Below are 57,671 nucleotides of genomic sequence, written 5' to 3' on the forward strand. Positions count from 1 at the left end.
GGCGTGGTTGCCGATGCTTTGGCCGCCGCCGACAACGTCTCGTCGGGCAGCCAGGAACTGTCGGCAAGCTCCGAACAGCTGTCGCAGGGTGCGACCGAACAGGCATCCTCTGCCGAAGAGGCATCCGCCTCGATGGAACAGATGGCCGCCAACATCAAGCAGAATGCCGATAACGCCGCCCAGACCGAAAAGATCGCCCGCCAGTCGTCGAAGGATGCAGAAGCCAGCGGCGAGGCGGTCGGCCGCGCCGTCGGTGCCATGCGCACGATTGCCGAGAAGATCTCGATCGTCCAGGAAATCGCCCGCCAGACCGACCTGCTCGCCCTCAACGCTGCGGTGGAAGCCGCCCGCGCCGGCGAACACGGCAAGGGTTTTGCCGTCGTCGCCTCGGAAGTGCGCAAGCTTGCCGAACGCAGCCAGGCAGCGGCCGCCGAAATCTCGGCCCTGTCAGGAACCACTGTCACGGTCGCGACTGAAGCCGGCGAAATGTTGAACCGCCTGGTGCCTGACATCCGCAAGACGGCCGAACTGGTCTCCGAGATTTCCGCTGCCTGCCGCGAGCAGGACATCGGCGCTTCGCAGATCAACGAGGCGATCCAGCAGCTCGACAAGGTGACCCAGCAGAATGCCGGCGCCTCGGAAGAAATGTCGGCGACATCTGAGGAACTCGCCGCACAGGCCGAGGAACTGCAGACGTCGATCTCCTTCTTCAAGGTTGACCGGCCTACCTCCCGCGCCAGCGGCTCTCCGCAGAGATCGGCGGCAAAACCCGCCGCCCGGCCGCCGGCCGCCTCGTCTGCGCCGCGCCGTCCTGCCACCGATCACTCACTGGCTGCCCAGCAGTCGCGCGTCAAGGGCTTTGCCCTTGACCTCTCCATGGGCGGACCAGACTCCGATGACGCTCAATTCCGGGAAAGTGCATGATCATGGCCAACCCCTCATTTGAATCGCAGTTCGTAACCTTCAGTCTCGGTGACGAAGTCTTCGCCGTACCTGTCGAGGTGGTGCGCGAAATCCTCGATCACGAGGACGCGTTCAAGATCCCCCATGGGCCTGACTATCTGCTGGGCCTGCGGGACGTGCGCGGTCAGGGCGTTCCGGTCATCGATCTCCGGCTGAAGCTTGGGATGACGAAGACCGTCAAGACTCCGCATACCCGCATCCTGGTGCTCGACATCCCGATCAAGGAACGGGTGCTGGCACTCGGCCTGGTCGCCGACAAGGTCTTCGAGGTTACGCCGTTCCGGCGTGACCAGATCGAGACCGCGCCGGATATCGGGGTGCACTGGCGTTCGGACTACATTGCCGGCATTGTCCGACGCGAAGGCGATTTTGTCGTCATCGTCGATCTGGCGCGGCTGTTCTCCGATACCGAGAATACCCTTCTCCAAACCGGCGAGAAGTCGATGGCCGTCGCCTGAAGGAGCGTATGAGCGTATGAGTGTAAGTGTCGCCGTAAAACCTCAGAGCGCAGACGAGCGCCTGAGCGACAAGAATTTTCAGCTGCTGTCGAGCTACATCTATAATTACAGCGGCATCAAGATGCCGAAAACCAAGATGACGATGCTGGAGGGTCGGCTGCGCCGGCGCGTTCGGGCGACCGGGCTGCATGGTTTCAACGACTACTGCGACTATTTGTTCAAGCATGGCGGCCTGGAAACAGAGAGCATCTACCTGATCGATGCCGTCACCACCAACAAGACCGATTTCTTTCGCGAGCCCAACCATTTCACCTATATGGAACAGGTGATCCTGCCGGAACTGAAGGCCTCCGGCGTGCGACGCATCCGGGCCTGGAGTTCGGCCTGCTCGACCGGCGCCGAGCCCTATACGATGGCGATGGTTCTGGCTGAATATGCGGAAAAAGGTGGTCCTGAATACTCGATCCTGGCAACCGACCTGTCCACCGAAGTGCTCTCCAAGGCGCGGTCCGGCATCTATCAGGCCGAACTGCTGAAGCCCGTTCCACCGGACCTGATGGCCAAATATGTCATGCAGCCCGTCGACAGGACCCGTCAGGACGTACGGATAACGCCGGCTTTGCGCTCCAAGGTCGGATTTGGCAGGCTCAACCTGATGGACCAAAGCTATCAGGTCGGCGACCCCATGAATTTGATTTTCTGCCGTAATGTACTGATCTACTTTGACAAGAAGACGCAATCCCATGTGCTGACACAACTGTGCAAGCATCTTGCACCGGGAGGTTATCTGTTCATCGGTCATTCGGAGTCGGTCACGGGCATCGATCTGCCCGTGCGTCAGGTGGCAAACACCATTTTCAGGAAGGACTGACAACGTCACACGATGGGTAAAAAGATCCGCGTCCTGATCATCGATGACTCCGCGAGCGTCCGGCAAACGCTGACCACAATCCTGCAGTCCGATCCGGCAATCGAGGTGCTCGGCGCCGCCTCCGATCCCTTCATCGCCGCCAAGCGGATCCAGGAGGAGATCCCTGATGTCATCACCTTGGACGTGGAAATGCCGCGCATGGACGGCATCACCTTCCTGCGCAAGCTGATGTCGCAACGGCCGATCCCCGTGGTCATGTGTTCGTCGCTCACCGAATCCGGCTCAGAAACCCTGCTGCAAGCGCTGGAGGCAGGTGCCGTCGATATCATCCTGAAGCCCAAGATCGGCGCTGCCGACTATCTGGCCGAACAGGCCATGCGCATCTGCGAGGTCGTCAAGAGCGCAGCCCATGCCCGGGTGGGTCCCGGCCGTGCCGCCAGCCGCTTTGCCGTTGCCTCTGCCCCGGCTGCCAAGCTGACGGCCGATGCCGTTCTGCCGCCGCCGACCGGAAAGGCCATGGCCCGCACCACGGAAATGGTCGTTTGTGTCGGCGCCTCGACCGGCGGCACCGAGGCCTTGCGGGAGATGCTTGAAAAGCTGCCGGCCAATGCGCCGGGCCTGGTCATTGTCCAGCATATGCCGGAAAAATTCACCGCCGCATTTGCCAAGCGCCTCAACAGCCTCTGCGAAGTGGAGATCAAGGAAGCCGAGGACGGCGATCCGGTTCTGCGCGGCCATGTGCTGATCGCACCGGGTGACCGGCATACCCTGCTGGAGCGCCAGGGCGCCCGCTATCAGGTCTCCGTCCGGCCTGGGCCGCTGGTGTCCCGGCACCGGCCTTCCGTCGATGTCCTGTTTCGCTCCGCTGCCCGCTCGGCCGGCTCGAATGCCATGGGTGTCATCATGACCGGAATGGGCGACGATGGCGCGCGGGGCATGGAGGAAATGCACCAGGCCGGCGCTTTGACCATAGCCCAGGATGAGGCGAGTTCGGTCGTCTTCGGCATGCCGAAGGAAGCCATTGCTCGCGGCGGTGTCGACAAGATCGTGCCGCTCAACCAGATTGCCCGCGAAATTCTGGCTGAAGACAAGCGGCGCTAACGCCGGCGCCCGATACAACTTTCGGCCGCGCCGCATTCATGACTTGTTAACCATAATTCGCAACTATGGACACGGGGACCATGTGCCGGTGCCGGTGTTGAGCGATGACGGCTCGCGTGCTCTGATGGAGATCGAAAATGCCAGTCGTCACATTTGCCAATACCAAGGGCGGGGCCGGCAAGACAACGGCGGTGCTGCTGCTGACAACCGAACTCTTGCGCCGCGGTCATCGCGTCTGCCTGATCGATACGGATCCGCAACGCTGGATCTCGAAATGGTTTGACGCTGCCGAACCGCAGGACAACCTGACGGTCGAGACATTTGTCTCCGCACCCTCGCTCCAGCGCACGGTCAACGACTATCGCGCCGTCTGCGACTATGTGATCATCGATCTACCCGGCGCCCAGACACCGCTGCTGGCGACCGCCATCGGCCTGTCCGACCATATCCTCATTCCGATCCAGGGCAGTTCGATGGACGCCCAGGGCGGTGCCCAGGTGCTGGACCTGCTGCGCTATCTCGACAAGAAGGCCGGTCTGCGCATTGCCCATTCGGTCGTGTTGTCGCGGGTCAATTCCTTTGTGACGACACGAGCGCTGCAAGCGGTCAAGCACTTGCTGGCCGAACAGAATGTCCATGTGCTCGACACGCCGATCATCGAGCGTTCCGCCTATCGCGACATGTTCGATTTCAAGGCGTTCCTGCACATGATGGACGCCGACAAGGTCAGCAATCTCGACAAGGCGATCCTCAATGCCGAGAGCTTCGCCGACGAAGTGCAGCGTCTGGTGCCTTTGGCAACCAGAACGGCGGCCAATAGCGCGCAGCGCACGACGTCCAAACTGGAAAAGGCCGCCTGAACGAGGCTCGCCTCGGCCCGAACCATCTCAGAACAGCGCGTCGGCGAAGAGATCTTCGTCGTCGACGATTGCGGCTTTCGGGGCTTCTTCGGCAAAGGCCGACGTGCCGCCGGAGGGCAGATAGCGCGCATGGATGTCGCGTTCCTGCGCCATCGTATAAATCCGGAAGATCTGGGCGGACAGGGGAGCGGTCTTTTCGCCAAGGCCGGACAGATCCGGCACATTGCCGGGAGAGAGATCGGCGGCCAGCGACAGACATTCGTTCAAGACATCGCCGAGCTCGCTTTCGAAATCGAGCTTTGTCACGGCGGCACTGATCCGGCTAAATACCGCCTGGCCTTCGCTGGCGAATTCGCCGAGCCCTTTTTCCATCTCTGCACCGACGCCCTGGATGGCGGAGAGCGCATCCTGCAGCGGGCCGGCGATATTGCTGATCTCGACCGAGGCCTCGCTTGCCAGATATTGCGTGGCGGTTTCGACACGGTGCAATTCGGTCACGATCGAATCGGCCGGGGTCTCGAGTTTTGCGGCAAAGGTTCTGAGCTCGCCGCTCACCACATTGACCGACCGGCCTTCATCGCCGAGCCGCGAGCAGCGCAGGTTGGAGTTCAGCGCCATGTAGTGAATATCCGTCTTGATCGAGCGGATCACTTCAATGCCCATCAGCAGCTCATGGGCGGTCTTGGTCACGGAGCCCACGACCGCATCGGAATCGAGACTGCGTTCCTGAACACGGCTGGCCAGCTGGCAACCATTGCGCATGTCCACTTCCATCGCCTTCAGTGCATTCTGGTCCTTACCGCTGCCCTGTTCGGTCAACGCATCGCGCAACACCAGGATCTGGGTCGCATTTTCCGTAAAACTGGAAATGTTGGTGAAGATGCTGCGGCATTGCTGGCGGAAATCGCCCAGCGTCTCGTCGAGCTGCGCATGAGCAAGATGGAAGATGGCGTTCTGCAACGTATCGATTTCAGCCCCGTTCAGAGCCGCTCCGTCCGGCGACGACACGAAAGTATCGAACATTTCCAACGCGCTCTGGATATGCTCGATCCTCTGGCGGGTAATATCACCGATTTGCAGGGCCGACAGAACGGTGGCAATCTTGTTCTGCACGTTGCGCGTCACGGCCTTGACCTGCGCCGCGACGGCGACCATCTGCTCATGCTGCTTGGCGATCTGGCCGGAGCTTTGGTTGAGATTGGCGACGATCTGCGGGATGGTGGCGTCGAAATCCTGGCGAATGCCTTGCGAAAATGTCCGGGCCTTGTCGAGCTGCGACCGCATCAGGGCCAGCTGTCCGCCGAATTTGTCCACTTCCATGGCGCCCGACTGGATACGGTCACGAATTTCGTCGGCAAACTCGCCGAAGCCGGCAAGGCCCGCTCCGGTGATCTTCACGGTGATCGCGAAGGTCCGCAGGTAGCGAATGGATTCCTGCATGTCTTGGACATGCTGGAAGGTGGAGTGGCAGATCTCGGAGATCTCGTTGAAGGTCGACTGACGCGTCTCGGCCAGTTGCGGCAGGGTCGCCAGATCGGCAACCGTCTGGCGAAGCCCGTCGATCGTGCTGGCGGTTTTCTGTCCATCCAGCGTGCCCGTCAGCCGATCAAGGATATCGACCAGACCGTTGAGAATTTCCATAACGGAAACCAGAACGGCGCCACCGTCGAGAAATGCCTTTTCGATTCGGGAATGGGCCAGCCGAAGCTTGCCTTCAAGTTCGGCACGATAATCCGGCTGCGCCGAAATGACCTGGAGATTATGCTTCACTATTGCACCCCAAACTATAAATCTGAGTGAACACTAGCGCAAATGTGGAAACGACCCGTAAACCTACGCCCCTCGCCAAGTCCAATCGGGCCGGCGATCGCTTTTAAGGTTAACCGTCACTGTCTGCAGAAGAATGCAGACAGTGACGAGACTTAGGCTCAGGTGCGCAGCACCCGGTAGATCGCCGGAATGACCAGGACCGTCAGCAGCGTCGACGATGCAAGACCGAACAGCAGCGAGATGGCCAACCCCTGGAAGATCGGATCTGTCAGGATGACCACAGCGCCGATCATGGCCGCGATGGCCGTCAGGAGGATCGGCTTGAAGCGGATCGCTCCGGCCTCGATCAGCACGTCCGTCAGGGGGCGATCCGGCGTGCGGGCATGACGGACGAAATCGACCAGCAGGATCGAATTGCGCACGATGATGCCGGCAAGCGCGATGAACCCGATCATCGAGGTGGCCGAGAACGGCGCGCCGAACAGCCAATGGCCCGTCAGGATACCGATGAAGGTCAGCGGGATCGGCGTCAGGATGACCAGCGGCACCTTGAACGAGCCGAACTGCGCGACCACCAGAATATAGATGCCGAGCAAGGCGACGATGAAGGCGGCGCCCATGTCGCGGAAAGTGACCCAGGTCACCTCCCATTCGCCGTCCCACAGCAAAACCGACCTGCTCTGGTCGATCGGCTGGCCATGCAGCACGATCTCCGGCTTTTGCAGACCCGTCCAGTCCATCGCATCGATCGCCTCCTGCACCGCCAGCATGCCGTAGAGCGGTGCCTCGAAAGCACCGGCAAGCTCTGCCGTGACCATTTCCGCATAGCGACCATTGTGCCGGAAGATCGGGAAGGACGCCTGCTCTTCGCGGATGCGCACCACATCGCCCAGTTCCACCACCGAGCGCGACCCGGGCAACACATTGGCGGGGATCGGTGTCGCGAGGAAGGTCTCGTCCAGCACCTTCGTGCCTTTCGGCCGGCTGATCTCGATCGGGATCGGCGCACGACCCTCGCCGCGATGGGAATAGCCGATCACGGTCGTATCGTTGAGCATCGACAGCGTATCGAAGACGTCGCTCTCGCTGACCCCGAAGAAATCGAGATCATCGGTCGAGATCGTTGCTCTGCGGCGCCGGGCCGGTTGGCCGAAACTGTCATCCACGTCGACGATGAACGGCACCGATCGGAACGCTTCCGTCACTTTGCGGGCCGTCGCCCGGCGGTTTTCGGCATCCGGCCCATAGATCTCCGCCAGCAGCGTCGCCATGACGGGTGGCCCCGGTGGCGGCTCGACGACCTTGAGCGACGTGCCATCCGGAACCTTGACCGACGACAGCAGGCGCTGGCGAAGATCGAGCGCGATGGCGTGGCTCGACCGGTCCCGCTCACCCTTGGGCGTCAGATTGATCTGGACGTCGCCCATATGGGTGCTGGACCGCAGATAGGCATGGCGCACCAGCCCGTTGAAATTGAAGGGCGCCGCCGTCGCTGCATGGGTCTGGACGGAGATGACTTCCGGCGTATCGAGAACGATTTTGGCCACGGCCTGGGCCACCGCATCGGTCGCCTCGACCGAGGAGCCTTCCGGCAGGTCGATCGTCACCTGCAGTTCGGACTTGTTGTCGAAGGGCAGCAGCTTGACGGTGACGTCCTCGGTGTAGAACAGCGCCAGAGAGCCCAGCGTTGCCACGCCGACCAACAGCAGGAAGGCCCAGCTGCGCGCCTTGGACGCAAGGATCGGACGCGCGACGGCGGAATAGATCCGGCCGAGAAGGCCGCCGGAGGCATGATCGGCATCATGGTGCAGCGGCGCCTTGCCGGCCACCTTCAGCATCAGCCAGGGCGTGACCAGCACGGCCACGAAGAAGGAAAAGATCATCGCCGCCGAAGCATTGGCCGGGATCGGGCTCATATAGGGGCCCATCATGCCCGAGACGAACATCATCGGCAGCAGGGCGACGACGACCGTCAGCGTCGCGACGATCGTCGGGTTGCCGACTTCGGCAACCGCCTCGATGGCCGCCTGGCGGCGATCGACATCCGGCCCCATGCCCCAATGGCGCGCGATATTCTCGATCACCACGATCGCGTCATCCACCAGGATGCCGATCGAGAAGATCAGCGCGAACAGCGACACGCGGTTCAGGGTATAGCCCATGATATTGGCGGCAAACAGCGTCAGCAGGATGGTCACGGGAATGACGACCGCGACCACTAGTGCCTCGCGGCGGCCGATGGCCACCCAGACGAGGGCGATGATCGACAGGGTCGCAAGACCGAGATGCAAGAGCAGTTCATTGGCCTTTTCATTGGCCGTTTCGCCATAATTGCGGGTCACCTCGACATGCATCGAGTCCGGCACAAGCGTGCCCTCCAGCTGTTCCATCCGCTCCAGGATCTGTTCCGACACCAGCACGGCATTGGAGCCGGCACGTTTGGCGACCGCCAGCGTCACCGCTGGAACACGGCGCACCGCGCCGTCCTCGCTCCGGGTGACCGTCGAAGCACGCGCTTCGCTGGTATCGGTGACGAAGGAAATGTCGGCGACATCGCGTACATAGACCGGCCGATTGTCGCGGGTGGTCAAAAGCAGGTTGCCGATCTCGGCGGGCGTCGCCAAGGTCTCGCCGGCCATCAACTCGATCTGCTCGCCCTTGTCGCGTAGAAGTCCGGTCGAGAACGAGCGGTTTGCCGCCGTCACCTTGGAGGAGAGCGCCTGCAGGGTCAGGCCGTAGAGCGCAAGCTTCTCGGTGTCCGGCGCAATACGGATCGCATCGCCCGTTTCGCCGACCAGATAGCTCAGGCCGACATCGTCGATCTTCGACAGCTCGACCCGGAGTTCGCGCGCAATGCGCGTCAAGGCTGCGGCATCCACCCCGTCACCCTTGTCGATCAACGGCGTCAGGGTCAGCGAGACGATCGCCACATCGTCGATCGTGCGGCCGACCACCAGCGGTTCGGGAATACCGACCGGGATACTGGCCATATTGGCCATAATCTTGTCGTGGATACGCAGAACCGCCGTATCGCCCGACGTGCCGACGATGAAGCGGGCCGTGACCATGACCTGATCGTCCGAGGTCTGCGAATAGACGTGCTCGACATCATTGATGCCCTTGACGATGGTCTCCAGCGGTTCGGTGACCAACTTGACCGCATCCTCGGCCTTCAAGCCATCGGCGCGCACGATGATGTCGACCATCGGCACGGAGATCTGCGGCTCCTCTTCGCGAGGCAGTGTCAGCAGGGCGAGAAGCCCGAGCGCAAAGGCAGCCAACAGGAAGAGCGGTGTCAATGGCGAGGTGATGAAGGCTTTCGTCAAGCCGCCGGCAATGCCGAGACCAGGTTTTTTCATGGAATGACGACCTCATCGCCGGCAGCAAGGCCCGAGACAATTTCGCTCATGACCACTCCGTCGATCGTGATGGGCCGGGCCGTGATCACCGCGCGTTCGGCCGTGGCATCGCCACGCCTGACGGTCAGGAAATCGGTGCCGTAACGGCTGGCAAGCGCTGCCGACGGCACCAGCAGGGCATCGCGTTCGCCGACCGGCACGCGCACCAGCAGCCGCTTGTTGACAAAGCCCGTGGGCAGATCGTCCACCTCGACATCGGCGACCACCCGGCCGTTGTCGATCTCGGGATAGATCTTGGCCAGTCGGCCGGACCGGTTCTGGCCGTCGCCGCCCTCGATTTCGATCGAGGCATTTTCCTTCAGCAGGTCTGCATGCCGTTCGGGGATCGCCAAACGCAGAAAGAACCCGCCGCCGCCAATCGTGGCAATGGTTTCGCCCGCCAAGATGACCGCATCGCGGGTGACGGGAACACTGAGAACCGTGCCGGCAACGGGTGCCAGTACGGCACCCTCCTTGCCCTGCTGGACGACAACCGAGCGCTGCGCTTCGGCGGCGGCGATCTGGTTGCGGATGACATCGACCTGGGTGCGCAGGGCATCCAGCCGCTGCGCGGTCGTGACGCCGCGCTTGATCAGTTCCTCGCCGCGGGCCAGTTCCGATTGCGCATTATCCATGGAGGCACGCAGACCCAGCAACTGGGCATCGATCGCGGCAACCTGGAATTCGATCTTGTCATCGTTGACGGACGCGATCACATCGCCAGCCTTGACCTGGTCGCCTTCCGTCACCTTGAGGTCGATCACCGTTCCGCCGATCCGCGCCCGCGCCGGCACGCTGTCGCGCGCCTCGACGCGTCCGTAGACGGCCTTCCATTCCGCAATGGTCTGCGGTTCGACAAGCAAAGTACCGGCATGAGCCGCACTGGTCACGCTCGATAGGAGGAAAAGCAAGGTGAAAGAACGGGCGAACGACAAGCCACGCATGGGATCTGTTCCTTAAAAGACTGAGCCGCTTTAGAATGCGGTTCCGGGACGTATGCCGAGCTTCTTGAACAGGATGGCTGCCGGGCAGAAACCGGTAAAGGCCGATTGCAGCATATTGGCACCGATGAACACGGTGAACCAGACGAACAGCGGATGCACGAAAAGGGTCAGGACGACGGACAGAAGCACCATCGCGCCGGCGAATGCCAAGACCATACGATCGAGAGACATGGAAACCTCCAAAGGGTTATATCTACATATCTTCGTATATATGATTTTATATATATTACAAGCGCTATTTTTGATGACAAACGGCGCCGTCATCCAACGAAAAAAGCCCGGCCTCTCTGGGTGAGAGGCCGGGCTTTCAAGGTCAGACCGGAAACGGCCTTCGCTCAGGCCTCGAGAACGATCAGCAGGTCCTTGGCATCGATCTGGTCGCCGGTGCGCACCAGAACTTCGGCGATCTTGCCATCCTTTTCGGCATGCAGGGCCGTTTCCATCTTCATGGCTTCGATCGAGACCAGAACATCGCCGGACTTCACCGTCTGGCCAGCCGTGACGGCAACCGTCGAGATCACGCCTGGCATCGGCGCGCCGACATGGGCAGCGTTGCCGGCCTCCGCCTTGCGGCGCACGGCGCTGGACGCACCGCGGTTGCGATCGGGAACCTTGATCGGGCGCGGCTGGCCGTTGATCTCGAAGAACACCTTGACCATGCCCTTCTCGTCGACTTCGGCCTGCGCCTGGTTGAGAACCACCAGCGTCTTGCCCTTCTCGATATCGGCGAAGAGTTCCTCGCCCGAGGCAAGCCCGTAGAAATAGGCCGGTGTCGGCAGAACGCTGACCGGACCGTAGGTGTCGGCGGCCAGCGCGTAATCCGTGAAGACCTTCGGATACATCAGGTAGGAAGCGAATTCGAAATCGTTGATGGACCGCTCCAGCTTGGCCTCGATCTCCTTGCGCTCCGCATCGAGATCGGCCGGCGCCAATAGCGAACCGGGCCGCACCGTATAGGGCTTTTCGCCCTTGAGCGCCTTCTTCTGCAGCGCCTCCGGCCAGCCGCCCGGCGGCTGCCCCAGGTCGCCCTTGAGCATCGATACGACCGATTCCGGGAAGGAAACATCCTTGTCCGGATTGACCACATCGGCCACCGTCAGGTCCTGGCTGACCATCATCAGCGCCATGTCGCCGACCACCTTGGACGACGGCGTCACCTTGACGATATCGCCGAACATCTGGTTGGCATCGGCATAGGTCTGCGCCACCTCGTGCCAGCGGGTCTCAAGCCCCAGCGAACGGGCCTGCTCCTTCAGATTGGTGAACTGGCCACCCGGCATTTCATGCAGGTAGACTTCGGACGCCGGCCCCTTCAGATCGCTTTCGAAGGCCGTGTACTGGTGGCGCACCGCCTCCCAATAGAACGAGATGCGGCGGATCCATTGCGGATCGAGACCCGGATCGCGATCCGTGCCGCGCAGCGCTTCGACGATCGAGCCGAGGCAGGGCTGGGATGTATTGCCGGACAGCGAATCCATCGCCGCATCGACCACGTCCGCGCCAGCCTCGACGGCGGCCAGGATGGTGGCCGCCGCGATCCCCGACGTATCATGGGTATGGAAGTGGATCGGCAGGTCGGTCGCCTCGCGCAACGCCTTGAACAATACGCGCGCCGCCGCCGGCTTCAGCAGGCCGGCCATGTCCTTGACGGCGATGATATGCGCGCCGGCCTTGTCGAGTTCGGCCGCAAGCGCCGTGTAGTATTTCAGATCGTATTTCGGCCGGGCCGAATTGAGGATGTCGCCGGTGTAGCAGATCGCCGCTTCGCAGATCTTGTTCTCCTCCGCCACGGCATCCATGGCGACGCGCATGTTCTCCACCCAATTGAGGCAGTCGAACACCCGGAACAGGTCGATCCCGCCGACGGCCGCCTGGCGGACGAAGTATTTCACCACATTGTCGGGATAGTTCTTGTAGCCAACACCATTAGCGCCGCGCAGCAACATCTGCAGCAGCAGGTTCGGTGCATCTTCGCGGATCCTGGCCAGACGCTCCCATGGATCTTCGGTGAGGAAGCGCATCGACACGTCGAAGGTCGCCCCGCCCCAGCATTCCAGCGAGAACAGGTTGGGAAGTGCGCGGGCATAGGTGCCGGCGATGCGGGCGATATCGTAGGTCCGCATGCGCGTTGCCAGCAGCGACTGATGGCCGTCACGCATGGTGGTATCGGTGATCAGCACTTGCGGCTGGGCCCGCACCCATTCGCCGAATTTCTTCGGACCGAGTTCATCGAGCAATTGCTTGGTGCCGGGCTTGATCTCGGACGGCGTGAACGGCACGACCGGCTCGGCAATGTCCTTGGACGGCTTCGGACGCCCCTTGGCTTCGGGATGGCCGTTGACGGTCACGTCGGCCAGATAGGTCAAGAGCTTGGTGGCGCGGTCCTGCCGCTTGACCTGCTGGAACAGTTCCGGCGTGTTGTCGATGAACCTCGTCGTATAGGTGTTGTCCTTGAAACTCGGGTGGCCGATGATGGCCTCCAGGAAGGTCAGGTTCGTGGCGACGCCACGAATGCGGAATTCCCGCAGCGCACGGTCCATGCGCGCAATCGTTTCCGAGGGCGAGGGCGCCCAGGCCGTCACCTTTTCCAGCAGCGGATCGTAATAGCGCGTGATCACGGCGCCGGAATAGGCGGTGCCGCCGTCCAGCCGGATGCCGAAGCCGGTGGCGCCGCGATAGGCGGTGATGCGGCCGTAGTCGGGAATGAAATTGTGTTCCGGATCTTCCGTGGTGATGCGGCACTGCAGGGCATGGCCGTTGAGCCTGATATCTTCCTGTTTCGGGACGCCCGATTCCGGGGTGCCGATGGCACAGCCGTCGAGGATATGGATCTGCGCCTTGACGATATCGATGCCGGTCACGACTTCGGTCACGGTATGCTCGACCTGGATACGCGGATTGACCTCGATGAAGTAGAACTTGCCGGTGTCCATATCCATCAGATACTCGACCGTGCCGGCGCCGACATAATTCGTCGCCTTGGCAATCCGCGTCGAATAGCTCGCCAGTTCCTGGCGCTGTTCTTCGCTGAGATACGGTGCGGGAGCGCGCTCGACGACCTTCTGGTTACGGCGCTGCACGGAACAGTCGCGCTCGAAGAGATGCACGACATTGCCGTGGGTATCGCCGAGAACCTGGCTTTCGACATGCCGCGCCCGCTCGACCAGCTTTTCCAGATAGACCTCGTCCTTGCCGAAGGCAGCCATCGCCTCACGCTTGGCCTCGGTCACTTCCTTGGCGAGATCCTTCGGATCTCGGATGGCGCGCATGCCGCGCCCGCCGCCGCCCCAGGAGGCTTTCAGCATCACCGGATAGCCGATCTCCTCGGCCATCCGAGCCACCACCGCCATATCGTCGGGAAGCGGCTCGGTGGCGGGCACCACAGGCACGCCGATCTCGATCGCCAGATTGCGGGCGGCCACCTTGTTGCCGAGCCGGCGCATCGTATCGGCCCGAGGACCGATAAACGTGATACCTGCAACGTTGCAGGCGTCCACAAATTCCGGACTTTCCGAAAGGAGACCATAGCCTGGATGAATGGCATCCGCACCGGAGAGCTTTGCGACGCGTATGACTTCGTCGATGGACAGATAGCTCTCGATCGGCCCAAGTTCCCGCGCCAGATGCGGCCCGCGCCCCACCTGATAGCTCTCATCAGCCTTGAAGCGGTGCAATGCGAGCTTATCCTCTTCAGCCCAGATCGCGACCGTCTTGATTCCGAGTTCATTGGCGGCACGAAAGACGCGGATTGCGATTTCGGATCGATTGGCAACAAGAATCTTGGAAATAGACAAATTGGTCTCCTCATCTTGCAGACGTCGATATGCTGCGTCTGCGAAGAGATTTCATAGCCGTTTGTCGGACGATGCGCAATTTCCTGCAGCGCTGCTTGAAGAAATTATGACGACATTCAACTGATCAGACCAAGACGAAATGCCAAGGCCACGACATGCTGCCGGTTCTTTGCATTCAACTTGTCCTGTATACCGTTTACATACCAGTCGACAGTGTGATTGGAGATCTCCAGGATCTTGGCTGTTTCGTTGGACGTCAGTCCTTCGGCAAGATAGTTCAGGATCTCCATCTCCCGCCGCGTCATGCGGGTGTCGACCTGTCCTGCCGCTTCCAGTTCGCCGGCCTGCCTGCTGAGTTCCATCAGCCGCCAGAACACCTGTTTGGCGACAGCATCGAACAGCGTCATCTCGACCGGCGACAACTCGATCGCCTTGCCGCCCATGGTCAGGTTTCCAAGCAGCCCGCTGCGCCCGTGCACCGGAAAGATATAGCCATCCTCAAGCCCGTAGCGAAGCGCCTCGGTCATCATCCGGCCCATGCGCTTGACATGCGGGTCGCTTCTGAACGCCATCATGGCATCGCGCCAACGGAAACCGCGCTGTGCTTGCCCGAGATAGCGGACCGTCGGATCGATCAAAACGAATTTCTTGGAAATATAAACCTCGGGCCACTTCTCCGGCCACCGACCAGCCAAGACGAGCGTCATGGGATTCTCGTTCGGCTTCGGGTTTCGGACGACGCCATAAAAATCAAACTTGTATACTTCGAGCAATTTTTCGAGCTCAGCAATCAGCTCTTCTGTCGTTCTACACGCCCTCGACACGACCAAGAACTGTATAATATGATTTATGCTCACCAATACCCCCTTATTTGTCTCAAAGAAGACAAACCGTATAATCAGCAGTCACGCGATTTTTTGGTCATGCTGCGTTCATATCTAATGCCCCATCCTATTATAGGGGTATTAATTCGCTTTTCCGAAATCTTGCATTCGCCATGATTTTTAAGGGAAAAATTAGTTTTCTGGCGATGTCGAATCCGGTTTGCGGGATCGATTTCGCAAGGTATAGGGCAGTTTACCGGCCATTTTCGCGGGTTTTTGACATATTGCCAGTCGGAGCGCGGCAAATGTCAAACTGCGAAGAGAATCCGGTATAAGAAGACGAGGTCTTAAGTGTCACTCTTCCAAGTCTACATGCGGGCATTGCGTTATCTGGCAGCCTACCGGTTCAAGGTCACGGTGGTGGTCATCGCCAATATCGTGCTGGCCGTGATTACCATTGCCGAGCCTATCCTTTTCGGCCGCATCATCGACGCCATATCCGAAGGCGGCGACGTGACGCCCATCCTCATCCTGTGGGGCGGCTTTGGCGTCTTCAACACCGTTGCCTTTGTGCTGGTCGCCCGCGAGGCGGACCGGCTCGCCCATGGTCGCCGCGCGACGCTTTTGACCGAAGCCTTCGGCCGCATCATTTCCATGCCGCTGACCTGGCACCACCAGCGTGGCACATCCAACGCCCTGCATACCCTGTTGCGCGCCAGCGAGACGTTGTTCGGCCTGTGGCTGGAGTTCATGCGCACACATCTGGCAACTGCGGTGGCGCTTGCCCTGCTGATCCCCACCGCCTTCTCCATGGATGTCCGCCTGACCATCGTGCTGCTGGTGCTCGGTGGTCTCTACATCCTCATCGGCAAGATGGTGATGAGCCGTACCAAGGAAGGCCAGGCCTCGGTCGAGGGACACTATCACACGGTCTTTTCCCATGTGAGCGACTCGATCAGCAATGTCTCGGTGGTCCATAGCTACAATCGCATCGAATCCGAGACACGGGCCCTGAAGGAATATACCGAGAAGCTTCTGGCCGCCCAGTATCCGGTGCTCGACTGGTGGGCGATCGCCAGTGCCCTCAACCGCATCGCCTCCACCATCTCCATGCTGATCATCCTGATCATCGGCACCATGCTGGTGCAGCAGGGCGAGTTGAAGGTCGGCGACATCATCGCCTTCATCGGCTTTGCCGGCCTGCTGATCGGCCGCCTCGACCAGATGCGTGCCTTCGCCACGCAAATTTTCGAAGCCCGCGCCAAGCTCGAGGATTTCTACCAGCTGGAAGATTCCGTCCAGGAGCGCGAAGAACCAAAGGGCGCTGCCGAACTCACCAAGGTTCGCGGCGACGTCGAGTTCCGCAATGTCTCGTTCGATTTCGCCAACACCACACAAGGCGTCCACGACGTGTCCTTCTCGGTCAAGGCGGGCCAGACCATTGCCATCGTCGGCCCGACGGGTGCCGGCAAGACGACGCTGATCAACCTTTTGCAGCGCGTGCATGAGCCGCAGCATGGCCAGATCCTGATCGATGGCACCGACATTTCCAAGGTGACGCGCAATTCGCTGCGCCAGTGCATCGCAACCGTGTTTCAGGATGCCGGCATCCTGAACCGTACGATCGGCGAGAACATTCGCATCGGCCGCGAGCATGCCAGCGATGAGGAGATCATCAAGGCGGCCGAGGCGGCCGCGGCAACAGAATTCATCGAAAGCCGGCTCAACGGTTTTTCCACCGAAGTGGGAGAACGCGGCAACCGCCTGTCCGGCGGTGAGCGCCAGCGGATCGCGATTGCCAGGGCGATCTTGAAGGATGCGCCCATCCTGGTTCTGGACGAAGCGACCAGCGCGCTGGACGTCGAGACCGAGGCGCGCGTCAAGGCCGCCATCGACCGGCTGCGCAAGGATCGCACCACCTTCATCATCGCCCACCGCCTGTCGACGGTGCGCGAAGCCGACCAGGTGCTGTTCCTCGACCATGGCCGGATCGTTGAAAAGGGCGGCTATGAGGAACTGAGCCAGTTGGGCGGCCGGTTTGCCTCCCTACTGCAGACCAGCGGCCTGCTGGCCGATAACTGATCCTCTGAATTTCCGCTACCATGCTGAAAAGCGTCAATGCCCGGCTTGCCGGACATTGTCATGTCAGGCCTTTGCCAGCCAGGCTTCCGTCAACTCGACCCAGAAATTGGTGCCGATCGGCAGGATATCGTCGTTGAAATCGTAGCGCGGGTGGTGCAGCGGCGGATCGTTCGGAGTTCGCTGGGTGCCGAGGAAGAAATAGCTGCCCGGCCGCTCCGCCAGCATATAGGCGAAATCCTCGCTGCCCATCGTCGGACGCTCCATGTCGAAGACCTTGTCTTCGCCGGCAAAGCGCCTTGCCAGATCCCGAACGAAATCCGTTTCAGCGGGATGATTGATCGTCGCATTGTAGCCGCGACTGTAGTCGATGGTGACGCCCATGCCGTAGCTGGCAGCCTGGCCTTCGGCGATCATGCGAATCCGGCTTTCGAGCTGGTCGCGAACCGCCGGGCTGAAGGAGCGGATGCTCAATACCATTTCGGCGCGCTCGGGGATGACATTGCTGGCCGCACCGGCATGAAAGGCGCCCACCGTGATGACGCTCGGATCGATCGGATGGATGTTGCGCGAAACGATGGTCTGCAGCGCCATGATGATCGATGCGCCGCAGACGATCGGATCGGCGGTATCCTGCGGCTCGGCGCCATGGCCGCCGCGACCATTGACGGTGATCTTGCATTCGTCGACCGCCGCCATGATCGGTCCCTCCCTTAGCGCAAACGTACCGAAGGGAATGCCGGGATCGTTGTGCAGGGCAAAGACCGCATCGCAGGGAAATTTTTCAAACAGCCCATCATCCATCATCAGCTTGGCGCCGCCGAAATTCTCCTCGGCCGGCTGAAAGATCAGGTGCAGCACGCCATCGAAATTACGCCGCTCGGCCAGGATCTTTGCCGCACCCAAAAGCATGGTCGTGTGCCCGTCATGGCCGCAGGCATGCATGACGCCGGGCGCCTTGCTGGCATAGTCGAGGCCGGTTTCCTCGAGGATCGGCAGCGCATCGAAATCAGCCCGAATGCCGATGCTCCGGACACTTGTTCCATGGCGCAGCGTGGCGACGACACCCGTCTGGCCGAGCCCCCGCGTCACCTCATAGCCCAAGTCCTGCAATTGCTGCGCCACGAAATCCGAGGTCTTGAATTCGGAAAGCCCGATCTCCGGATTTTCATGGAGAAAGCGGCGCGTTGCCACAAGGTCCGGCATCGAGTTAGGGAATTGCATCGTCATCGTCAGGCACCACGGGTTGGAATGCGATTTTCGAAATACCGGAAGGTCATGACGAGGATTCCGGTCAGGCAAAGATAGATCAGCGCCAGCAGAAGCAGCGGCTCATACGTCAGGAAGGTATCCTGCCGGATCTTGGAGACGACCGCATAGAGATCGATGACGGTGATCGTCGCCACCAGCGGCGTCGATTTCAGCTGCAGGACGGTCTCGCCGTTCAGCGTCGGCAGAACGCGATGCACGGCGCGCGGCAGCCAGATGCGGCGGAACACCGTGAAGCGGCCCATGCCAAAGGCACGCGCCGCTTCCAGTTCCCCCTTCGGCACGCCGGCAAAGGCGCCGCGCATGATCTCGCCCTCATAGGCGGCAAAGGACAGCATCAGAGCGGCAAAACCATAGGGCCAGGCCTGGCGCAGATAGGGCCAGAAGATCGACGAGCGGATTTCCGGATATTGCGCAAACACAGATCCGAGACCGTAGTAGAGCAACCACAATTGCAGCAATAGCGGCGTCCCGCGTATGAGCGTGCAAAAACCCCGCGCCAGCCAGGCCAGCGGCCACGGTCCGCTGACTTGGACCAGCCCGATCGGCACCGCCAGCAGGAAGCCGATAAAGGCCGTCGAAAACAGCATGAGAAGCGTCTGCCAGAGGCCGGCCACCAGGCGCCACTGATATTTCGGCAGCCAATCCCAGCGCATGAACCAGATGGCGCAAAACAGGATCACCGCAAAGATCGCCATCAGCAGGATGCGATGCGGCTCCAGGAAGCCGCGGGCCTTCGGCGGCAGATAGGCGGGCATGCCACTCGGCGCTTCGCTCATCCTAGATCGGCTCCGCGATGCCGCGCCGCGAACGGCGCTCGATGATGCCGATGACGACATTGGAGACCAGCGTCAGCAACAGGTAGAGCGCACCCGCCGCTAGGAAAAACAGCATATAGGCCTTGGTGCTGCCCGCCGCCTGGCGCGTCACCAATGTCAGCTCGCTGAAGCCGACGACCGCCAGAAGGGCGGTGTCTTTGGTGGCAATCAGCCAGAGATTGGAAAGCCCTGGAATGGCATAGGGCAGCATGGCCGGCAGCGTGACACGACGCATGACCTTGAGGGGCGACATGCCGAAGGCTCGCGCCGCCTCAATCTGGCCGGACGGCACGGCCTTGATGGCGCCACGCAGAACCTCGGTGGAATAGGCCCCCTGCACGACGCCGATCACGAAAATGCCCGCGACCAGCCCGCTGATATCGACCAGAGGCATGTTCATGAAACTCAGGAGCGCATTCAGCGCGTCGGTGCCGGCATAATAGAGGAGCAGAATCAGCACCAGTTCCGGCACGGCGCGAATCACCGTCGTATAGACCTCCAGCAGGTCTTTCAGGATAGGCCCGCCATAGAGCTTGCCGAAGGCGCCGCCGACGCCGATGAGGATGCCGAGGATGTAGCCGCCGAAGGCCAGTTGCAGGGAATGCAGGAAGCCGACAAGAAGAACCCCGCCCCACCCGGGTGGAGAGAACGCCAGAAGACTGAGATCGAACATGCCGCCGGTCGGTGCTGCCATGACGAGTACCCGATTGCGAGGATGCTGCCGATGCGCCGGACAGGTGCCGGCGCATCGATAATGTCAGGCGATATCAGCCGCCGTAGATGTCGAAGTCGAAATATTTCTTCGAGAAGGTGTCATAGCTGCCGTTGGCGCGGATCGCCTTGATGGCGGCATTGATCTTGTCCTTCAACTCGGTCTCGCCCTTGCGCAGGCCGACACCGACGCCGGCGCCGAGAATGGCCGGATCGTCCTTCACATTGCCCTTGAGATCGCAGCAGGCGCCCGGCTCGGATTTCAGGAAGGCGTCCAGCGCAATGGCGTCGGCCTGGACGGCATCGACGCGGCCGGATGCGAGATCCTGATTGGCTTCGTCCTGGGTCTGGTATTCCTTGATCTCGGCAGCCTTCTCGCCGAAATACTTGGTGGCATAGTCCTGGTGCACGGTCGAAACCTGCACGCCGATGATCTTGCCGGCCAGGCCTTCCGGAGTCGCTTCGAACTTTTCACTCTTCGGACCGATGACGCCGGTCGGGGTGTTGTAGTACTTATCGGAGAAATCGATGGTCTTCAGGCGCTCTTCCGTGATCGACATCGAGCCGATGATCATGTCGATCTTCTTCGACGTCAGCGCCGGAATGATACCGTCCCAGGCAACCGGCGTGATTACGCATGTGAGCTTGGCCTCCGTGCAGATCGCCTCCATGAACTCGACTTCCCAGCCGACCCATTTGCCGGATGCATCCGGCGAGGTGAACGGCGGATAGGGCTCGGCGGCAAAGCCGACCTTAACCTCCTGGGCGGCAGCGCCCATGGCACCGGCACCGAGCGCCACGGCCAGAACGGCGATTTTCAGAGCATTTTTCATGAGACTTCCCCTGTCTTGTTTGATTGGTCTTGTGTCGAAATGGTCTGTATTCAGTGGATCGAGCTGATGAATTTCTTCAGCCGCTCGGATTTCGGCGCGCCGAACAGCGCATCGGGAGGTCCCTGCTCCTCGATGATGCCGTTGTGCAGAAACACCACGTGGCTGGCGACCTCGCGGGCAAATTTCATTTCATGGGTGACGAGGATCATCGTGCGCTTCTCGCGCGCCAGGTCGCCGATCACCGACAGCACCTCGCCGACCAGTTCCGGATCGAGCGCCGAGGTCGGCTCGTCGAACAGCATGACCAGCGGCTGGATGGCCAGCGCCCGGGCGATGGCCGCGCGCTGCTGCTGGCCGCCGGACAGGAAGGCCGGATAGGCATCGCGTTTCTCATAGAGACCGACACGCTTCAGCAAGGTTTCGGCGATCGCCATGGCCGCATCCCGCTGGACGCCCAGCACATGGATCGGCACTTCCACGACATTCTGCAGGACCGTCATGTGCTGCCACAGATTGAAACTTTGGAAGACCATGCCGAGCCGGCTGCGGATGCGCTGAACCTGTCGGCGATTGGACGGCATGAGACCGCCGTGCCCATCCTTTTTCATGGCGATGGTCTCGCCATGGATGGTGACCGAGCCAGCGCTCGGCAGTTCCAGCATGTTGATACATCGAAGAAAGGTTGATTTTCCCGAGCCGCTGCCGCCGATGATGGCGATCACGTCGCCTTGGCCGGCCGACAGGGAGACCCCTTTCAGGACCTCAAGGGGCCCGAAACGCTTGTGTAGGTCCCGGACTTCTATGGCTTGCGCCGATTCCGCCATCAATACCGCCAATGCCCGGAGAAGCCTCCGGTTTTCGCTGCTGCAACTGTTCCCGCCAGCTTCTATTCAACCGGTGCAGCGCTGGCTCCGCCCGGCAATTGGTCGGGAGTTTTGCACTTGTGCCGTAATTATTCAAGCGTATAATAAAAAGAAATTAGGTTTGTCGGCGAGCAAAGTTCCCGGCGCAAAGCTGGGAGCACGGCATGAAGAACTACGGATCGCAGGACATGGCCTCGAAGCTCGCACGCGTTCTGATGCGTCGCCCCGGCCCCAGCCTGCTATCCGCCGATCCGGAGAAATGGCACTACGGCCCAACTTTCGACGGGGCGAAGGCCGTTGCCCAATACACCCGATTTGCCGACCTGGTTGCCAGATCAGGCGCCGAGATCCTCTGGCTGGACGACCAGGGCGATGGTCTTGCCGATGCCATGTTCACCCATGATCCCTCGCTGATGTCAGAGCATGGCGCCATCATCCTGCGCATGGGCAAGCCCTTGCGTATGGACGAGCCGGCGCTGCATGAAAAGGCCTATGTCGAGGCCGGTATTCCAGTCCTCGGCCGCATCGCGGCACCGGGCACGATCGAAGGCGGCGACTGCGTCTGGGTGGATGCCAAGACGCTGGCGATCGGCCGCGGCGTGCGCAGCAACCAGGCCGGCATCGAGCAGATGCAGGCACTGCTGAAGCCCCACGGCATCGACGTTCTCGGCTTCGACCTGCCGCTCTGGCACGGTGAAGCGGCCTGCCTGCATCTGATGTCGGTGATCAGCCCGCTGGCCGCCGATCTGGCATTGGTCCATGCCCCGCTGCTGCCGGCAGCTTTCTACTTCCTGCTCAAGGAAAAAGGCATCCAGCTGGTTGTGGCGCCCGAAGAGGAGTTTGCCGCCAGCAACGGCCTGAACCTCAATGTCCTGCCGACCTCGCCGCGCCACGTCATCATGGTCGAAGGTTTCGACAAGACCAAGGCGGCCATGGAAGCGGCCGGCTGCACGGTCGAAACCTTTGCAGCCGACGCACTCTGCATTGCCTGTGAAGGCGGACCGACCTGCCTGACCCGGCCCATCCTGCGGCAGATGCCATGAACCGACGCAGCTTCCATCGGGCCGGCGAAGCGGAGCGGCGGCAGGACCTGATCACGGCAACGCTCGACTGCATTGCGGAATTTGGCCTGCAGGGTGCGACGGTGCGCCAGATCGCGGGGCGGGCCGGCGTGACCGGCGGGCTGATCCGGCACTATTTCGAGGGCAAGGACCAGATGCTGCAAGCCGCCTATCGCGAGACCATGGAAGCCATGAGCACCCCGGCGATCTTGGCCGCGGAAATGGACGGCGCCAGTGCCCGGCAACGGCTGCACGACTTCATCGTCGCCAATCTGACGCCGCCGGTCACCGATGCCCGCACCCTGTCGCTCTGGGCGGCCTTTATCAGCCATGTCCGAGTCGATCCGGAATTCGCCCGCATCCATCGGGAAAACTACCTCTCCTTCCTGGATGCGCTGGAAACCCTGGTCCGGCAATTTCTGACCGAAAGCGGCCGCCCTGCCGATCCGGCCGAGTGCCGCGACTATGCCATCGCCATCAACGGCCTGATCGACGGCCTCTGGCTGGAGGGTTCGCTGGCCGGCGATCTGTTCGACGACAAGCCGCTGCCTGGCCTTGCGCTTAAATCCGTCAGCGCGCTGCTCGGCGGTCTAAACCTCTCGGACAACGACCAGACCCTTTAGAGAAACGGGGATTCCCATGCGCTACGCCTCCATCACCGAACGCCTCGCCCATCTCGGCTCCGGCAAATGGGCCACCCATATCGAAGCGCGGGCCATGGCCGCACAGGGCATTCCGGTCATCGAACTGACGATCGGCGAACCCGATGTGATGCCGGACCCGGCACTGCTGGCGGAATGCAGCCGGGCGATGAATGCCGGGCGGACCCGCTATTCGAACGGTCGGGGCGAACATTCCGTCGTCAGGGCTCTGGTCGGCAAATATGCAAAACGCCGCGCCGACGTGACGGAGCGCAACGTGCTATGTTTTCCCGGCACCCAGACCGCGCTCTTTGCCGTGATGCTGGGCCTGGTCGAGCAAGGCGAAGGGGTTCTTGTCGGCGACCCCCATTATGCCACCTACGAGGGCGTGATTGCCGCGACGGGCGCCGAGATGATCCCGGTGCCGCTGCATCCTGAGACGCGTTTCCACATGCAGGCCGCCGATCTGGCAAAGGCCGTGACGGACAAGTCCCGCGTGCTGCTGCTCAACAATCCGCACAATCCGACCGGAGCCGTGCTGTCGGCGGCGGAGATTGCCGAGATCGGTCAGGTCTGCATCGAGCACGATCTGTGGATCGTCTGCGACGAGGTCTATGAGGAACTGATCTTCGATCTCGATTTCGCCTCACCTTTCGACAACCCGGACTTGGTCGAGCGCACCATCGTCGTCTCCTCGATCTCCAAGTCCCATGCCGCACCCGGGTTCCGCAGCGGCTGGGCCGTCGGCCCGCAGGAATTCTGCGATCGGCTGCTGCCGGTCTCCGAAACCATGCTGTTTGGCGTCCAGCCCTTCATCGCCGACATGACCGCCATGGCGCTGACTGAGCCCTTCGAGACATCGACCATCATGCGCGGCAATTATGCCCGCCGGGCCAGACTGGTCGACGCCGTGCTGAACGAAGCCGGTATTCTGACGCCGATGATGCCGGAGGGCGGCATGTTCATCGTCGTCGACGTCTCGGCAACCGGCCTGACGGGAGCGGCCTTCGCAAGACGGCTGCTGCTCGAAAAACACGTTGCCGTCATGCCCGGCTCCTCCTTCGGTGCACAGGCGGAGACGTTTATCCGCATTTCCCTGACCGTTGCCGATGATCGGCTGGAGACGGCAGCGCAGCGCATGAACGAATTGGCCGCCGACTTGGCGCAGCCGGGGAGAAAGCGCGCATGACGACCACGCCCGCAAGAACGGTCGGAGAAGCCCTGATCACGCTGCTCGAGGCCTATGGTGTCGAGGTCGTCTTCGGCATTCCCGGTGTCCACACCGTCGAACTCTATCGTGGCCTTGCCGGATCCAAGATCCGCCATGTCACACCGCGCCATGAACAGGGTGCCGGCTTCATGGCGGACGGTTATGCCCGCGTCAGCGGCAAGCCGGGCGTTTGCCTGGTGATTACCGGCCCCGGCCTCACCAATACCATCACGGCCATGGCGCAGGCCTATCAGGATTCCGTCCCCATGCTGGTGATATCGGGCGTCAACGCCCGCGCCTCGCTCGGCCACGGCCGCGGCCGGCTGCATGAGTTGCCCGACCAGCACGCCATGATCGCCTCGCTCGCGCTGATGTCCCATACCCTGATGGACCCCGCGGACCTGCCCGACGTCATTGATCGGGCTTTCCTGCTGATGCGGGCCGGGCGACCGGGTCCGGTGCATATCGAAATCCCGACGGATGTGATGGCCGCACCCATCGAGCTTGGCGAGATCGTCATGGGCTCCATCCCGAGACCACGGGCTGACCTGGCGACCGTGCTGGATGTCGCCCAGCGTTGCCGGCGGACCGAACGGCCGGTGATCATCACAGGCGGCGGCGCCCTGTCGGCTGCCCCGGGCATCGAGCTTCTGGCCGAACGCCTGGACGCGCCGCTGGTCACCACCGTCAACGCGCGCGGTCTTTTCTGCGGTCATCCGCTCTCGGTGCCGGCAAGCCCAAGTCTTACCTCGGTCCGGCGCCTGATTGCCGATGCGGATCTCGTGATGGCACTCGGCACGCAGATGGGGCAGACGGATTACGACATGTATGTCGATGGCGGTTTTCCGCAATTGCACGACCTTGTCCGCGTCGATGTCGATGCGGCACAACTGTCGCGCGGCCCCGCCGCCGCGGTCTCTGTCCTGTCCACCGTCAACAATTTCGTCGACGACCTTCTAAGCGAAATCAACGGCCCCAGGGCCGAGAACCACGGCGAACGCCGCGCGGAGGCGACGCGATCGGCAGCGGTTGCCGAACTCTCCGACAAGATGCGCGGCGAAATCTCGATCCTGGAGACCATTCGCGACACCCTGCCCGGCTGCATCATCGTCGGCGATTCCACCCAGGCCATCTATTCCGGCAATCTCTACTACGAGGCGGGACGAATGCGCGGCTGGTTCAATGCCGCCACCGGCTACGGTGCGCTCGGCTACGGCCCGCCCGCCGCCATCGGCGCCAGCGTCGCCGAACCCCAAACGCCCATCGTCTGCCTGGCCGGCGATGGCGGCATGCAATTCTCGTTGGCGGAAATCGGCTCGGCAAAGGATATCGCCGCCAAGGTGATCTTCCTTGTCTGGAACAACGACGGTTACGAGGAAATCAAGAACCACATGCTCGAATGCGGCATCGAGCCGGAGGGGGTCACACCATCTGCCCCGGATTTCCCGATGATCGCCAGGGCCTACGGCGTGCCGGCCCGACGCCTGGCAGCGATCGGCGAATTGACCGAGGCCCTGCTCTGGGCATCGCAACAGCCCGGCCCGGCCCTGATCGAGATCCATCAATACCACACCATCGGTGCCACGGCCTGACCGCACCTGCTGTTTCACAACAGGAGACGATGGATTCCGACGTCTGGATGGACTACGGGTTTTCCTGAGATGTTTTAAGGTTTTGGGGGTCCTTGATGGCACGTGTGAAATCCGATGGCGATCCTTCGAAGACGACAGCGCCCGCAGCAGACGCCAAGGCCAAGGCGGTGCTTCGCCAGGATCCCCATGCGCTTCGCGATCCGAAGGAGAACAATCTTGAAATCGCCATCGGCCACGAAGTCCGGGCATTCCGCAAGAAACTCGGTATCACTGGCGCCGATCTGGCGTCGGCCACAGGCATATCGCTCGGCATGCTTTCGAAGATCGAGAACGGCAACACGTCGCCGTCGCTGACAACCCTGCAATCGCTGGCCAGGGCGCTCGGCGTACCGGTCACTGCCTTTTTCCGCCGCTTCGAAGAGGTGCGCAATGCGGTCTTCGTCAAGGCGGGCGAAGGGCTGGAGATTGAGCGGCGCGGCACGCGGGCGGGCCACCAGTACAGCCTGCTCGGACATATCGGCAACAGCGCCAGCGGCGTTCAGGTTGAACCGTACCTGATTACCCTGACCGCCGATTCCGACACGTTTCCGACCTTCCAGCACGAAGGCATGGAGTTCATCTACATGCTTGAAGGCGAGGTGAAATATCGCCACGGCGACAAGCTTTATCCCATGGGCCCGGGCGACAGCCTGTTCTTTGACGCCGACGCCCGTCACGGCCCGGAGGTTCTGGTCAAGCTGCCGATCCGATTTCTCTCCGTCATCTGCTATCCGGATCGTCCGGACGCGGGGTGAGATGACGAAAGCAAAGTAATCTGCTTATATGCATGGCGGGGGAGAAGGAGGAGAGATGCTGCAAGCAATCCATGCGGAACTGCTTTGCAATTCCCGGTGAATTGGCTAGACCAAACACTCGACTTTGCGGCTAGTGCTTTGAAAATCGGCATAAAAAAGACCATTTTCAAGGCCAAGGCTCTCCACGATCCCCGCATGGACAGGTTCTTTATCGGCGCCATTGCGCATTGCTGGTTTTCTCATGTCACATTTGATAGACGAAAACCGTTTCTGCACTGAGCAAGGCCCAAGACAGGAACAAGTCCAAGCGACACCCATTATCACTCTGGCTGGTTATAGAATCCGAGCACATGTCCCTTCCTATGACGCCGTCTGCTGCGCCGCGCGACCCTGAAACAAAGAATATCGATCACAACGATTCGATCCGCGCCGCCTATCTCTCCATAGAAGAACTCAAGACCCAGGGCTCCGATCTGGCCATTCACGGCAGTAACGACCTGCCCGGATTCTTCGAGTTCAACTTCTTTGCAAGGCACAAAGAGAACGAGCGGGAGATCCTGCGCGTCTACCGGTCGACAGCCGCCGATGTCGAAACCGGCGCAACGATCACGCCCGCCGCGGAATGGCTGCTCGACAACCACTATGTCATCGAGGAAGCCATCCAGGAAGTCCGCCGCGACTTCCCCCGCCGCTTCTACCGCCAGCTGCCCACCGTCGAGATCGGCAATTCCGTGATCCCGCGGACCATGGCACTTGCCTGGATCTACGTGGCCCATACCCACAGCACCGTGTCGCAGGAAAGCTTGACCGCGCTGGTCGAAGGATATCAGGCCACCTATCCGCTCGAAATCGGCGAACTCTGGGCTCTGCCGTCGATCATCCGTTTCGTACTCATCGAGAATTTGCGGCGGATTTCGACCCGCGTCGAGCGCTCGCGGCGCATGCGCCGCAAGGCAAACGAAGCCGCCGACGAGGTGATCCGCCTCAACGACCCGCTGACCTGCGCGGAGTTTCTGAAGCAGATCGAGCCGATGGCCGACGACAATACCTTTGCCACCCAGTTCCTCTACCGGTTGCGCAACGGCTCGCAGACCTCCAGCTTTGCCGTATCCTGGCTTGAGGACCATCTGGAAAAATCCGGGCGCAATGTCGAAGAGGCGATGACGGCCGAGCACAACCGCCTGTCGTCCGGCAATGTCACGATGGGCAACATCGTCAGAAGCCTTCGGGAAATCGACGATACGGAATGGGCAGTCTGGGTGGAGGAAGTCAGCCACGTCGACAAGATCCTTCGCCAGCAGAGCGATTACAATGATCTCGACTTCGGCTCGCGCAATACCTATCGCAACACGATCGAACGGCTGGCCCGCCGCTCCGAGATGAGCGAACTGCAGATTGCCCAGACCGCAATCGACATGACCGCCGAAGCCGCCGAATCGCAAGACGATCCGTCCGTGCCGCCAAATGTCGGCAATCTTCTGGTCGGCATGCACCGCAAGAAGCTGGAGAAGGCGATCGATTATCGTCCACCGCTGCTTCAGTATCTGGTGCGGATCATCCGTCGCCTCAACTGGCTGGCCATCGCGGTTCCGGTGATATGCCTGACGGCGCTGGCGCTGGCGCTCGTCGGCTGGTACCTGGTCGATGCCGGGCTGTCACTCCCCATTGTCGTGATCCTCCTTTTGCTGTTTTCCCTTCCGGCATCGGAAGGCGCCACGGGGCTGTTCAACACGCTGGTGACATTCGTGGTCAAACCGGCACGTCTGGTCGGCTACGAGTTCAAGGAAGGCATTCCCGAGGACGCCCGCACCCTCGTCGCGGTCCCCTGCCTGATTTCCAATCGCGACCACGTGGATGAACTCATCCGCAATCTCGAGGTCCATTATCTGACCAATCCACGCGGCGAGATCTATTTCGCGCTGCTGAGCGACTGGCCGGACAGCAAGATCGAGGAGAGCCTCGCAGATCAGGAAGTGCTGGCCTATGCCAAGCGCGAGATCGCCACGCTCAGCGCCCGCTACGCCCAGGATGGCAAGACGCGCTTCTATCTTCTGCATCGCCGCCGGCAGTTCAATCCCTCCGAGGGCGTATGGATGGGCTGGGAACGCAAGCGCGGCAAGCTGCACGAACTCAACATGCTGCTGCGCGGCGATCGCGATACGTCCTACCTGCCGGGCGCCAATGTCGTGCCGGAAGGCGTACAGTATGTAATGACCCTTGATGCCGACACGCGCCTGATGCGCGACGCTGTGACCAAGCTGGTCGGCAAGCTCTACCACCCGATCAACCGTCCCGTCGCCGATCCGAAAACCGGCAGGGTCATCAACGGCTACGGTCTGCTGCAGCCGCGCGTCACGCCGTCGCTGACCACCGGCGAGGATGCCTCGGTCTTCCAGCGCGTCTTCTCCATCAACCGCGGCGTCGATCCATACGTCTTTACGGTCTCAGACGTCTATCAGGACATTACCGGCGAAGGCACCTTTACCGGCAAGGGCCTCTATCATGTTGATGCATTCGAGACGGCGCTGAAGGGCCGCATCGACGAGAACACCGTGCTCAGCCACGACCTTCTCGAAGGTTCCCTGGCCCGCTGCGCCCTGGTCACCGATGTGGAACTGGTCGAGGATTTCCCGACCCGCTATGAAGTCGAAATTTCGCGCCAGCATCGTTGGGCCCGCGGCGACTGGCAGCTGCTGCCCTATATCTTCGACCCGTCCCGCGGTATCACGGCGCTCGGCCGCTGGAAGATGATCGACAACCTGCGTCGCTCGTTGACCCCGATCGCCTGGCTGCTCGCTTCGCTCATCGGCTGGTACGCGATGGGGCCAACCGGAGCTGTGATCTGGCAGCTCCTGCTGATTTTCTGCCTGTTCGTCGCCCCCACCCTGTCGCTGATTTCCGGCCTCATACCCCGCACCAGCGATATCGTGCCCAGCGCCCATTTCCATTCGCTGTGGTCGGAAATGCGTGCGGCCAATGCTCAGGTCGCCCTTCGCATCGTCTTCATTGCCGATACGGCCTGCATGATGGCGGACGCCATCGTTCGCTCGATCTACCGTCTGGCCGTCAGCCGCCGGCTGCTGCTTGAATGGAAGACCGCGGCCAGCATCCAGTCTTCCGCACAAGGAACCATCGCCACCTATTACCGCTCGATGCGGCATGCCCCGGTCATGGCCGTCCTGGCCCTGGCACTCGCCTACGGACAGGTTGGCTATGGCGCTCTTGTTGGCATACCCTTCGCCCTGCTTTGGCTCGCGTCGCCATTGATCGCCTGGTATGTCAGCCAGTCGGCTGAAACGGAAGACCGTCTTCTTGTTCCCGAAGAAGCATCCATCGAGCTGCGCCGCATTGCCCGGCGCACATGGCGCTATTTCGAAACCTTCGTCACGGCCGGCGAGAACTATCTGCCCCCGGACAATTTCCAGGAAACGCCGGAACCGGTCGTGGCGCGGCGAACCTCGCCCACCAATATCGGCGTTTATCTCCTCTCGGTCGTGTCCGCCCGCCATTTCGGCTGGCTCAGTTTCGAGCAGACCCTTGAGCGGCTGGAGCAGACGGTCGCGACGGTCGAGCGGATGGATAAGTTCCGTGGCCACCTCTACAACTGGTATCACACCGACAGCCTGAAGACGCTCGGACCCCGCTATATCTCGGCGGTCGACAGCGGCAACCTGGCCGGCCACCTCATCGCCGTCTCGTCCGCCTGCCGCGACTGGGCCGAAGCGCCGTCCGCCCACCTTCAGGGCAATCTCGACGGCATCGGCGATGTCGGCGGAATTCTGCTCGAAGCGCTGAGCGAACTGCCCGACGATCGCAAGACCGTCCGTCCGTTGCGCCGCCGCCTGCACGAGCGGATCGTTGGCTTCAACAATGCCCTGGCTGCGGTCAAGCGGGAACACGAGTTCGCCTCGATCCGCGTCATCAATCTGGCGGTTCTGGCCCGCGATATCCAGAAACTCGCCGCCAACCTGCACCACGAGGTGCGCACCGAACAGAGCAGCGAGATCACCCGCTGGACGGAATCGCTGGTCAATGTTTGCGAAGCGCATATCTCCGACACAGCCTTCGATCTGTCTAATATCGAACCTCTGCGCCAGCGGCTTGCCCATCTGCGCGACCGGACCCGCGATATCGCCTTCTCGATGGATTTCGCCTTCCTGTTCCGCCCGGAACGGCGCCTTCTGTCGATCGGCTACCGGGTCGAAAGCCGCGAACTGGACGAGGCCTGCTACGACCTTCTGGCCTCCGAGGCTCGCCTGACGAGCCTGTTTGCCATTGCCAAGGGCGACCTGCCGACCGAACACTGGTACAGGCTCGGCCGTCAGGTCGTGCCGGTCGGTTCCAGAGCTGCGCTGATCTCCTGGTCGGGCTCAATGTTCGAATACCTGATGCCGCCGCTCGTCATGCAGGAGCGCCAGGGCGGCATCCTGAACCAGACCAACAATCTCGTGGTCAAGGAACAGATCAACCACGGCAAGCGGCTGAACATCCCCTGGGGTATTTCGGAAGCGGCCTTCAACGCTCGCGACCATCAGCTGGCCTATCAGTATACAAATTTCGGCGTGCCGACCCTCGGCCTGAAGCGTGGCCTCGGGCAGAATGCCGTCGTCGCGCCCTATGCCTCGATTCTGGCCAGCCAATACGATCCGAAGGCGGCCTTGGAGAACCTGGAACGGTTGCGCAAGCTCGGCGCGCTTGGCGCCTACGGCTTCCACGACGCCGTCGACTTCACGCCGACCCGTCTTCCTGACGGCAAGACCTGCGCGGTCGTCTACAATTATTATGCCCACCACCATGGCATGTCGATTGCAGCCGTCGCCAACGTCGCCTTCAACGGCCTGTTGCGTGAACTCTTCCATTCGGATCCGGTGATCGAAGCTGCCGAACTGTTGCTGCAGGAAAAGGCGCCCCGCGAAATTCCGGTCATGAGCGCCAAATACGAGCCACAGACACCCGGCAAGGGTCAGTCTGACCTGCTGCGCCCCGAAATCCGTACCGTCACCGATCCGGCCGTCAAGGACCGCGAAGTCGTGTTGCTGTCGAACGGCCACTATTCGGTGATGCTGACGGCCACCGGTTCCGGCTTCTCGCGCTGGAATGGTTTGTCGGTAGCGCGCTGGAAGGCGGATCCGACCGAGGACCGCTGGGGCACCTTCATCTTCCTGCGGGACACCGCAAGCGGCCAATGGTGGTCGACGACCTCGACGCCACGCCGGGCGGAAGACGAGAAGAGCAAGGCGATCTTCGGCGACGACAAGGCCGAGTTCTACAAGACCGTTGGCGATATCACCAGTAACGTCGAATGCATCGTCGCCACCGAGCACGATGCCGAAGGTCGGCGTGTCACCCTCCTCAACACAGGGGCCGAGGACCGCTTCATCGAGGTGACCTCCTATCTGGAGCCGGTGCTGGCAGAGGACGATGCCGACAACGCCCATCCGCTGTTCTCGCGCATGTTCGTCAAGACGGAACTCGGCCGCCGTGGTGATGTGATCCGGGTCGAGCGCAACAAGCGCAGCCCGTCCGATCCCGATGTCTGCGTCGCCCATCTGGTCTCCGACAATGCCGGGCTGAGCCGTTCGACCGAGTTCGAGACCGACCGCAACCGGTTCATCGGCCGCGGGCGCAGCCTCGCCGATGCCGCCGCCTTCGACCCCGGCGCGACCCTGTCGGGCACCGACGGCTTCACCCTCGACCCGATTCTGAGCCTGCGGCGGACCGTGCGCGTTCCGTCCGGCAAGAAGGTCAGCCTGGTGTTCTGGACGATTGCGGCGCCGAACCGCGAGGAAGTCGACCAGGCGATCGAGCGTTATCGCCATCCCGACACCTTCAGCCATGAACTCATCCATGCCTGGACCCGGGCGCAGGTCGAGATGCGCCATATCGGCATCACCTCGCAGCAGGCCGCAGCCTTCCAGCATCTGGCCCGTTACCTCGTTTATCCCGACACCCATTTGCGGGCCGATCCGGAAACGGTGAAGGGCGGGCTCGCATCGCAATCGGCTCTCTGGCCTCTGGCGATATCCGGCGACCACCCGATCTTTGCCCTGCGCATCAATGACGACATGGATATCGAGGTCGTCCGCGAAGCGCTGAGCGCGCAGGAATATCTCCACAAGCGCGGCGTGATCGCCGATCTGGTGATCGTCAACGAACGCGCCACCTCCTATGCCCAAGACATGCAGCATGCCCTAGAACACCTGTGCGAAAACCTGCGTCTGCATCAGGGCGACGGCTCGCAGCAGCATGTCTTCGCAGTCCGTCGCGATCTGATGGAGGAAAGCACCTGGCAGGCCCTGCTGGCCGCCGCCCGCGTTGTCTTCCACGCCCGCAACGGCAAGATCGTCGATCAGGTCAACCGGGCAACCTCGCTGTTTGCCTCGCCGCGCGTGCCGGAAGGCATGGACATGGAATGGCAGGGCCTGCCTCCTACCCTCGCCCTGTCCGCCCCGGCGGCACCGGTGGAAGGCCTCGGTTCAGGCCTCGATTTCTGGAACGGTTACGGCGGTTTCACAGCCGATGGTTCGGAATATGTTGTCCGGCTGGCAGCGGGCCAAACCACGCCGCAGCCATGGATCAACGTCATTTCCAACGAGCAGTTCGGCTTCCATGTCTCGGCCGAAGGGGCAGGCTTCAGCTGGAGCCGCAATTCCCGCGATTACCAGCTGACGCCGTGGACCAACGATCCGGTCGGCAATCGGCCAGGTGAAGCCATCTATGTCGCCGATCTCGACGACGGCAGCATCTATTCGCCCTTTGCCGCGATCGGCCGCCGCGAAGACAGTCGTTTTGAAAGCCGTCATGGCCTCGGATATTCCGTCTTCAGAAGCGACAATCGCGGACTGGAGCTGGAAGTCACGCAGACCGTCGATGCCAGCGAACCGGTGAAACTCTCAAGGCTCCTCATCCGCAACTCGAGCAACCAGGCACGCCGCCTGCGCGTCTACGGCTATGTCGAATGGGTTCTTGGCAACAATCCGCAGAAAACGGCACCGTTCGTGCTGGCCTCCCAGGACGAGGAAACCGGAGCGCTGTTTGCGACCAATCCCTATAGCATCGACTATTCCGGCAGGATCGCCTTCCTGACGGCCGACCTGCCGGCGAACGGCTTCACCGCAAGCCGCCGCGAATTCGTCGGTCGCCACGGCACCGTCCAGCTGCCCCAGGCAGTCGCCAAGGCTTCGCAGCTCTCCAATAGCCTGGAGACGGAGGGGGATCCCTGCGCGGCTCTTGCTTACGATCTCGAACTGGCCGCCGGCGAGGAGCGCGAAATCTGCTTCATCCTCGGTGATACGACCGACATCCAGGCCGCCCGCGACCTGATCACCGCAAGCCGATCCAAGGGCTTCGCTGTCGCGCTTGAGGAGAGCAAGACTTTCTGGAAGGGCTTTTCCGGCCATCTGAAGGTCAAGACGGCCGATAAGGCCTTTGATCACCTCGTCAACAACTGGCTGCCCTACCAGACGCTCGGCTGCCGGATCCGCGCCCGTGCCGGCTTCTATCAGGCCAGCGGCGCTTACGGCTTCCGGGATCAGTTGCAGGACAGCCTGGCCTTCCTGCTGTTCGACCCATCGCTGGCCCGTCGGCAAATCCTGAACGCTGCCGCCCGGCAGTTCCCGGAAGGCGATGTGTTGCATTGGTGGCTGCCGCAGACCGGCGCTGGCATCCGCAGCACGATTTCGGACGACGTGGTCTGGCTGGCCTATGCTGTGGACAGCTATATCGCGGCAACGGACGACAAGGCCATCCTCAAGGAGGCTGTCGCCTTTATCGAAGGCCCGCAGCTTGCTGCAAACCAGCACGATTCCTTCTTCCAGCCGACCGTCTCCCAGGAAAGCGCGCCGCTTTACGAGCACGCCGCCCGTGCGCTGGACCTCGCGGTTTCTCGCACCGGCATCCATGGCCTGCCGCTCATCCTCGGCGGGGACTGGAACGACGGCATGAACCGCGTCGGCATCGAAGGCCGTGGCGAAAGCGTCTGGCTCGGCTGGTTCCTGGCCAATGCGCTGACCAACTTCCTGGCCCATGCGCTGGAGCGGGGCGATCGCGCCCGAATCGACCGGTGGACCGCTCATCTGACAGTCCTGAAGGACGCGCTTGAAACGGCGGGATGGGACGGCGAATATTATCGCCGCGGCTATTTCGATGACGGCTCGCCACTCGGCTCCGCGACGTCGGAGGAGTGCAGGATCGATTCGATCGCGCAATCCTGGGCGGTTCTGTCCTCGCAGGCCCGCCCTGACAGAGCGCAGTCGGCCATGGATGCTGTTCTTGCCAATCTGGTGGACGAAGAAAAAGGCATTGTGCGCCTTTTCACCCCGCCGTTCGAGAAGAGCAGCCACGATCCCGGCTACATCAAGTCCTATCCGCCCGGCGTACGCGAAAACGGCGGCCAGTATACCCATGCAGCCATCTGGGCGGGTCTCGCCTTTGCCAAGCTGGATCGGCCGGACGATGCCTGGAAGGTGTTCTCCATGCTGAACCCGGTCAACCACGCCCGTAACCGCGATGCGGCGGACCATTACCGGGTCGAGCCCTATGTCGTGGCAGCGGACGTGTATGGCGGCGACGCCTATGCCGGCCGCGGCGGTTGGTCCTGGTATACAGGATCCGCAGGCTGGCTGTACCGCTTCGCGCTGGAGGGTATTCTGGGCATCCGCAGGCAGGGCAAGTCCCTGCTCCTCTCGCCGGCCCTTCCCGCCGATTGGACCGGTTTCGAGGCCGAACTGACCGTCTTGGACAAGACCTACCAGATCCGGGTCGAACGCAAGGCCGAAGGTTACGCGGTGACCGTCGACGGCAAGAAGCTAAAGGCAAAGCCCGAGGGCTTTAGCATCACGCTTTGAGCAACCGAAGAGCCACCCGGCGACGGGTGGCTTCCGCCCCTGCGGGAAGAGCCGGTCGCGGCCGCGAAACCGCTGCTATGCCGTGCGTGCGGCCTGCGTGGCGGAGGCAGGATAAGGCGTTCTCAGCAGCAGCAGGAAGCCGACGGCGAGAAACAAGATGAGACTTGCCATGCCGGCCCGAGCCGATCCCGACCAGAACGTGATCAGCGAAAAGCTCAAGGTGGCCATGAAGCTCGTGGCCCGGCCAGATAGTGAATAAAGGCCGAAATAGCGGCCCGCCTCCTCGACGCTGACGCTGCGCGCCAGATAGGAGCGGGACGAGGCCTGGACCGGGCCGAAGGCAATGCCCACCAGCAATCCATAGAGGATATAGACCTTCTCGGCGACCGTTCCGAAAATGCCACCTGAATCGGCCACCGGAAGCCCCACCAATCCGAACAGGGTGAAGCCCGGACCTGTCGATATGATTCCGAATGTCGCGACCAGCAGCAGGAAAAGGCTGATCAGAACGGTGATCTTCGAGCCGAGCCGCCGGTCCACCGAACCCGCCGCCAGGCATCCGACAATGGCCACGACATTCAGAATGATGCCGTAAATGCCGATTTCCATGGTCGACCAGCCGAACATTGCCGCGGCAAACACACCGCCGAGGATCAGCAGGCCATTGACCCCGTCCTGATAGATCATCCGGCTCAAGAGAAACCGCATGATGCCGGGCCGGTCCTTCAGCCCGACGATCGTCTGGCCGATTTCCCGCAGACCCGAGCGAACCGACGCAGCCAACGGTTTTCCCGCCCCCATATCGGGCGTGAACAGGAACATCGGCAGGATGAAGACCAGGTACCAGAGCGCCGAGATCGGTCCGGTTATGCGAGCATCCTCGCCGGCTGCCGGATCAAGCCCGAACAGGGGCGTCATGCCGATCACCGTGCGCCCGGTCTCAGGGCTTGCCGCCAGAAACAGCACCACAGAGATCAGCACGATCATCCCGCCGAGATAGCCAAGCCCCCAGGCGATGTTGGAGACACGACCGACATTGTCGCGGTTGACGAGCCTGGTCATCATCGAATCGTTGAAGACGATCGAGAACTCCGCCGAGATCGAAGCGAGAATCATGAAAACAGCGGGATAGATGACCGAGGAGCCCGGGGCCGCCGTCCACAGCAGGCACAGGCATATGATCTTGATCACGGCGAAGAAAGCGATCCACGGCTTGCGTGGCCCGCTCTCGTCGGCAATCGAGCCCAGGATCGGCGCCAGGATGGCAATGATCACCGACGAGATCGTGGCGATATTGCTCCACGTGGCCTGCGCGGCAATCGGATCCTCGGTCATCCGGGACACGAAGTAGGGTCCGAAGATAAAGGTCGTGACCACCGTGAAGAACGGCTGGGCCGCCCAATCGAAAAACATCCAGCCCCAGATCCCTCTTCGGGACACCTGGGGCTGCTCCATTACAGCCGCCTTGCTCTCAATCACCGCCGCTACCTTCCCCTGTCTGTCCCGGGGCAGACAGTGGCATCACGAGCGGTTATGCGCAATATCGGTGAGCAGCCCGGCGGCCACCGTGATCCGCGAAAGACTGGGTTCGCCGCCTTCGCTAAGCGCAACCAGTTCGGCTCCCAGCCGGTCGATGCGTACGCTGTCTCCGGCGCGCCAGGCCTCGATCGGATTGCGCTCGTTACGGTACTGGGACAGGGCCGCAATGACAATGTCGCGTCGTGCCGCGGCAATCCGGTCAAGGCTTCGGGTCAGAGCAAGGCTATCGTAGTGATCGCTGGTCATGACGCGCTGTGCCGTTTCCACCAATCGGCCGATCCGGAAGGTTTCCGTCGCCGCATGATACCCCTCGGCGGCCCGCGCCAACTTGCTCTCTGTCGTTTGCGCGATCTGCATGATTTCCGGTGCAAGGGCCAGCAGGGACAGGCGAACGACATCAAGGGCAAGGTCCGCCGGCACGCCGGCTTTCGAAAGCTCCGTCGCCTCTGCCACCACCCGTTCCGACACGCTGTCGGGCGCGACCGAGACGATCAACTGCAGCAGCGACCGTACCGCCGTATTCAACCTCTCGGCGGCCTCGGCCATCGGACCGCTGGCATTTCCGGTCTCGATCAAGAGCTTCGTCACATCGCAATAGACCTGGCCGACCTTGGCATAGAGATCGTTCTGGATCTTGCCAGGAATCTTGCCGTCGAGGGCGTCGATCCGGGCCCAGAGACCTGGAAGCTCAAAACCATCGCGCACCAGCAAAGCGGCCTTGACCACTTCGGACGGCAAGGCGCCCGTGGCATCGCTGACGCTCGCCACGAAGCCCGGACCACCGCGATTGATCACATGATTGGCAAGAACGGTGGAGATGATTTCGCGATGCAGCCGGTGACCCGAAATTTCGTCCCGATAGTCCTTGCGCATCTTTTCTGGAAAATACTGAAACAGGATCTGGTGGCAATAGGGATCATCCGGCAGGGTACTATCCACCAGCGCGTCGAAAAGAACGATCTTGGCATAGGACAGCAGAACCCCGATCTCGGGGCGGGTGAGCGACTTCCCGGACGAATAGCGTTCGGCGATCGCCTGGTCGTCGGGAAGCATCTCGACCTTGCGATTGAGCCGTCCGGCCTTTTCCAGCACATAGATAAGCCGGCTAAGTTCTTCGCGGTTGCCCGTGCCTTGCCGCTCGCTCAACGAAAGCGCCAACGGCTGCAGATAGTTGTTGCGCAGAACGAGATCCGCCACCTCCTCGGTCATCTCGACCAGCAGTTTGTCACGCTCGGGGAAGGTGAGTTTGCCGGAGGCAATCGCCGAGGCCAGCGCGATCTTGATATTGACCTCGATATCGGACGAATTGACGCCGGCGGAATTGTCGATCGCATCGGAATTGCAGCGTCCACCCTGCAGGGCATAGCCGATACGACCCTTCTGCGTCACGCCGAGATTGGCGCCCTCCCCGATGACCTTGGCCCGCACTTCGCCTGATGTGATGCGAATCGCGTCGTTAGCACGGTCGCCAACCTCCGCGTCGGTCTCCGTCGCACCCTTGATATAGGTGCCGATACCACCGAACCACAGGAGATCGACCGGCGCTTTCAGGATCGCCGTCATGATCTCGAACGGCGTGGCCGTCAGCTTGTCGAGCCCGATCGCCTGCGCCGCCTCGGGCGTCAGGGCCACGGACTTCTCAGTGCGGGAAATGATCATGGCACCCTTGGAAAGGGTGGCTCGATCATAGTCTTGCCAGCTTGAACGGGCCAGGCCAAAAAGTCGGGTCCGCTCGGCGAAGGACCGTTCGATATCAGGCTCGGGATCGATGAAGATATCCCGATGGTCAAACGCGGTGATCAGGCGGATTTTCTCCGATAGCAGCATGCCATTCCCGAAAACGTCGCCCGACATGTCGCCAACACCGGCAACCGAGAACGGCGTCGTCTGGATATCGATATCCATCTCGCGGAAATGCCGCTTCACCGCCTCCCAGGCGCCACGGGCGGTGATGCCCATCTTCTTGTGGTCGTAGCCGGCCGAACCGCCCGAGGCAAAGGCATCGTCCAGCCAGAAGCCGGCATCCCGCGCCAACCCATTGGCAGTATCGGAAAACGTCGCGGTGCCCTTGTCCGCCGCCACGACGAAATACGGATCGTCGCCATCCAGCCGGATCGTTTCCGGTGGCGGCACGATCGCGCTGTCGCGGATATTGTCGGTGATCGACAGCAGGGTGCGGATATAGGTCTTGTAGGCCTCCTTGCCGGCGTTCAGATAGTCCTCGCGGCTGCCGCCACTTGGCAATTGCTTGGGGTAGAACCCGCCCTTGGCACCGACCGGCACGATCACGGCGTTCTTGACCTGCTGCGCCTTGACCAGCCCCAGCACTTCGGTGCGGTAATCCTGCGCCCGGTCCGACCAACGCAGACCCCCGCGAGCCACCTTGCCGAAGCGCAGATGAATGCCCTCGACCTCGACGCCATAGACGAAGATTTCCCGGAATGGCCTTGGTTCCGGCAATCCCTCGACGAGCTGTGGATCGAACTTGAAGGCCAGCATCGGCCGGGCCGCCGTGACAGCCTGTTTCTGGAAGTAGTTTGTCCTGAGCGTCGCGTCGATGCTGTTGACGTAGCGGCGCAGGATACGGTCCTCGTCAAGACTCGGAACGCCCGCCAGCGCGGCCTCGATCTCCTTGTGCCCATCGGCCAGCCGCCGTGCCCGGCTTTTGTCCGTAAGGGCCGGATCGAAGGAGGCCTCGAACAGGCGAAGAAGAGCGGCGGCGATCGCCGGATACTTGTTCAGCGTATCGGCGATGTAGCTCTGCGAATAGACGACGCCGCATTGCCGCAGATAGGCCGCATAGGCTCTGAGCACGGTGACCTGGCGAGCCGTCAGGCCGGCGCCAAGCACCAGGCGATTGAATGCATCATTATCGACGCGACCCGAAAAGGAATCGAGAAATGCCTCTTCGACAAGGGCACCCTGGGCGTCGAGACGGAACGCCTGACCGCCCTGGACCTGCAATTCCATGTCGTGAAGCACGAGTTCCCTAAGCGTTCCGTCGTCGGCCGGAACCTCGATGTCGAAGGTTCGCTCGCTGATGACGCTGAAGCCAAGGTTTTCCAGCAGTGGCACCCGGCGGGACAGCGGCAGATGCGCGCCGCGATGGAAGACCTTGAGGTAAAGGGCACTGCCTTCATCCATGGCCTGTTCGTGAAACGCAATGCTGATCGTTTCTCCGTTCAGGCACGCTTCGATATGGGCAAGGTCGGCAACAGCCTCTTCGGCGGCGAAGGCTTCCTGATAGGCGCTGCTGACGACGAGCTGCGGGGCAGACGGACCGGCCAGCGCGGTGAACCGGTCTTCCCATCGGGTGGTGATCTGCCGCACGGCATCTTCGAGACGCGACTGCGCAATTCGGGGCGTCTTGCCTTCGGAACGGCCGATGATGAAATGAACACGCGCCACGCCGCCTTCAGGGAAGGCCGGATAATAGGCAGACACATGACCATCATAGACTGAGGTGAAGTAGGCGCCGATCTTCTCGCGAACGGCAGAATTGTAGTCCTCGCGCGGCACGTAGACGATCAACGATACGAAGCGGTCAAAATGATCGATACGCGGCAGCACGCGAACGCGCGGGCGTTCGGTCAGGTCAAGGATCTGCTCGCAGAACTTGGCGAAAATCTCCGCATCGATCTGAAAAAGGTCGTCGCGCGGATAGGATTCCAGGGTGTTCTGCAGAATGCGCCCGGAATGGCTGAGAGGGTCAAAGCCGAAGTGATTGACCACCTTGTCAATCTTGGCGCGCAGCAGCGGAATGTGATTGACCGACCGCGTATAGGCGGTCGCCGTGAACAGGCCGACGATTCTCAGTTCCCCGATGACTCGACCGTCCGCATCGAACCGCTTGACGCCGATATAATCCATGTAGGCCCGTCGATGCACGACGGATTTGACGTTAGCCTTGGTGACGATCAGGTAGTCCGGCCCCTGCAGGAAGGCGAGGATCTCCGGCGTCGTGGTCACCGCATGGCGGCCTTGGCGCAGCACGAGCACATCAGGGTCGGACAATATGCCCAGGCCGCGGCCCTTGCCCCGTTCCACCTGCGCATCGGCACCTTCGCCGGTATAGGTATAGTCCCGCATGCCAAGGAAGGTGAAATTGTCATTTCGCAGCCATTCCAGGAAGGCAATCGCCTCGTCGCGATCGGCCTTGCGTCGGGAAGCTGGCTGTGCGGCCAGCTCTTCAAGCGCTTTGTCGAGAACAGAAAGCATCGGCTTCCAGTCGGTCGATGCGACCTCGACCTGGGCGAGAACGGCTTCCAGTCGGCCGATCAGAGCGACAGCCTGTGTTTCCGACAACGCCGACAGGTGCAGCTGGATATAGCTGACCCGGTGCTTCGCCTTGGCATTCTTGTCAGCCAACGTCCACTCGGCCTTGCCGCTGGTCAGGATCGGGTGAACCGCCAGGAAAATGTCGCGATACTGGCTGGTGACCTCACCCATCACGGAATCGTAAAGAAACGGCTTGTTGCGGTCGACGATCGACAGCACGCTAACGGCTGCACCGTTCTGCTCGATGCCTTCGACCGTGTCGATGGTGATATGCGCGGACTTGCCGTCCCAGGCTCTCAGATCGATGGCCGCACGGGCCGCGGCACGGGCAAGCATCTCGGGTGTGTAGATATCAAGGTCATCCTCGCTGGCACGCCCAAACAGCGCAAACGGTTCGACGAGCACCTTGCCTTGTGCCGCAGCGATTGCCGCTGCCTGCTCGAACTGCTTTTCCCGCTTTGATTTTCTGTTTGTGACCATGATGGATCCCCCCGTTCGATTCCATGAGCAAGCTGCGCAACAATCGTTGCAGAAAAGTGTATTAAGCTCAAATATTGACAGGCATGTTGCTCTTTTCGTGTCTGCTTCGGCAGAAGCACACAATTATTACCGATCACGCATCCGGTAGCCGACGCCACGGGTCCTGAACAACGCCGTTGTTGACAGCCTGCCCCGAAAAGGATGATCAACGCCCAAGCGATAAAATTCGAAGCATTGGATCGGGTTAGCATGTCAGAGAATTCGGCGGGAGCCGTCATCGTCATTTCCAGTCATGTCGTTCGCGGCTCCGTCGGCAATCGCGCCGCAGTATTTGCTCTTGAGGCGCTGGGCTTTCCTGTCTGGGCACTGCCGACGGTCGTGCTACCCTGGCATCCGGGACACGGTCCCTCGACCCGCATGACCTTTCCCGATGACGATTTCGAACGGGTCATCGATGATCTAATCCGCGCACCGTGGCTTTCCGAGGTCAAGGGCGTTCTGACCGGTTATTTCGGCAGTGCCGCTCAGCCGAAAGCCGTAGCTCGCCTGATCGCGGCCCTGCGGGAACACAATCCCGAACTCACCTATGTCTGCGATCCCGTGATCGGCGACCTGGGTGGGCTCTATGTTCCGGAGGCAACAGCCACGGCGATCCGCGATTGCCTGATACCGCTGGCGACCATCGCAACGCCCAACCGGTACGAACTCGCCTGGATGGCCGGCAGCGAACTCCTCGACAACAATATGATCATGCAGGCGGCCCTGTCGCTCGGACCGCCGCGCGTTCTGGTCACCTCCGCTGTACCGATGATGAGCGGCGGCACGGGCAATCTGCTGCTGTCGGGTCGGCACGCCCTGCTCTCCGAGCATCGGCTGGTCGACGATCCGCCCAACGGGCTCGGAGACTTGATCGCCGCTCTGTTTCTTGGCCGGCTGCTGGCCGGTATCGATGAGGAAAAGGCGCTGCAGCTGGCGACCGCCAGCGTTTTCGAGATCTTGGCGCGCACCAAGAAAAGAGGCAGCGACGAGCTGACACTGGAGCGCGATCAGTCGAGTCTCCTCACCCCGATGGCGCTGGTCCATATGCGCCGGCTGATGCATCCGGCACAAAGGCCGAAGCGCCCTTCGTGAAAGGAGAGTGTTGCCAACCGTACTGCGGCGCGGTAATCCAATGGCATGCAGCGTTTTCCGAGCTCCCTTCTCGCGGGTTACCGCAATTTCATGGACGGTCGCTATAGCGACGAGCGAGAACGCTATCGCGCTCTCGCCGAACAGGGTCAAAAACCCCATACCATGGTCGTCGCGTGCTGCGATTCCCGCTCGGCGCCTGAGACCATTTTCGACTGCGGGCCCGGCGAACTCTTCGTCGTGCGCAATGTCGCCAACATGGTGCCGCCTTATGAACCGGACGGCCAATATCATTCGACATCGGCGGCACTGGAATTCGCCGTTCAGTCGTTGCGGGTGCGCGACATCATCGTCATGGGCCATGGCCGTTGCGGAGGCATTCGCGCCGCGCTTGACCCCAATGCCGAGCCCCTGTCGCCCGGCGATTTCATCGGCAAATGGATGGGCCTGGTGAAGCCGGCAGCCGAACAGATCCAGAGCAATCTGGTCATGACCGACGCCGAGCGCCAGACAGCGCTGGAACGCATCTCCATTCGCAACTCGATCATCAATCTGCGCACCTTCCCCTGTGTGAGGATTTTGGAAGAACGCGGCAAGCTGCAGATTCACGGGGCATGGTTTGACATTTCCAACGGCGAACTGTGGATCATGGACAGCAATACCCGCGATTTCACCCGCCTCGAAGCCTGAGCACGACGCGCTGAAAGTCGCCTAATTTAGGAATTATTCAGATTGATCTTCTATGATTTTCGAGCGCGGCGACATTCCGCGGCCTCGAGGCGGAAGAGCGCTGAATGAGCTTTGGCACGATCAGACGGGTGGTAATGGCAGCGCTGATCCTGCCCTCGGTCGTAATGGCTTTCGAGGCGACCTTCCTGCTACGCCTTTACTACGCGGAATACCGCAAGCTCGAGATCGGCAAGCACCACGCCTATTTAGTATTTGCCGCAGCCAAGATTGCCTCGCAGACGATGCCGGCTGAAGCTCGGGCAACGATTCTTTATCTGGAAGATCCAAGCCCGCCGAATCGTCAGGCCCTGCAACAGGCACGGACGGCACTTGATGAAGAGATACGGGCCTTTCCCAAGCTCACCACCGATTACCTTGCCGATCATCCTGCCAACGTCCCGGACCTCGGGCGGATGCAGACGGCAATCGACGCCATGCTGCGCCAACGTCGCGCCGTCGATACCTCACGTCTTTCCGCCGCCAACATAGACGGCGTATTCAAGTCCGCCTCCCAAGCCTATCTGCATATAGTCAACGACGTCAGGTCTGATATCGACGATATCTCATTGCTGGAAGACCTTCATCTCCTGATGAGCCTCCTTGACATCAACGAAGCGGGGCTGGAACTGGCCTTCTACGGCGCTCTGCTGTTCGCCGGCGAAAGCCTGACGACGGAGCAGACGACTGCACTGGAGCGAGCGAGCGTCATGCACAAGGCCGGGCCAGCTCAACTCCTGCGCTCAATCGACAACCCGCGGGTCAGGGCCTTGATCGAATTCGACCGTTCGAGCGAAGGCCGCTGGTTGGATGACGCGATAACATCGATCAACAGGAGCGCCGCGAGCCCGGCCACGACCTCCGTGCAAACCTGGGACAGTATCCAGGACGCCCGCACCGAACTCTGGCAACAGACCATTTCCGGCTTGATCGCAGATATCCGGCAGCACGGGGATGAACTTGCCGATCGGGCACGCCGGCAATTGATGGTGCTATCCGGGATCGTTGCCACGCTGACCATCTTGACTACGGCGATCATTCTTCTGGCCATGAAGGGTATGATGCTGATCGGCCAAATCAGACGCGAACGGGAGTCAATGATCCTCGAACTGCGCGATGCCGCCCAGACCGATCTTCTGACCGGATTGTACAATCGGCGCGGCTTTCAGTCCGCGGCCTCCGCTCTCCTGCACCAGGCCTCAGCAAACCACGACTGGGTGTCGGCCGTCCTCTTCGATCTGGATCACTTCAAGCAAGTCAACGACACCTATGGCCACGATGCCGGCGATGTCGTCCTGCGTGCAGTCGCCACAATCGCCCGGACGAATTTCCGCCCGTTCGATCTGCTGGTGCGCCATGGGGGCGAGGAATTCCTAGCTCTGCTCCCGGGCAGTTCCACCGAAGAAGCTGTCACTGTAGCCGAAAAGGTACGCCAGGCGATCGAGAGTGCCGAAATGAAACTGCCCGACGGCACCACGTTGCGCGTCACGTCAAGCTTCGGATGTGCCGGCATGAGCGCACCGGCCCACCAGGATCTCTTGACGGAACTGTTGAAAAGAGCCGATCTGGCACTCTATGCGGCAAAATCTTCCGGCCGCAATTGCGTTGTCGTGGACGCTGAAACCGCGTCCAATACGGAAAGCCCCGACATCAAAACGGCCTGATTTCTCCCCGAACGGACAATGCTGAGGACAGGCGTTCCCCCCAGGTAGCCCGGCTCGCTGCCGAAGCACCAAGCCGTAAGCGATATCCGGATTACTCGTCGATCCGTGCACCGATATGGGCGATGGCCTTCTGATAGACTGTCGCGGCATTCCACTGGCTAAGCGCCGCGAAATTCGGCTCGCCGGGCTGATATCCAGCCCCGGCCCGCCAGCCACTGCCCCTCAGGAAATTCGCCGTCGAGGCCAGCGCATCGGCCTTCGAATGAACCAGATCGATGCGGCGGTCGCCGTCGCCGTCTACGCCGAACTTGACGACATTGCGCGGCAGGAACTGCGTCTGGCCAATTTCGCCATGGGCAGCGCCGCGCGCCGTGGTGCTCAGCGAATTGTTGGCGACCAGTTGCAGGGCGGCATAGAGCTGATCGGTGAAATAGTCGCTGCGACGGCAGTCATAGGCAAGCGTTGCAACCGCCGAAAGCGTGTGTTCATTGCCGAGAAATCCGCCGAACCCGGTTTCCATGCCCCAGATGGCCAGCAATGGCCCGGCCGGCACGCCGTATTTCTGTTCGATCTTGGACAGCAACGCGGCATTGTTCTTCTTCATGCCCTTGCCGCGGGAGATGATCGCATTGCCGCCGCGCTTCTGCATGAACTGCTCGAAAGACAGCTTGAAGCTCTTCTGTCCCCGGTCGGCCCGGATGGTGGCGGTATTGTAGGATACGCCCGAAAAGGCCTTGTTGAGAACGCCCGCGCTGACGCCATTGCCGGCAGCCTCGGACTTGAACTCATCGACCCAACTCGCAAAACCTGCGGAGGTATTTCCACACTGCGCCGCATTCGCGGTGTTGGCGCCCGCATAGGCTGCCGTCACAAGACATGCCGTGGTCAGTAACTTCGCAAGTCGCATCGATGTCCTCGTCGTAGTGCGCGTTTTATAGGGATTTGGGCGGAACATGCCAGCTGGGCCTGATTCTGTCACGCGCAACTGAAGTCTTTGCCTCTATATGACAAAGTGTTGATCAACCAGACCCGAATGCGGATCATGCCCAATATTCGGATTGACTTGAAAGATTCAACGATCAGCCGGAAAGACGCCGACACCCCGGCATCGCCGAGAGGCAATAACCGGGGTGTCGAAGACGTTCAAAGAAGATCAGGCAGCAGCCTTGCGCGGCTTGATCAGTCCACGATTGATCAGCAATTCGCCGATCTGGATCGCATTGAGAGCGGCGCCCTTGCGAAGATTGTCCGACACGATCCACATGTTGAGACCGTTCTCGACCGTCGCATCTTCGCGAATACGCGAGATGAAGGTGGCATCTTCGCCGGCGCACTCGTAAGGCGTGATATAGCCGCCGTTTTCGTGCTTGTCGATCACCAGGCAACCCGGTGCTTCGCGCAGGATGTCACGGGCCTGTTCGGCAGTGATTTCCTTCTCGAACTCGATATTGACCGACTCCGAATGGCCGATGAACACCGGCACGCGCACAGCCGTGCAGGTGACCTTGATCTTCGGATCCAGCATCTTCTTGGTTTCGGCCAGGACCTTCCACTCTTCCTTCGTGTAGCCATCCTCCATGAAACTGTCGATATGGGGAATGACGTTGAAAGCGATGCGCTTGGTGAACTTCTTGGTTTCGATCGGATCGGCCACGAAGACGGCGCGCGTCTGGTTGAACAGCTCGTCCATGCCGTCCTTGCCGGCACCCGACACCGACTGATAGGTGGAGACCACGATGCGCTTGATCGTAGCAAAATCGTGCAGCGGCTTCAGCGCCACGACGAGCTGGGCGGTCGAGCAATTGGGATTGGCAATGATGTTGCGCTTGGTGAAGCCGGTGATCGCGTCGGGATTGACCTCCGGAACGATCAGCGGCACATCCTGATCGTAGCGCCAGGCCGACGAGTTATCGATGACCACGCACCCCTGGGCGCCGATCTTCGGCGACCACTTCTGCGAAATGGTGCCGCCGGCCGACATCAGGCAAATGTCGGTCGTGGAAAAATCATAGTTCTCGAGATTCTGAACCTTTAGGACCTTGTCGCCGAAGGATACTTCGGTGCCCTGGGATCGGGCCGACGCAAGGGCGACCACTTCATCGGCCGGGAAGTCCCGCTCCGAGAGAATGTTGAGCATCTCGCGGCCGACATTGCCGGTAGCGCCCACGACTGCAATTTTGAAACCCATAATTTGTGCTCTCTTTCTGTCTCTCCGCGGGATGGTGAGGGGAAAAGTCGCTCGACGCGAACCTTCCTTGTCCCCGGCCGTGCCGGGGAGAGAGCGGTGGCCAGAGACGTCAGACGGTTTTCGTCGTCGTTTTGGCCGTGGTCATGATCGGAAGGGACAATAGCACACTCGCTCCGGCGTTAGCCGCCAGGCAAATATTCTCAGCAATGGACAAGCCGGAATAGCACATTCGAGAAATCCTTCCGTGCCTGCATTTAAAAGGTTTTTGGCCCGTGTCAAGCGGAAGCGTTGAAAGGCACGAAACTGACGGCCCATCTCCTGTGCGCGATGGGGACCCTGCAGAGGTCAGGCCGCCACGGCGCCTGACGGTTGCTCATCTGAGATTGGGGCCATCGGCTGCCGCTCCGGCGAGATCCTCGGACCGAGGTGACAGGCGCGACCTGACCAGAGCCGCTGGCGCAGCACCGGCACGCCGTGGATGCCGGTCTGGAACACCAGGCCATAGCGCGAAAAGACGATCGCCATCATCAGCGAGAACCACGAGCCGAAGGCAAGCCCGGCAATCACGTCACTTGGATAATGGGCGCCGACCATGACGCGGGACATGGCAATCCAGATGGCCAGGATGGCGAAGGTCACGCGGTGCCGTGGAAACAGCAGGCCAAAAATCATGAACAGCGCGCCGATCGTCGTCGAATGGCCTGACGGAAAGCTCTCGAACCGGGCAGCACCGGCAAACGGCTCGAAACCGAACGCGCCCCAATGGTCGAAATTGGCAGGGCGCGCCCGCCCGATGGCACGTTTGACGAGATTTGCAGCAATGCCCGAAAGAGCGACGCTGGCAAAGACATAGAAGGCCAGCTGGCTGAAGAACCGCGCCCGACAGCGTCCCTTTTTCGAGGTGAGGATATGCGACGCCGCCCAGGATTCGAACATCAGGAACAGCGCAACGCAGATGATCCAGTCCGATTTGCCGAAATCGGTAATCCGGCCGCCCAGCCAATCCATGACTGGTGCGACATGCTGCCTAGCGGCACCGGCAGGTCCGTCCAGCAGGAGGACGGCAAGCATGACGAGGCTTCCGCCAGCCATGCCATATGCTCTACAGTGAAGCGAGGGTATCGGCGTGCAGACACGCTTGTTGCGGCGATCCAACCATGACGATATTCGGTTCATGTGTCACTCCACTGGAGCCGGGATCACAAATACTATTGCGGCTAAGCAATATTTCTTCGCCAGCTATGGATGACACAGGATGCAGTGCGGAGCAAGACAGCGACACCCCCGATCCGCGGTGCCGCTGTCGAAATCAGCCCTTAGGCAGCAAGCAGCCGGAATTCGGCAAGTACGGCATCGCCCATTTCGGTCGTGCCGACCTTGGTGCAGCCTTCGGCCATGATATCGGCAGTGCGGATGCCTTTTCCGAGCACATTGGCGATCGCCGTTTCCAGCCGGTCTGCCAGATCCACCATGTTGAACGAGTAGCGAAGGCACATGGCGAAGGAGGCGATCATCGCGATCGGATTAGCGACACCCTTGCCGGCAATGTCGGGCGCCGAACCATGAACGGGCTCATACAGCGCCTTGCGCTTGCCGGTCTTGGCATCCGGTGCGCCGAGCGACGCCGATGGCAACATGCCGAGCGAGCCGGTCAGCATGGCGGCCACGTCGGACAGCATGTCGCCGAACAGATTGTCCGTGACGATGACGTCGAACTGCTTGGGCGCGCGCACCAGCTGCATACCGCCGGCATCGGCCAGCATGTGCTCGAGCTTGACATCCGGGTACTTGGTCTTGTGGGTCTCGGTCACCACCTGGTTCCACAACACGCCCGACTTCATGACATTGCGCTTTTCCATCGAGCAGACCATGTTCTTGCGGGTGCGCGCCAGTTCGAAGGCGACCGAGGCAATGCGTTCGATTTCATAGGTGTCGTAGACCTGGGTATCGATGGCCCGCTTCTGGCCATTGCCAAGGTCGGTAATCGTCTTCGGCTCGCCGAAATAGACGCCGCCGGTCAGTTCACGAACGATCAGGATATCGAGGCCTTCCACCAGTTCCGGCTTCAGCGACGACGCGGAAGCAAGGGCGGGATAGCAGATCGCCGGGCGCAGGTTGGCGAACAGCTCAAGATCCTTGCGCAGGCGCAGCAAGCCGGCTTCCGGGCGAACGTCATAGGGAACGTCGTCCCATTTGGGTCCGCCCACCGCACCGAACAGAACGGCATCGGCGGACATGGCCTTGGCCATATCCTCTTCGGAAATGGCAGCGCCATGAGCGTCATAGGCGCAACCGCCGACCAGTCCTTCATCGGTCTTGAATCCGGTGCCGAAATCGCTGTTCAGATGCGCGATGATCTTGCGGACTTCGTTCATCGCCTCCGGGCCGATACCGTCGCCGGGGAGAAGGAAAAGCTTACGCGCTGTCATGGGGCCAACCTTTGCAAAGTGAATAGAGGTGCCGCTTTTATCGACCGTAGGCCCTCATTTCAAGCACGCAAGAGGGCGCAGCGGTACGCCACGGCCCGGATTGCAGAGGTTTTAAAGAATTGTCTGAAGATTGGGCAGAGACGGCTACGGTCTACTTCGCCGCAGCCGTCCGACCGAACTTCAAGCCCAGGGCCGCGATACGGCGTTGGACTTTTCGAAACTGTCGATACTGGCGGCCTTCTCCAGCGTCAGGCCGATATCGTCGAGACCGTTCAGCAGGCAGTGGCGCTTGAAGGCATCGATGTCGAAACTGATCTTTCCGCCATCCGGCCCGGAGATTTCCTGCGCTTCCAGATCGACCGTCAGAACAGCATTCGAGCCACGCTGCGCATCGTCCATCAGCTTTTCCAGGTCTTCCGGGCTGACGACGATTGGCAGGATGCCGTTCTTGAAACAGTTGTTGTAGAAAATATCGGCAAAGCTCGTGGAGATCACGCAGCGGATGCCGAAATCGAGCAGGGCCCAGGGCGCATGTTCGCGTGAGGAACCACAGCCGAAATTATCGCCAGCAACGAGGATCTTGGCATTCTGATAAGCCGGCTTGTTGAGCACGAACTCCATATTGGGCGTGCCGTCTTCGTGATAGCGCGCTTCCGCGAAGAGGCCCGTGCCAAGGCCGGTCCGCTTGATCGTCTTCAGATAGTCTTTCGGGATGATCATGTCGGTGTCGATATTGACAACCGGAAGCGGTGCGGCAACGCCCGTAAGCTTGTTGAACTTTTCCATCGATCCTGCCTTCAATCTACGCATTTGCGAGTTTGCCCCTCGCAATAGAGCAAAAAAGGCACGATTTGAAGGGAAATATTGCCAGAGAAGATTCCGGCACGATCCTGGCGCCGAGAACGCCCTGCATCTCGGCAGGGCGGCGGGTGCATAGCGATATTACAGATCGATGATCGTGCCGCGACCGTCGTTCCAGACCCGCATGGGCTGTGCTTGGGGTTTAGCCCGGACAGGAACCGGCTTGGCACGCAGGGACAGCATGCGCGCGGCAAGGGCCATTGTCAGCACGGCGCCAGCCAGAAGCGTCAGGGATACCGTGACGACGGCGGCAGCCGCAAAAAGGGCAAGTCCGATAAGAGCGATAGCGACGGAACGCAGATTGTGCATGGTCATATTCCTTTCACACAACGAAGGTGGCCCTTCTCTCAAGGGATTGCAAGAGTTATTGATGTCACGTCTTCTTGTCCGATCCGGAAAAGCGCAACCACACGAGTTTCCATGGTTTCCTTTGCCCTTCACCACCCCGCGCGCCTGCGCCGCTCCGTGCTGAGCGTGCCTGCAATCAATCTGCGCGCCCTGCAGAAAGTCCACGACCTGGACTGCGACGCGGTGATCTTCGACCTGGAAGATTCGGTGGCCTCAGACAGGAAAGGCGAGGCACGCGACAATCTCAGGCGCTTCTTTGCCGAAACCCCTCTCGTCGACCGCGAGAGCATCATACGGATCAACGCGCTCGACACCGACTTTTCCGCGGCCGATCTGGAAACGGTGCTTGCCTGCGCGCCGGACGCGCTGCTACTGCCGAAGGTCAACGAACCCGAGGATGTGCAGGTCGCATCGGATTTCCTGGCCGATAACGACGCACCAGACGGTCTGCGCATCTGGGCGATGATGGAGACACCGCGCAGCATCCTCAACGCGGCGGCGATTGCGGAATACGGACGCACCAGGGATACGCGGCTCGATTGCTTCGTGATCGGCCTCAACGATCTGCGCAAGGACACCGGCGTGCCGGCCGAGCCGGGCCGAACCTATCTGGTCCCCTGGTTGATGCAGGTCGTGCTTTCGGCCCGCGCCTATGGGCTGGATGTGATCGACAGCGTCTCGAACGACTTCAAGGATCTGGAGAGCCTCGACGCCGAATGCCGGCAGGGCAGGGCCATGGGCTTCGATGGCAAAATGCTGATCCACCCGGCCCAGATCCCCGCTGCAAACCGTTGCTTCGGAATCTCGGAGCCCGACCTCGCCGAGGCCCGCGCCATCGCCACCGCCTTTGCCGACCCCGCAGCGGCGAGCCTCAACGTGATCAACTCCAACGGGCGCATGATCGAGCGCCTGCATCTTGAACAAGCCGAACGGCTGTTGCAAAAAGCAGCCCTGATCGACAAACGAAAGTGAACGGACAAATGAAGGTCTATCGATTCCTGACCGGCCCTGATGACGCCTCCTTCTGCCATCGGGTCACGGCAGCCCTCAATCAGGGCTGGGAACTGCACGGCTCGCCCAGCCTCTCCTTCAACGCCCAGACAGGCCAGATGAACTGCGGCCAGGCCGTGGTGAAGACAGTTCATGGCAAGGACTACGATCCGGACATGAAACTCGGCGAGCAGTAATCGGCCCCGCTTCGCCCATCAGCGGCAAAGGTGTTTCTCCAGGCGGTGCAATTGTCTTTCGCCAGCGTGTCGGCATTGAATGGCGCCATCACCACAAAGGAAGAATGCCATGCTGACCATCAAACGTCTCGACCAATCGGATGCGCAATTGCTGATCGCCGGCGCCAGGGCCAAGGCAGTCGAGATCGGCGTGCCTATGTGCATTGCCATAACCGACGAGAGCGGCCAGCTGATCGCCTTTGAACGAATGGACGGCGGCAAGGTTACCAGCACGACGATTGCCATCGACAAGGCCTTCACGGCGGCCGCAGCCCGCAAAGCAACCCATGAATATGGCGAAGCGAGCCAGCCCGGCAAACCCGCCTTCGGCATTCATTCCGCCATTTCAGGCCGGCTGATGATCGTCGGCGGCGGACTGCCTGTTATCGTCGATGGGGACGTGGTCGGCGGCATCGGCCTTAGCTCCGGAACCCCGGCACAGGACATGCAATGCGCCCAGGCCGGGCTCGACCACTTCTTTGCCGCGCTTTAGCGAGAGAAATGGCGTCCGGCCCTGATTAACCTGACATACGCTCAGGAACGATCGCCGGCCGTCGCGTCGGCGAATTCCTCGATCCGTTCCATATCGTCGTCGCTGAGGCCGAAATGGTGGCCGATCTCATGGATCAGCACGTGGGTGATGATATCGCCCAGCGTCTCTTCATTTTCCGCCCAGTAGTCGAGGATGGGGCGACGATAGAGCATGATGCGGTTCGGCAGCTCGCCGGTCTCCATCGTGAACCTCTCCGAAATGCCGCGGCCTTCGAACAGGCCGAGCAGGTCGAAAGGCGTCTCAAGCGCCATGTCCTCGAAAATTTCGTCCGAGGGAAAGTCGACGATCTCAATGATCAGATTGCCGGTCAGCGCACGGAATTCCTCAGGCAGATTTCCATAGGCCTCGATCGCAAGCGATTCGAACGTGCTGATCGTGGGCGCATGGCGTTCGCGCCAATCTTCAGTCTGGTCAATCCGGGCCATGAGAACTCCTACTCAAACCCACCATATAGGGCCTCTATCCCAGATTTTCGAGTGGGAATTCCCGCGAACCGCAATTTGTCGGCGGCTTCCATCCTGTCGCATTTCACCCCAAAAGCAAATGCCTCCCCGACGGTGCGGAGAGGCATTTATCTTTGCAAGACGATCCACCTGGAAAATTCAGGCGATTCGATTTTGCCGATTGGCGATCAGATCATCGACGACGGCGGGATCCGAGAGGGTGGATGTATCTCCCAGCGCTCCAAAATCGTCCTCCGCAATCTTGCGCAGGATTCGACGCATGATCTTGCCGGATCGGGTCTTCGGCAGGCCCGGCGCGAACTGGATCTTGTCGGGCGATGCGATCGGCCCGATCTCGGAACGCACATGCTTGATCAGCGCCTGACGAAGGGCCTCGTCGCCGTCGTGATCCGCCATCAGCGTCACGTAGCAATAGATGCCCTGGCCCTTGATCGGATGCGGATAGCCGACAACCGCTGCCTCCGACACCAGATGGTGCGAGACGAGGGCCGATTCCACTTCCGCGGTTCCGAGGCGATGGCCGGACACGTTGAGCACGTCGTCGACGCGGCCGGTGATCCAGTAATAGCCGTCCTCGTCGCGCCGGCAGCCGTCGCCGGTGAAATATTTCCCCTTGTAGGTCGAGAAATAGGTCTGCACGAAGCGCGCATGATCGCCGTAGATCGAACGGGCCTGGCCTGGCCAGCTGTCGACGATGCAGAGATTGCCGTCTGCCGCACCTTCCAGCACCACGCCTTCATTGTCGACCAGTTGCGGCTTGATGCCGAAGAACGGCAATGTCGCCGATCCCGGCTTGAGGTCCGTCGCACCGGGCAAGGGGCTGATCAGAATGCCGCCGGTCTCGGTCTGCCACCAGGTATCGACGATCGGCGAGGCGGCACCGCCGACGACGTTGTAATACCATTCCCAGGCTTCCGGATTGATCGGTTCGCCGACGGACCCGAGCAGGCGCAGCGACGACCGCGAGGAGCGCTCGACGAAATGATCTCCGGCCCCCATCAATGAGCGGATGGCCGTCGGCGCGGTGTAGAAAATATTGACCTTGTGCTTGTCGATGACCTCCCAGAACCGGCCCTGATCGGGGAAATTGGGAACGCCTTCAAACATCAGCGTGGTCGCACAATTGGCGAGTGGCCCGTAGACGATATAGGAGTGGCCGGTTACCCAACCGACGTCGGCGGTGCACCAGTAGATTTCGCCATCCTTGTAGTCGAACACATATTCGTGGGTCATCGAGGCATAGACGAGATAGCCGCCAGTCGTGTGTACGACACCCTTCGGCTTGCCGGTTGAACCTGACGTGTAGAGGATAAAAAGAGGATCCTCGGCCTTCATCTTGACCGGCGGGCAATCAGGCTTCGCCTTGGCGATTTCCTGGTGATACCAGAGGTCGCGGCCCGGCGCCCATTCGATCTTGCCGCCGGTGCGGCGCACCACCAGAACCTTGTTGACGATCACATACTGCCGGGCGGCAATATCGATGGCCGTATCGGTATTTTCCTTGAGCGGCACTGGCTTGCCGCCACGCAGGCCCTCGTCGCAGGTAATGACGAATGTCGATTCGCAGTCGACGATGCGACCGGCCAACGCTTCCGGCGAAAAGCCACCGAAAACCACCGAGTGAACCGCGCCGATCCGCGCGCAGGCCAGCATCGCAAAGGCGGCTTCCGGGATCATCGGCATGTAGATGGTGACGCGGTCGCCCTTCTTGACGCCGTTCGACTTCAGCACATTGGCCAGACGGCAGACGGAATCGTAAAGCTGGTTGTAGGTGATCTTCTTGTCGATATAGGGATTGTCGCCCTCCCAGATGATCGCCGTGCGCTCGCCATGGGTCTTCAGATGGCGGTCGATACAGTTGTAGGAGACATTGGTCAGACCGTCTTCATACCACTTGATCGGAACCTTGCCCTTGAAGCTGGTATTTTTGGCCTTGGTATAGGGCTTGAACCAATCGATGCGCTTGCCGTGCTTGGCCCAGAATTTCTCCGGATCCTCGATGCTGTCCTCGTACCATTTCAGGTATTTTTCGTTGTCGATCAATGCGCGGCTCTTGGCCGATTTCAAAACCGGATAGGTCTTGGCAGACATGAACACCTCCTCATGTGAATGCGCCAAAAACAATCGATGGCGGATCTCCTCTCCTCCATCTATGTGCTGCATTCATAGCAGGTCGTTTAAACGCAGCAATTAGACAAAGGTCATTTCGACCGTGAAGAATTGCATTTTCGCTACATTGGGCGTATACAGCCGCTGATTTCCCAGAAATTGTGGTTATGTCCACGGCCCGCGGCCCCACGGCCCGGACGCAGAGAAGGATTGTTACTCCATGGCCCAGACCCTGCTCATGCCAAAGGCGACCGCCGTTTGGCTGGTCGACAATACGGCACTGTCATTTGAACAGATCGCTCAGTTCTGCAAGCTTCACCCGCTTGAGGTGAAAGCCATTGCCGATGGCGAAGCGGCGCAGGGCATCAAGGGTCTCGACCCGATTGCCACAGGGCAGCTGTCGCGCGACGAGATCTCGCGGGCCGAAGGTGACGTGAACTACAAGCTGAAGCTTTCCGAGCCGAAGGTCAGGGTTCCCGATTCCAAGCGTCGCGGACCGCGCTATACGCCGGTTTCCAAGCGTCAGGACCGACCCAACGCCATTCTCTGGCTGGTGCGCAATCATCCGGAACTGAAGGACGCCCAGATTTCCCGCCTCGTCGGCACGACCAAGACGACGATTGAACAGATCCGCGACCGCAGCCACTGGAATTCGGCCAACCTCGCTCCCATGGACCCGGTAACGCTCGGTCTGTGCAGCCAGATCGATCTGGACCTTGAAGTCGAGAAGGCTTCGAAGGGCCGACCGCTGCCGACCGCTGCCGAACTCGGCGCGACCCTGCAGGCGACGACGGCAACCGAGAACCTCGGCCTCTACGGGCAGGAAGAGGAAAAGGAAATCGACGCCAATGCAGTCTTTGCGAAACTCAAGTCGCTGAAATCGACCCGCACCGACGACGAAGACGACCAATACTGACACGAAGCATCTGCACCCTTCTAAAAGCCCGGCCTGTGACACAACACAGGCCGGGCTTTTTTCATGAAGCAAGCTTGGCCATATCGTTCTGTTTCAGCACCTGGGTGATCTCTTCCAGGATCGCCGGATCGTCGATCGTGGCCGGCATCTTCCAGGGCATGCCGTCGGCGATCTTCTGCATGGTTCCACGCAGGATCTTTCCGGACCGGGTCTTCGGCAACCGCTCGACCACCATCACCGTCTTGAAGGCGGCAACCGGTCCGATCTCGTCGCGAACCAATTGAACGACCTCCTTGAAGATGGCCTTGCTGTCCCGGTGGACATTCTTCTTGAGCACCAGGAAGCCGCACGGGATTTGACCCTTCAGCTCATCCGCAATGCCGATCACCGCGCATTCCGCGACATCGGGATGCATGGCGCAGACTTCCTCCATCGCACCGGTCGACAGGCGGTGGCCGGCGCAGTTGATGATGTCGTCCGTGCGCGCCATGACGAAGATATATCCGTCATCATCCACCATTCCGGCATCGGCCGTCTTGTAATAGCCGGGGAATTCCTCAAGGCACGATGAGCGAAAGCGCGCATCGGCGTTCCAGAAGGTCACCAGGCAGCCCGGCGGCAAGGGCAGCTTGACGACGATATTGCCGAGCGTTCCGTTGGGCACCGGATGGCCTGAATCGTCCAGCACCTCGATGGCATAGCCGGGCATCGGCACGCAGGGAGAGCCATATTTCACCGGCAGCAGGCCAAGCCCCGCCGGATTGGCGGCGATCGGCCATCCGGTCTCGGTCTGCCACCAATGATCGATGATCGGCACCTGCAACATCTGCTCCGCCCATTTGATCGTTTCGGGATCTGCCCGTTCACCGGCAAGAAAGAGGGCGCGCAGGCCGGACAGGTCGTATCGTTTCACGTGGTCCGCCTCCGGATCTTCCAGGCGGATGGCCCGGAACGCCGTGGGTGCGGTGAACAGCGCCTTGACATCGTATTCGGAGACAATCC

At 61.0% G+C, this 57,671-nt stretch carries 41 protein-coding genes (1 of these 41 running past the window's edge); 19 read left to right on the plus strand and 22 right to left on the minus strand.

The genetic code is table 11. The annotated features are described in order from the left end of the window. The 5 genes from HFC70_RS22405 to HFC70_RS22425 form a co-directional block, all read left to right on the plus strand. Positions 1-924 (plus strand): methyl-accepting chemotaxis protein (locus HFC70_RS22405; RefSeq protein WP_246735915.1); only part of this gene is annotated, 924 nt, incomplete at its 5' end. After that, entirely contained in the window at positions 921-1,421 is a 501-nt protein-coding gene (locus HFC70_RS22410) for a chemotaxis protein CheW (RefSeq protein ID WP_210259395.1), read from the plus strand. The genes HFC70_RS22405 and HFC70_RS22410, both read left to right, overlap by 4 nt. Positions 1,422-1,437: 16 nt before the next feature. After that, entirely contained in the window at positions 1,438-2,292 is an 855-nt protein-coding gene (locus HFC70_RS22415) for a protein-glutamate O-methyltransferase CheR (RefSeq protein ID WP_168475514.1), read from the plus strand. 12 nt (positions 2,293-2,304) lie between these two features. Next, positions 2,305-3,393, plus strand: coding sequence for a chemotaxis response regulator protein-glutamate methylesterase (locus HFC70_RS22420; RefSeq protein WP_168475515.1), 1,089 nt, complete (start codon positions 2,305-2,307; stop codon positions 3,391-3,393). Positions 3,394-3,530: 137 nt separating this feature from the next. Beyond that, positions 3,531-4,253: a ParA family protein gene (locus HFC70_RS22425; protein WP_168475516.1), complete on the plus strand. Its 723-nt coding sequence runs from the start codon at positions 3,531-3,533 to the stop codon at positions 4,251-4,253. Positions 4,254-4,280: 27 nt separating this feature from the next. Here the strand turns inward: HFC70_RS22425 and HFC70_RS22430 are convergent, their stop codons facing one another. The 6 genes from HFC70_RS22430 to HFC70_RS22455 all read right to left on the minus strand — a co-directional run bounded on the left by HFC70_RS22430 (position 4,281) and on the right by HFC70_RS22455 (position 15,076). After that, a complete protein-coding gene (locus HFC70_RS22430) occupies positions 4,281-6,023 on the minus strand; it encodes a chemotaxis protein (protein ID WP_168475517.1) in 1,743 nt (580 codons plus the stop codon). A 158-nt stretch (positions 6,024-6,181) separates the two neighbouring features. After that, positions 6,182-9,382: an efflux RND transporter permease subunit gene (locus HFC70_RS22435; protein ID WP_168475518.1), complete on the minus strand. Its 3,201-nt coding sequence runs from the start codon at positions 9,380-9,382 to the stop codon at positions 6,182-6,184. After that, complete coding sequence (locus tag HFC70_RS22440) at positions 9,379-10,365, minus strand: efflux RND transporter periplasmic adaptor subunit (RefSeq protein ID WP_168475519.1); 987 nt, start codon at positions 10,363-10,365, stop codon at positions 9,379-9,381. The genes HFC70_RS22435 and HFC70_RS22440 overlap by 4 nt, the downstream gene beginning before the upstream one ends. 30 nt (positions 10,366-10,395) lie before the next feature. After that, positions 10,396-10,596, minus strand: a complete 201-nt coding sequence (locus tag HFC70_RS22445) for a DUF2892 domain-containing protein (protein WP_168475520.1) — start codon at positions 10,594-10,596, stop codon at positions 10,396-10,398. 164 nt (positions 10,597-10,760) lie between these two features. After that, positions 10,761-14,219 carry a pyruvate carboxylase gene (pyc, locus tag HFC70_RS22450; RefSeq protein WP_168475521.1) on the minus strand — a complete coding sequence of 1,153 codons (3,459 nt, stop codon included), beginning with the start codon at positions 14,217-14,219 and terminating at the stop codon, positions 10,761-10,763. 116 nt (positions 14,220-14,335) lie between these two features. After that, on the minus strand, positions 14,336-15,076 hold the full coding sequence (locus tag HFC70_RS22455; protein WP_168475522.1) for a LuxR family transcriptional regulator: 741 nt from the start codon (positions 15,074-15,076) through the stop codon (positions 14,336-14,338). A 318-nt stretch (positions 15,077-15,394) separates the two neighbouring features. Between HFC70_RS22455 and HFC70_RS22460 the strand changes: the two genes are divergently transcribed. Further along, a complete protein-coding gene (locus HFC70_RS22460; RefSeq protein ID WP_168475523.1) occupies positions 15,395-17,125 on the plus strand; it encodes a glucan ABC transporter ATP-binding protein/ permease in 1,731 nt (576 codons plus the stop codon). Between the two features lie 63 nt (positions 17,126-17,188). Here HFC70_RS22460 and HFC70_RS22465 read toward each other — a convergent pair whose 3' ends face one another. From HFC70_RS22465 to HFC70_RS22485, 5 genes are all read right to left on the minus strand, one after another. Beyond that, the gene (locus tag HFC70_RS22465) at positions 17,189-18,352 is read right to left on the minus strand and encodes a M20 aminoacylase family protein (protein WP_246735916.1); all 1,164 of its coding nucleotides are present in this window, start codon (positions 18,350-18,352) and stop codon (positions 17,189-17,191) included. A 2-nt stretch (positions 18,353-18,354) separates the two neighbouring features. After that, positions 18,355-19,170, minus strand: coding sequence for an ABC transporter permease (locus HFC70_RS22470; RefSeq protein ID WP_168475524.1), 816 nt, complete (start codon positions 19,168-19,170; stop codon positions 18,355-18,357). A gap of 1 nt (position 19,171) precedes the next feature. Beyond that, positions 19,172-19,903: an ABC transporter permease gene (locus HFC70_RS22475; RefSeq protein WP_168475525.1), complete on the minus strand. Its 732-nt coding sequence runs from the start codon at positions 19,901-19,903 to the stop codon at positions 19,172-19,174. Positions 19,904-19,976: 73 nt separating this feature from the next. Next, positions 19,977-20,753, minus strand: coding sequence for a transporter substrate-binding domain-containing protein (locus HFC70_RS22480; RefSeq protein ID WP_168475526.1), 777 nt, complete (start codon positions 20,751-20,753; stop codon positions 19,977-19,979). 50 nt (positions 20,754-20,803) lie between these two features. Beyond that, a complete protein-coding gene (locus HFC70_RS22485) occupies positions 20,804-21,577 on the minus strand; it encodes an ABC transporter ATP-binding protein (RefSeq protein ID WP_168475527.1) in 774 nt (257 codons plus the stop codon). Positions 21,578-21,780: 203 nt separating this feature from the next. Here HFC70_RS22485 and HFC70_RS22490 point away from each other — a divergent pair, with 203 nt between their 5' ends. From HFC70_RS22490 to HFC70_RS22515, 6 genes are all read left to right on the plus strand, one after another. Further along, complete coding sequence (locus HFC70_RS22490) at positions 21,781-22,659, plus strand: dimethylarginine dimethylaminohydrolase family protein (protein ID WP_168475528.1); 879 nt, start codon at positions 21,781-21,783, stop codon at positions 22,657-22,659. Then, positions 22,656-23,300 carry a TetR family transcriptional regulator C-terminal domain-containing protein gene (locus HFC70_RS22495; protein ID WP_168475529.1) on the plus strand — a complete coding sequence of 215 codons (645 nt, stop codon included), beginning with the start codon at positions 22,656-22,658 and terminating at the stop codon, positions 23,298-23,300. Before HFC70_RS22490 ends, HFC70_RS22495 begins: the two co-directional genes overlap by 4 nt. A gap of 16 nt (positions 23,301-23,316) precedes the next feature. Further along, on the plus strand, positions 23,317-24,507 hold the full coding sequence (locus tag HFC70_RS22500) for a pyridoxal phosphate-dependent aminotransferase (protein ID WP_168475530.1): 1,191 nt from the start codon (positions 23,317-23,319) through the stop codon (positions 24,505-24,507). Then, positions 24,504-26,120, plus strand: coding sequence for a 5-guanidino-2-oxopentanoate decarboxylase (locus HFC70_RS22505; RefSeq protein WP_168475531.1), 1,617 nt, complete (start codon positions 24,504-24,506; stop codon positions 26,118-26,120). Before HFC70_RS22500 ends, HFC70_RS22505 begins: the two co-directional genes overlap by 4 nt. Positions 26,121-26,215: 95 nt before the next feature. Next, on the plus strand, positions 26,216-26,914 hold the full coding sequence (locus tag HFC70_RS22510; protein WP_168475532.1) for an XRE family transcriptional regulator: 699 nt from the start codon (positions 26,216-26,218) through the stop codon (positions 26,912-26,914). A gap of 350 nt (positions 26,915-27,264) precedes the next feature. Then, positions 27,265-35,760, plus strand: coding sequence for a glucoamylase family protein (locus tag HFC70_RS22515; protein ID WP_168475533.1), 8,496 nt, complete (start codon positions 27,265-27,267; stop codon positions 35,758-35,760). A gap of 75 nt (positions 35,761-35,835) precedes the next feature. Here HFC70_RS22515 and HFC70_RS22520 read toward each other — a convergent pair whose 3' ends face one another. Together HFC70_RS22520 and HFC70_RS22525 are read right to left on the minus strand one after the other, a co-directional pair. Beyond that, positions 35,836-37,215 carry an MFS transporter gene (locus HFC70_RS22520; RefSeq protein ID WP_246735917.1) on the minus strand — a complete coding sequence of 460 codons (1,380 nt, stop codon included), beginning with the start codon at positions 37,213-37,215 and terminating at the stop codon, positions 35,836-35,838. A 66-nt stretch (positions 37,216-37,281) separates the two neighbouring features. Next, complete coding sequence (locus tag HFC70_RS22525) at positions 37,282-42,057, minus strand: NAD-glutamate dehydrogenase (protein WP_168475535.1); 4,776 nt, start codon at positions 42,055-42,057, stop codon at positions 37,282-37,284. A 249-nt stretch (positions 42,058-42,306) separates the two neighbouring features. Between HFC70_RS22525 and pdxY the strand changes: the two genes are divergently transcribed. The 3 genes from pdxY to HFC70_RS22540 all read left to right on the plus strand — a co-directional run bounded on the left by pdxY (position 42,307) and on the right by HFC70_RS22540 (position 45,575). Further along, a complete protein-coding gene (gene pdxY, locus HFC70_RS22530) occupies positions 42,307-43,188 on the plus strand; it encodes a pyridoxal kinase PdxY (protein WP_168475536.1) in 882 nt (293 codons plus the stop codon). A gap of 45 nt (positions 43,189-43,233) precedes the next feature. Next, positions 43,234-43,875, plus strand: a complete 642-nt coding sequence (locus HFC70_RS22535; protein ID WP_168475537.1) for a carbonic anhydrase — start codon at positions 43,234-43,236, stop codon at positions 43,873-43,875. Between the two features lie 104 nt (positions 43,876-43,979). Continuing rightward, on the plus strand, positions 43,980-45,575 hold the full coding sequence (locus tag HFC70_RS22540; protein ID WP_168475539.1) for a diguanylate cyclase: 1,596 nt from the start codon (positions 43,980-43,982) through the stop codon (positions 45,573-45,575). A 91-nt stretch (positions 45,576-45,666) separates the two neighbouring features. Here the strand turns inward: HFC70_RS22540 and HFC70_RS22545 are convergent, their stop codons facing one another. From HFC70_RS22545 to HFC70_RS22570, 6 genes are all read right to left on the minus strand, one after another. Then, the gene (locus HFC70_RS22545) at positions 45,667-46,482 is read right to left on the minus strand and encodes a lytic transglycosylase domain-containing protein (protein WP_168475541.1); all 816 of its coding nucleotides are present in this window, start codon (positions 46,480-46,482) and stop codon (positions 45,667-45,669) included. 246 nt (positions 46,483-46,728) lie between these two features. Continuing rightward, the gene (locus tag HFC70_RS22550; RefSeq protein ID WP_168475542.1) at positions 46,729-47,763 is read right to left on the minus strand and encodes an aspartate-semialdehyde dehydrogenase; all 1,035 of its coding nucleotides are present in this window, start codon (positions 47,761-47,763) and stop codon (positions 46,729-46,731) included. A 345-nt stretch (positions 47,764-48,108) separates the two neighbouring features. Continuing rightward, positions 48,109-48,834: a phosphatase PAP2 family protein gene (locus HFC70_RS22555; protein WP_246735918.1), complete on the minus strand. Its 726-nt coding sequence runs from the start codon at positions 48,832-48,834 to the stop codon at positions 48,109-48,111. Between the two features lie 245 nt (positions 48,835-49,079). Then, positions 49,080-50,192 (minus strand): 3-isopropylmalate dehydrogenase, encoded by a 1,113-nt coding sequence (gene leuB, locus HFC70_RS22560; RefSeq protein WP_168475545.1) that lies wholly within the window; start codon positions 50,190-50,192, stop codon positions 49,080-49,082. A gap of 180 nt (positions 50,193-50,372) precedes the next feature. Continuing rightward, on the minus strand, positions 50,373-50,978 hold the full coding sequence (gene leuD, locus HFC70_RS22565; RefSeq protein WP_168475622.1) for a 3-isopropylmalate dehydratase small subunit: 606 nt from the start codon (positions 50,976-50,978) through the stop codon (positions 50,373-50,375). Between the two features lie 156 nt (positions 50,979-51,134). Next, positions 51,135-51,362 carry a hypothetical protein gene (locus tag HFC70_RS22570; protein WP_168475547.1) on the minus strand — a complete coding sequence of 76 codons (228 nt, stop codon included), beginning with the start codon at positions 51,360-51,362 and terminating at the stop codon, positions 51,135-51,137. Positions 51,363-51,473: 111 nt separating this feature from the next. Here HFC70_RS22570 and HFC70_RS22575 point away from each other — a divergent pair, with 111 nt between their 5' ends. From HFC70_RS22575 to HFC70_RS22585, 3 genes are all read left to right on the plus strand, one after another. Then, positions 51,474-52,373: a CoA ester lyase gene (locus HFC70_RS22575; RefSeq protein ID WP_168475548.1), complete on the plus strand. Its 900-nt coding sequence runs from the start codon at positions 51,474-51,476 to the stop codon at positions 52,371-52,373. 8 nt (positions 52,374-52,381) lie between these two features. Then, positions 52,382-52,588, plus strand: a complete 207-nt coding sequence (locus HFC70_RS22580) for a DUF1737 domain-containing protein (RefSeq protein WP_168475550.1) — start codon at positions 52,382-52,384, stop codon at positions 52,586-52,588. Between the two features lie 109 nt (positions 52,589-52,697). Then, the gene (locus tag HFC70_RS22585; protein WP_168475551.1) at positions 52,698-53,120 is read left to right on the plus strand and encodes a heme-binding protein; all 423 of its coding nucleotides are present in this window, start codon (positions 52,698-52,700) and stop codon (positions 53,118-53,120) included. Between the two features lie 41 nt (positions 53,121-53,161). On the opposite strand, the gene HFC70_RS22590 is transcribed toward HFC70_RS22585, so the two are convergent. Together HFC70_RS22590 and acs are read right to left on the minus strand one after the other, a co-directional pair. Continuing rightward, positions 53,162-53,605 carry a metallopeptidase family protein gene (locus HFC70_RS22590; protein WP_168475553.1) on the minus strand — a complete coding sequence of 148 codons (444 nt, stop codon included), beginning with the start codon at positions 53,603-53,605 and terminating at the stop codon, positions 53,162-53,164. 177 nt (positions 53,606-53,782) lie between these two features. Beyond that, a complete protein-coding gene (gene acs, locus HFC70_RS22595) occupies positions 53,783-55,735 on the minus strand; it encodes an acetate--CoA ligase (protein WP_168475555.1) in 1,953 nt (650 codons plus the stop codon). A 238-nt stretch (positions 55,736-55,973) separates the two neighbouring features. Between acs and HFC70_RS22600 the strand changes: the two genes are divergently transcribed. Further along, positions 55,974-56,669: a DUF1013 domain-containing protein gene (locus HFC70_RS22600; RefSeq protein ID WP_168475556.1), complete on the plus strand. Its 696-nt coding sequence runs from the start codon at positions 55,974-55,976 to the stop codon at positions 56,667-56,669. A gap of 61 nt (positions 56,670-56,730) precedes the next feature. Here the strand turns inward: HFC70_RS22600 and HFC70_RS22605 are convergent, their stop codons facing one another. Next, positions 56,731-57,671 carry the 3' portion of a propionyl-CoA synthetase gene (locus tag HFC70_RS22605; RefSeq protein ID WP_168475558.1) on the minus strand. 979 nt of this gene lie beyond the right edge of the window, so 941 of the gene's 1,920 nt are visible here — the last part of the coding sequence; the start codon falls outside the window, past its right edge; its stop codon occupies positions 56,731-56,733.

It is taken from the genome of Agrobacterium sp. a22-2, from assembly GCF_012276985.1.
Classification (GTDB): domain Bacteria; phylum Pseudomonadota; class Alphaproteobacteria; order Rhizobiales; family Rhizobiaceae; genus Allorhizobium.

Coding starts and splice junctions, on each gene's coding strand:
- HFC70_RS22510 (WP_168475532.1), top strand. CDS start 26,216: ATGGCACGTGTGAAATCCGATGGCGATCCTTCGAAGACGACAGCGCCC.
- HFC70_RS22520 (WP_246735917.1), bottom strand. CDS start 37,215: ATGGAGCAGCCCCAGGTGTCCCGAAGAGGGATCTGGGGCTGGATGTTT.
- HFC70_RS22425 (WP_168475516.1), top strand. CDS start 3,531: ATGCCAGTCGTCACATTTGCCAATACCAAGGGCGGGGCCGGCAAGACA.
- leuD (WP_168475622.1), bottom strand. CDS start 50,978: ATGGAAAAGTTCAACAAGCTTACGGGCGTTGCCGCACCGCTTCCGGTT.
- HFC70_RS22445 (WP_168475520.1), bottom strand. CDS start 10,596: ATGTCTCTCGATCGTATGGTCTTGGCATTCGCCGGCGCGATGGTGCTT.
- HFC70_RS22575 (WP_168475548.1), top strand. CDS start 51,474: ATGGTTTCCTTTGCCCTTCACCACCCCGCGCGCCTGCGCCGCTCCGTG.
- HFC70_RS22525 (WP_168475535.1), bottom strand. CDS start 42,057: ATGGTCACAAACAGAAAATCAAAGCGGGAAAAGCAGTTCGAGCAGGCA.
- HFC70_RS22440 (WP_168475519.1), bottom strand. CDS start 10,365: ATGCGTGGCTTGTCGTTCGCCCGTTCTTTCACCTTGCTTTTCCTCCTA.
- HFC70_RS22410 (WP_210259395.1), top strand. CDS start 921: ATGATCATGGCCAACCCCTCATTTGAATCGCAGTTCGTAACCTTCAGT.
- HFC70_RS22415 (WP_168475514.1), top strand. CDS start 1,438: ATGAGTGTAAGTGTCGCCGTAAAACCTCAGAGCGCAGACGAGCGCCTG.
- HFC70_RS22600 (WP_168475556.1), top strand. CDS start 55,974: ATGGCCCAGACCCTGCTCATGCCAAAGGCGACCGCCGTTTGGCTGGTC.
- HFC70_RS22580 (WP_168475550.1), top strand. CDS start 52,382: ATGAAGGTCTATCGATTCCTGACCGGCCCTGATGACGCCTCCTTCTGC.
- HFC70_RS22500 (WP_168475530.1), top strand. CDS start 23,317: ATGCGCTACGCCTCCATCACCGAACGCCTCGCCCATCTCGGCTCCGGC.
- HFC70_RS22470 (WP_168475524.1), bottom strand. CDS start 19,170: ATGAGCGAAGCGCCGAGTGGCATGCCCGCCTATCTGCCGCCGAAGGCC.
- HFC70_RS22545 (WP_168475541.1), bottom strand. CDS start 46,482: ATGCGACTTGCGAAGTTACTGACCACGGCATGTCTTGTGACGGCAGCC.
- HFC70_RS22420 (WP_168475515.1), top strand. CDS start 2,305: ATGGGTAAAAAGATCCGCGTCCTGATCATCGATGACTCCGCGAGCGTC.
- HFC70_RS22465 (WP_246735916.1), bottom strand. CDS start 18,352: ATGACGATGCAATTCCCTAACTCGATGCCGGACCTTGTGGCAACGCGC.
- HFC70_RS22475 (WP_168475525.1), bottom strand. CDS start 19,903: ATGGCAGCACCGACCGGCGGCATGTTCGATCTCAGTCTTCTGGCGTTC.
- acs (WP_168475555.1), bottom strand. CDS start 55,735: ATGTCTGCCAAGACCTATCCGGTTTTGAAATCGGCCAAGAGCCGCGCA.
- HFC70_RS22505 (WP_168475531.1), top strand. CDS start 24,504: ATGACGACCACGCCCGCAAGAACGGTCGGAGAAGCCCTGATCACGCTG.
- HFC70_RS22495 (WP_168475529.1), top strand. CDS start 22,656: ATGAACCGACGCAGCTTCCATCGGGCCGGCGAAGCGGAGCGGCGGCAG.
- leuB (WP_168475545.1), bottom strand. CDS start 50,192: ATGACAGCGCGTAAGCTTTTCCTTCTCCCCGGCGACGGTATCGGCCCG.
- pdxY (WP_168475536.1), top strand. CDS start 42,307: ATGTCAGAGAATTCGGCGGGAGCCGTCATCGTCATTTCCAGTCATGTC.
- HFC70_RS22570 (WP_168475547.1), bottom strand. CDS start 51,362: ATGCACAATCTGCGTTCCGTCGCTATCGCTCTTATCGGACTTGCCCTT.
- HFC70_RS22480 (WP_168475526.1), bottom strand. CDS start 20,753: ATGAAAAATGCTCTGAAAATCGCCGTTCTGGCCGTGGCGCTCGGTGCC.
- HFC70_RS22515 (WP_168475533.1), top strand. CDS start 27,265: ATGTCCCTTCCTATGACGCCGTCTGCTGCGCCGCGCGACCCTGAAACA.
- HFC70_RS22435 (WP_168475518.1), bottom strand. CDS start 9,382: ATGAAAAAACCTGGTCTCGGCATTGCCGGCGGCTTGACGAAAGCCTTC.
- HFC70_RS22535 (WP_168475537.1), top strand. CDS start 43,234: ATGCAGCGTTTTCCGAGCTCCCTTCTCGCGGGTTACCGCAATTTCATG.
- HFC70_RS22550 (WP_168475542.1), bottom strand. CDS start 47,763: ATGGGTTTCAAAATTGCAGTCGTGGGCGCTACCGGCAATGTCGGCCGC.
- HFC70_RS22585 (WP_168475551.1), top strand. CDS start 52,698: ATGCTGACCATCAAACGTCTCGACCAATCGGATGCGCAATTGCTGATC.
- HFC70_RS22485 (WP_168475527.1), bottom strand. CDS start 21,577: ATGGCGGAATCGGCGCAAGCCATAGAAGTCCGGGACCTACACAAGCGT.
- HFC70_RS22590 (WP_168475553.1), bottom strand. CDS start 53,605: ATGGCCCGGATTGACCAGACTGAAGATTGGCGCGAACGCCATGCGCCC.
- HFC70_RS22555 (WP_246735918.1), bottom strand. CDS start 48,834: ATGCTTGCCGTCCTCCTGCTGGACGGACCTGCCGGTGCCGCTAGGCAG.
- HFC70_RS22490 (WP_168475528.1), top strand. CDS start 21,781: ATGAAGAACTACGGATCGCAGGACATGGCCTCGAAGCTCGCACGCGTT.
- HFC70_RS22540 (WP_168475539.1), top strand. CDS start 43,980: ATGAGCTTTGGCACGATCAGACGGGTGGTAATGGCAGCGCTGATCCTG.